Genomic DNA, 57,027 nt, shown 5'->3' with positions numbered 1-57,027 from the left:
TGTTGCGATGTGAGCAACGCTTCGGGCGGCCCGACGGTCACCACCCGGTTGCCCACGTCGACTTCGGTGGCGAACCGGCGATCCGCGCCGCCGGCGAGGTTGAGGCCGCGGCGTTGGCCGATGGTCACCAGCTCGACTGCGTCGGTGCCGCCCACCTCTGCCCCCGAGTCGTCGACCACCCGCGCTGGGTGCAGGTCGATGCGCTGCTCGAGGAAGCTGCCGCGTCCATCGGCACGCGTGATGAAGCAAACGTCCTGGCTGTCGGGCTTCGTGGCGGTGCGAAGCCCCAGCTCCGCGGCGCGCTCTCGCACCTCGTGCTTCGTCATCGATCCGATCGGGAACAGCACCCGGTCGAGCCCGGCTTCGAGCAGGGGATGCAGTACGTAGGACTGGTCCTTGGCGCGGTCGGCGCCGCGGGCGATGCGTGGGGATCCGTCGGCTCCCTCCACGATGCGGGCGTGGTGGCCCGTGGCGACCGCGTCGAAGCCGAGTAGCTCGGCGCGCTGCAGCAGGGAGTCGAACTTGAGGTGGCGGTTGCACTCCACGCACGGATTGGGCGTGCGACCGACCGCGTGGTCGGCAACGTACGGGGCGACCACATGGCGGTCGAACTCCTCGGTGTAGTTGAACACGTGGTGGTCGAGTCCCAGCTGCGCGGCGCTGCGGCGAGCGTCCTCCACGTCGCTCACCGAGCAGCAACCGGTGTCCGAGTCGCCGCCCCAGAGCTTGAGGGTTGCCGCCACGACTTCGTGCCCCTGCTCGAGCAGCACCGCCGCGGCCACGGAACTGTCGACTCCTCCCGACAGGGCGGCCATCACCCTCATCGAAGGCCCGCGTTCTCGCCTGCGGCAGCAATGGAGCGGATGTGCGACACCGAGCGGGACATGGCCGCAACCGTGGCCTCGACATCCTCGTCCGTGGTGTCGACCCCGAGGCTCAGGCGCAGCGACGCCGCGGGCACTGCCCCCAGACCGATCGCGTCCAGTACGTGCGATGCGCCGACCGCGCCCGATGCGCACGACGAGGCCGCGGAGGCGCATACACCGTTCTTCTCGAGCACGAGCAGCAGTTCCTCTCCTCCCACCCCGTCCACCAGCAGGTGGCAGTGACCCGGAAGGAGATGTGACCGGTCAGCGGGTAGGCCCAGCCCGGCGGCGACCGCAGGTCCGACGGTCTCCATGACACCCTCGATGGTGGCGGTGAGCTCGCCGGCAAGTCGGTCGCGACGAGCCGCCGTCGAGCGCACCCGCTCACACCGGTTGGAGACGGCGGCACCGAGCGCGGCAGCGAAGCCCACGATGCCGGCGACGTTGTGGGTGCCACCGCGGCGCTCCTGCTCCTGGGCACCACCGATCAGAAGCGGGTTGATGGGAGTGGGGTCTCGCACGACCAGTGCGCCTGTGCCCTTCGGGCCACCCAGCTTGTGGGCAGAAACGCTCAGCAGGTCTGCGTCGGCCGCCAGCACGGCCACGTCCAGCCAGGGGGCCGCCTGCACCGCGTCGGTGTGCACACCTGCATGGGGCAAGACGTCACGCACCACCTCTGCGACCGCAGACACGTCGTTGATGGTGCCGAGCTCGTTGTTGGCGAGCATCACCGACACGACGCCGGGCGTCGGCCCATCGGTGCGCTCGCAGGCTGCCAGCGCGTGCGCCAGTGCGGTCAGGTCAACCCGCCCGAGGCGATCCACGGCCACCACCTCACCACCGAGCAACCGAGTCGGCTCCAGCACCGCGTGGTGCTCGACCGCCGAACAGACCGGCCGGCCCGGGCGCGGCGGCATGCCACCTGTGATCGCGTGGTTGTCGGCCTCGGTTCCGCCGGAGGTGAACACCACTTCGGAAGGTCGGCAGCCGAGCGACCAGGCGACCTGTTCGCGGGCCTCGTCGACGGCCCTCACCGCAGCGCGTGCTATCGAGTGCGACCCCGAAGGGTTGCCGTACGCCACTGACACGCGCGCCGACGCGAGGAACGGTTCCATCGCCTCACGCGCCTCGTCGCAGAGCGCCGTGGTGGCGGCGTGGTCCATGTCGACCATGTCGACCATGTCGACGCGGGGTCCCATCTCGTCGGGGCCCTCGGCGGGCCCGGCTGCGTTCACACCGCCAAGGTTAAGTACCCACTGCCACGAGAAGAAGCCGGCGGCCGGATCAGGCCTCCGTCGGGACTCGCCCAACTGGCCACCGGCACGGCGGGCACAGACCTGGGCCTCGGGCGTTCAGAGCTCGACGCGGGACGACTCGTACCCCGCCGGGGTGCCCTCCCGGGCCTGGCGACGCAGCTCCCTGCCTGCACCGACCCAGGTCTTCGGAACCCGCACGAAGCTGGCCAGGGCTCCGGCCACATCGCGCATCTTGGACACGCGGTAGTTGCTCGGCCTGGGGCCCACCCGCCGGTCCATCCAGTAGGAGTGCAACAGCAGCGGCGGGTTGAACCCGGCAGCCGACGCCCGCGCCAGTGGCCCCCGCTCGATGTCCTGCGCGTCGAAGATGTGGACTTCCTTGCCCGCACCGAGGGTGCCGTCACGCCAGTCGCCCCGGTGCACCAGCACCATCACGTAACCGTCGTTGGGCCCGCTCGGGTCGCGCCGGGGAACGAACGTGGGCGGCGACGGGAAGGTGCCCGGCTCCTCATAGGAGAACACACCGGCGACCTTGCCCGACTGGAGGTCGAAGTGGGCCAGCGCACCCGGTCGACCCTCGCCGGGAAGGTCGGCGAGGTCCACCAGATGCTCGTTGCCCGCGTTCTCGTAGAGCCGCCACCACTGTTCGGACACGAGGTCGGGATCGAAACCGGTGCCGCAGTACCAGGCCTGCGTGACCCGCTCGCGGGCCTGGGCGCTGGAGTAGTCGTAGGTGGACAGCGTGCCGCCCCAGAACCTGTCATCCCACATGGTTTCGGCACGACGGATCTCGCCGGTGGCAGCCAGGATCTCGTAGCTGCCCATGCAGCCCGGCTGCTGGGCGATCGACACGATCCCCTCGTGGTCTTGCACCACCCGTTGCCCGGAGTGTGCCGTCTCTCCCGCGGCGAGGGTGATCATCAGGTCAGCCAGGGCGATGTGCTCGAGGTGAACACGCAGGATGCCGTCGTCATCGTCGACGTCGACCATCAAGTGACCGGCGGGGATCGGGATCTGCACCTCGGTCGCCTGCACGGGTTGGCCCGGCGGGGTGCGCCGCAGGTCTTCCTTGGCGATGATCCACAACTGCGTGACGTCCTGGTTGGGGATCTCCCGCGGCCCCCTGCCGCTGAGCGCCTGTGCCTCGATCCTGAAAGGCAGGTCACAGAACACCAGGTGGTTTCGCGTGGCCTTGATGTCGTGGATCGAGTCGAACGGGCTCATGCCCTCGACGGGCCAGCGCTCGATCGGCCCCGACAGTCCCCAGCGCGCCACGTGCGTGGGGGCGCCCGGCATGGGGAAGTAGTTGACGAAGTAGACGCACCGCTCCTCCCACGACGGCGCCGGATGGGCTGCCACCGGGCACATCGGCTCGAGCAGGCCCGGCGCCATCTGCGCCCACTCGCCATTGGCCCCCACGGGGGTGATCACCTCCATCGTGACAGGATCGACCTCGATGGGGCGGCCGGCGTCGTAGCCCACGAACAGTCGGCCGTCGATGGTCTGCACATTGGTGTTTGCCATGTTGGACACACCGAAGGGCGACACCTGTGCGAACTCGCGGGTGTGGAACAACCTGGGGTACTTGCGGGCGAGCATGGCCACGGGGGTGTTCATGCGCCGCGCCCGGGCCTGGAGGCGGCCATCGGGACCTGCCTGCATCGAGAACCGGTGCAACAGGCCGAACTGGTTGAACCAGTGGCCTGCGGGTTCGCGCTTGTCAGGCCCGATCACGAACACGTCGCCGTACGCGTCGACCGGCCAGTGGCCGTCGATGACCTCGAGGTTCCAATCCCCCTCACCTGCGCCGTGGAACAGATTGCGTGTCAGCGTTGCCATGTCCCGACCCCGAGTTCCCGTCGCCCCACAAACTAAACGGCGTTCAGATCGCTGTCACGCCCTGCCGACGGGGGCCTGGCCACCGACCGGCCCGAAGTTGGTGGGCATGACCGGGGCAACACCACGGGCCACGTCGCGCAGCAGCCCGCCCTCGCGCCACTGGAATGCCGACGCCACGCACACCAGAAACGTCTCGGGCGCCATTGCCGCCGGCAGTGTGTGCCCTATGCGCGGTCTCACCGCTTCTGCGAGCTCGTGGGCCTGGGTGCTGCGGACCTGCGCCGACAGATCACCGACTCGCAGGAGGAACTCGCGGATCAGAGCGAAGTCCTCCTCGTCGAGTCGGCTCACGTCGAGGTTGGCCACATAGGCCTCGTGGCCTGCCGGCGGGTAGAACACGATCGGGCTGGTCATCGACCCGCGAGTGCGGTGACGCACCACGACCGTGGAAGCGGCCATGTCGCCGAGGCGCTGCGAGGTCGGTGACAGCATGGCCGAGATCAGGGCCAGGAAACCGAGCGACAGGTAGATGTCGATGAGGGCCAGCAGCCCACGCACGATCGACTGGCGCGGGCGCACCGGCGAGCCGTCGGCACCGGTGACCCACAGCCCGAATGCCGCCTTTCCGACGCTGCGTCCCCGCCACAGGATCTCCATGCCGATGGGCCAGATCACCAGCACGAACACCATTGTCGACAATCCGAGCAAGACGGGGCTCACACCCAAGGGCGCGATCACGCCGATACCCATGAGCAGGGCGAAGGCCACAAACGCCTGGATCACCAGGTCGAGAGCCCGGGCGAACGCTCTCGTGGCCACGCCGGCTGTCGGCAGGTCGAGCACCACTGCCTCAGGAGTGACCACACCCGCTCTCACGGGGCCTACGGTAGCGGTGGAGATGGACATCGACCGCTACATCCAGATCCACGAGCCAGAGTGGAAGCGCCTGTCGGAGCTGTCCTCCAAGGCAGGTCGCAGGATGCCCGGCGGCAGCGGCAACCGCCTCGACGACGCCGAGATCGAGGAACTGGTGGCCGCCTACCAGCGCACGTCTGCCCAGCTCAGCCACGTGCGCACCATCTACGGCGACCCGGATGTGATCCTGCGGCTCTCCCGCCTGTTGGGCGAGGCGCGGGTCGTCATCTACCAGGGCCGCGGCAACCCGGCGCGGACGGTCGCCCGGTTCTTCACTGAGGCGTTTCCCGCCGCGGTCTGGGTTTCACGCCGTTACATCGCAGTCGCCTTCGCCTGCTTCATGATCCCGGCTGTGGTAATGGGGTTCTGGCTCGTCAACGACCCGGCCGTGCTCGACGCCTCGGTGCCTCCGGAACTCCAGCAGTCGATCGCCGAGTCCGAGTTCGCCGACTACTACTCCTCTGACGCGGCGCAGAACTTCGCGGGCACGGTGACGGTCAACAACATCTACGTGTCGTTCCTGGCATTCGCATCGGGGCTCATTCCCGTGATCGGCCCTGCGTTCATCCTCGGCTACAACGGCCTCAACGTGGGCGTCATGGCCGCCGTGATGCACCACGCCGGCGAAGGCCCCCAGTTCTGGGGCCTGATCACTCCACACGGCCTGCTGGAGATCGGAGCGATCCTGATCGCGGGTGCTGCCGGCTTGCGGATCAGCTGGGCGATCGTGTCGCCCGGTGACCGCACCCGCGGCCAGGCACTCGCCGAGGAGGGCTTACGCTCGGTGGTGATCATCATGGGGCTCGTGTTGTGCTTCGCCGTGGCGGGCTTCATCGAGGGATTCGTCACGCCTTCGGGAATGCCCACCGCCCTGCGCGTCGGCGTGGGTGTGGCCGTGTTGGTGTCGTTCTGTGCCTACGTCGTGCTGCTCGGCCAGCGAGCGGAACGCAGGGGCCTCAGCGGGCTCATGAACGAACTGACCCGTGACGACATCGCCGAGGCCGAGGCACAGGCCGCCCGTGGGGTGGTGATCGGCTAGAGGCGGCCGGTCGACTTCACGTGCAGGTACGTGTCCGCGAGGTCGACCGCCAGTGCACCCGGCTCGGCATCGACCACGATCGCTCCCAACGAGCGGAGCTTCGCCGCTGTGCGCCGCCGGTTGTCGATCGCCGTCACAGCTGCGACCTTGCGGAACACCTCGTCGTCATCGGCTGCTGACCCGCGCGCCCAGTGCTGCACCGCAGGGTCGCGCACGCCGGCCACCACCACGAGGTGGGTGCGGGTGATGAGCGGCAGCGCCGGTATCAACGAGTCGGTCACCGCCTGCTCGAGTAGGTCGCTGAGAACCACGAGCATCGCCCGTCGGCGGAACCGGGCGACCACCTCACTGAAGGCGCCGGCGTAGTCGGACTCGGACAGCACCGGTTCGAGCGCATACATCGCCTCGGTCACCCTGCCGAGCTGGTCGGTATGGCGTGCCGGGGGCACGACCGCTCGCACCTCGCGGTCAAAGGCGACGAGTCCGCAGCGGTCACCCAGGCGCGTGGCCACGGCGGTGAGCATCATCGCGGCGTCGATCGCGTGCTCCGCCCTGGGCACTCCACCGACCCGGCCGGCCATGACGCGGCCGTTGTCGAGCAGCAACATCACGCGCTGGTTGCGCTCGGCGCGGTAGGTGCGCACGATCGGCTTGGAGGCCCGCGCCGTGGCGGTCCAGTCGATCCGCCGGAACTCGTCGTCGGGGCCGTACTCGCGCAGCTGCTCGAAGTCGGTGCCGCCGCCGAGTCCCTTGGCCGAGCGCATCCCCACCTCGAGTATGCGCGCCCGGCGGATGCGCAGCTCGGCCTCCTGGGCGGAGCGGAAGGGCGGGTGGACCCGCAGCACTGTGGCCAGCGGCACGTCTCGCTGGCGGGCACCCAGGCCGAGGCGTCCCTCGATGCGCAGGCTCAGGCGGTCCAGCTCGAATCGCCCACGGCGCAGCGGCTGGACCGTGGTGGAGAGGGTCGCCGAACCCCCTGCCGGCACCCGCACACGGAACCGCCGCGACCCGGCTCGAAGCGACGGTGCCAACCGGTCGGCCACATGCACGGTGAGGGCCCGCCTCGACTCGCTGCGCACCGTCCATTCCACGTCGGCCCGGCGCCCGGCCACGACCACCGGCGGATGACGGCGCTGGAGGACCACCTTGGACGGAGAGGTGCCGATGAGCCCGTCGAGCAGTGATACCGCCAGCACCAGGGCCGTGACCACGAGTGCGCCAGCCCAGGGCTGCACCGCCTCACCCCGGTACGCGAGCAACCCGGCGGCCGCCACGAGGGCGACCAGGGCTGCGCGTCTGGTGGGCAGCAGGGACATGTCAGCGGGGTGCTGGCACGGTGCTGAGAATCGAGTCGAGCAGGCCGTCGGCGGTGACTCCCTCGAGCTCGAGCTCGGGGCGGATGAGCAGACGGTGACGCAGGGCCGGCTTGGCCACTGCCTTGACCTCGTCGGGGGTGAGGAACGTGCGCCCCGACAGCCACGCCCAAGCCTTGGACGCGTGCAACAAGGCGGCGGCACCCCGAGGGGACACGCCGAGGTCCACCGACGGCGATTCGCGTGTGGCACGGCACAACGCCACCACGTAGTGCAGCACCGGCGCCTCGACTGTCAGGTTCGCCACGTGAGTACGAGCTGCGGCGAGGTGAGCGGCGTTGGCCACCGGCCGTACCCCGGCGGCCGCGATGTCGTGCGGATCCATGCCGCGGTTGTGGCGGTCGAGCACGTCGACCTCCTGTTCCATGGTCGGGTAGCCCACCAGGAGCTTGAACAGAAACCGGTCGAGCTGGGCCTCGGGAAGCGGGTACGTGCCCTCCTGCTCCACCGGGTTCTGGGTTGCGATGACCACGAACGGGTCGGGCAGTGGCCGCGAGACCCCCTCCGCGGTGACCTGTCGCTCCTCCATCGCCTCCAGTAGCGCTGCCTGGGTCTTCGGCGGTGTGCGGTTGATCTCGTCGGCGAGGAACAGGTTGGTGAACACCGGACCCTCGCGGAACTCGAAGCTCGACGCATCGCGCGACGACAGCACCAGCTGGCCGGTCACGTCGGAGGGCATCAGGTCAGGCGTGAACTGCACCCGTGAGAAGTCGAGGTCGAGTGCCTGGGCGAGGGTCTTGACCAGGAGTGTCTTCGCCACGCCGGGCACTCCCTCGAGCAACACATGACCGCGCACCAGCAACGCCGCGATGAGACCCGACAGGGTGCCCTCCTGGCCCACCACCACCTTTCCGATCTCGTCACGCAACGCGCGCATGGCCTCCAACGAGCCATCGGTGAGCGGACCTGGGTTATCGCCTGGATCTGGCATCGAGCACCTCCGAGTGCAGGTCATCCAGCGCTCTGCTGAGCACCAGGAGTTCGTCCGGTGTGCCAACACGGCCGTCGACGAGCGTGTTGCGCACCTCTTGTGGCATGCGGCCGGTTTTCGCGGCCACGGCCGACACGAGAGGGGTGGGGTCAGCGGTGGGTGGCACGCCGAGGCGCACCGACAGGTCGCGACGGGTCTGGGCGCGCAGCACCTCGGCCGCGCTCGCAGGGGTGCCGCTACGCCTCAGCAGACCGCCCACAGCCTCGACCAGTTCGGATCCTGCGACTTCGACCGGCATGTCCTCGTGCACGGGACGGCCGAGGCGACGGCCGCGGAACCACGCGTAGAGCAAGAAGGCCCCGACCACCTGCAGCAATGCCATCTTCACAGGCAGCGGCATCAGGGCTACCGGGTTCTGCGTCCCACTGGGAGATGAGCCCGGAGCCGGGCGGGCCTCGACGAAACGCACCGAGTCGCGGTCGCCGAGCAGCGCAACCGCCATCGGGCCGTTGTCCAGCGCCCGGCCGCCTTCCTCCTTGTCGGGTTGCAGCCTGGCGTTGGCCCACACGTATGGCGACGCCAGGGTCACGAGCTGTCCTGAGCCCATGGAGTCGCGGGTCACCACTGGGCCGTTGCCGCTGTCGAAACACCGCTGCTCCCCCGCCGATGCAAAGGCCGGTGTTCCGGCGATGTCGTCGACAGCTTCGAGGTCCTCAAGATCGGCCATGTCACAGAACCCTCGAGGCACGGGCAACGCAGGGGTGCGCATGAGCTCCTGTCGGTCGATGGTGAAGAACCCCGACGAGTCGCCGAACACAACCGTTGCGCCCGATTCCGCGGAGGCCAGAACGGTGTCGAGCTGGTCGTCATCGAGGTATTGGGCAACGGGGACCACGACGGCCTCGCCCGGCCCGGCGCGCAGGGCTTCTGCGTCGGGCCCCGCGCTGCTCACGTCGACCCCGGCCTCGCCGAGCAGAATGCCGATGGCCCGGTAGCCGTCGGGTTCGGATGACGACACGTCGAATGGTGGCGCTGTGCTCCCTCCGGACAGCACCAGCACCGCAACGGCGGCGACCGAGATGCCGGCGACCAGCAACCACACGAGAGGGCTGTTGCGCTTCACGGCGCCTCGACCTCGACCCGGCCCGCCGCGGCCACCATCGCCGCATCGACGGTCTGCTCCACCGGCTCCGCCAGCACGGCCTCGGACAACGAACGGATCCGGGCGTTCTCGACAGGCCCGGTGGGCACGTCGGCATACCAGGGCAACTCGAACAACATGCATGCCGACTCGAAGTCGGCCGTGGCTCCGGGCGTGGTCGTGGCCACATCCTGCAGGAGCTCGCGGGTGGTCAGCCCTGCCAGGTCCGCCACCTGCTTGCGGTCCACCAGCGTGCGCACCAGCTCGCGGTAACGAGCGCGCATCGCCAGCTTCCACTCACCACGCCCCTCGTGGTCCTGCGCCTCGCGTGCCCACTCCGAGGCGCGGCGGCGGTGCTCGGCTTCGGCTTCGGACAGCTTCCCACTGTCGTCGTCCACCCGGGGCACCCAGTGCCGCACCGCCACGACGACGACCGCCAGCACGGCAGCCAGCGCGAGGATGATGAGTAGCCACCCGATCAACGACCCCGCGCCGCCACCGAAGGATCCCGCGGGGACGTCCACGCCGGGCAGGTCGTCGAACAGGTTCTCGAGTCGTTGCGCCACCCAGTCACCCACCCGCTCCATCAGTGACTTCGGGTACTGGAACTCGGGGCGCGCCATCACGTCCTCGACGTCATCGCGCCCCGACTGGGCGATGGGTGCGGCAGGCGCGATCAAGGGGTCAACCCGAGCGCATTGCTGCGGATCGACAGGTCCAGGCCCTCGCTCCGGCAGCGGAACTCCACGTATGCCCGCGCTGCAATGCATGCGGTGAGTGGCTGGGTGACGAGCAGCACGATCGACGACGCCTGCTGGATGGCGAGCAGCGCCCCTTCGGAGGGCACGAACACGCCCAGCAGGGCGGCCGGCCCCAGGTACAGCGCCGCCTGGAGGATCACCGAGATCACGAACGCCCCGAACGACACACCTAGCGCGGTGCCATAGCTGCGCCACCCGAGTCGCCAGCTGCGACCGAAGGACGCAAACGGCCCGGCCCCCTCCGCCCCGGCCACCACCGAAGCACACATCAGGAGTGCGTCGAAGAAGAAGAACCCCACGTACACCGCACAGCCTCCTACGACCTTGAGCGGTACGCACAGCAGAGGCAGCAGCGCCGCCACCCACCAACGGCGTGCGGCTGCGGCGACCAGGGCACCCCCGCTGCGTTGCCGGGAAGCCAGCAGGTCACTGACCATGACCCCGGCCACCAGCCCGAGGAACGACAACACGACGATCCGCAACATGCTCACCAGCCAGCTGGCGGTTGTGGTGGTCGATCCGAGCAGCGAGAGGCTCTCCAGCGGGGACCCGCTGGTTGCGAGCTGTGTGTCGAGTCCCGCGTTGAGCTGCGCGAGCAGGTCGACGAGCTGCAGCGGCAACAGCAGCGCCGCGGCCAAGGCCACGAACAGTGCCAAACCGCGCCGCAACAGGTCGAACCCGCCGTCGAGCACCCCCAGCACGCCGACGGGCTCGACTCCGGCGAGCGGATTCGCTGCCGCTGATGCCAGGCCGGCACCGTCCGGGAACCGATCGCTTCCCCTTGCCACGGCCACTCCGGCTGCGCCGAGACCGGCGCCGCCACCCACCTGCTGGCCGGGGCTGTCGGGCGCCATGGCGCCTCGGGCCGGCGGCTGCGCTGCGGCCACCCCGGGGGCGGACCAGTCGGCGCTCACCAAGCCCCGATCGTCTCGCGTCGAGGATCCGAGCCGCCCGCAACGCCCTGGCTCTCCCGGCCCGTCATGTGTTCATCTTGCCCGCTGGGAGCGCCCCGGCGGCACACTTGTGCTCATGCCAGGCGATCTCCACGACCCGGGCCGCTACGGCCGCAGCTTCGCCGACATCTATGACAGCTGGTATCCGGGCGGCGATGAAGCCGACCTGGTCGCCTTCATCGAGGGCGAACTCGACTCCGGCGGCCGCGTCCTGGAGCTCGGCGCCGGCACGGGGCGCGTCGCGTTGCCCCTGGCCGAGGCCGGTTTCGAGGTCGTCGGCCTCGACTCGTCACCGGAGATGCTCGCGGAGCTGTCGAGCAAGGATCCGCTGGGCAAGATCGAGCGGGTCCTCGGCGACGCCGGCGACGCGCAAACGTGGGACGTAATCCGGGAATCAGGTCCGTTCGAATGCGTGCTCGCCGCGTGCAACCTGTTGTTGAACCTCTCGGCTCCCGGCGCACAACGCGAGTGCATCCACGGAGCGGCCTCGGCACTCGGACCCGGCGGGCTCCTTCTGACAGAACTCACGCGGGTGCAGCTGCCGACAGACACGACCGACACCAGGGGTCACAGCGGGACGGTTGCCAAAACCGGTTCGGCCAGGGAGGTCGACGTGTACACCGAAACAGACCCGGACACCGGAATCGTGCAGGGCCGCCATGTCGAGCGCGGTGGCGAGAGCGCCGACGAACGCACCTGGGTGTTGCGGGTGATGACCGACGACGACGCGCGCCGCTGGTGCGGTGAGGTCGGCATGGAGCGGATCGCCGAGTACTCCAGCTGGTCACGCGAACCGACAACCGCTGAATCCCTTACGACGGTCTCGGTCTACCGCCACCCCTGAACCCCTGCAGCGACCACAGCTTCGCGGGATCCCACCCAGGGTCGGTGTGGAGCGGGGGCGTTCGTCTGTTGTCGCAGGGCAGGATCAGGCGTCGGTTGCGCCGGGGTCGCTGTCCACGCGACGTAGCAGGGCTGTCTGCGTTGCCACGGCGACCAGCCGCCGTTCGGCGTCGAACAGCTCGGCCGTGCCGGACGCGAAGCCACCGGCGGCTGACTGTGCGCGCGAGTGCTGTAGCACCCAGTCGGTCGGCACATCCGCGATGAACTTCAGGCCGATCTGCAACGAGATCACGAAGAAGAACCCGACCTGCCCGCCCAGCCCTGCGTGGACTGCCGGGCCGAGGATGTCGCCGGGAACGGCAAGCACCGCCGGCTCCCAGTGCCCGGCGTCGGTGATCGGTGAGTTGTTGAAGCGGAACCATGACGCCGAACGAGGCTCTGCGGGAGGCAAGGCCGTACCCCAGCGGAACTCGCCCATGGCGATGCGGAAATCGGTCTGGCGGTGGTACGGAATCCGGTCGAACGGGCTGCCCGGGGCGGTCTCGCGGCCCGGGCAGTCGAGCGGGTCGGCCACGTCGGGGGCGTCAACCCCCTGGAAGCTCAGCTCGGTCTCGGTGCGCTTGCCCATCACCACGACCACCACGAGGTCGTTGCCCACACCGGGCCCGTCAACGTTGTAGGCGCCATCGGCGGCCGACCAGAGCCTCACAAGGGCCTGCGCGCCGTTGCGGCCGTTGCGCAGCACCTCCACCTGCATGCCGATCGGCCCACACGGAATGGCGGCACAGAAAGTCGCCTCAGCGCCCACCACGCTCAGATCATCGCGGCCGAGCTCTGTCTCCGCCGCCCGACTGGCGGCCGCCATCGTGGTGCCACCGAAGGCATACACGACCCGCCACGCGAGCGGGATCACGCAGCTGTAGCGCCCGGGAATGCCTTCCACGGGCACGGGCCGGGTGTCCGCCCGTATGTCGCCGGGCTCGATCGAATCGAGGTCAACTTCTTCGAATGTCGCCACTGCGAAACCATTGACCAGCCGGCTCGTCGGCGCCAACTCGAGGACCGCAGCGAGACGATCGACGGCGCCGGCTCGCTAGGTTGGACCCATGCCAGGAATCAAGGTGAAGCACACCATCGACGCTCCCCGCACAAAGGTGTGGGCGGCAATCGAGGACATCTCCACCCATGTGCAGTGGATGGCCGACGCCGAGTCGATCACCTTCACCTCGGACCGCACGAGTGGCAAGGGCACCACGTTCGACTGCATGACCCGGGTGGGCCCGTTCGCCCTCGTCGACTCGATGGAGGTGACCCGCTGGGACGAGCCCCACGCCATGGGCGTGATCCACAAGGGCCTCGTCACCGGTGTGGGCGAATTCCGGCTCCGCTCGAAGGGACGCAAGGGGCGCCGCACGAGCTTCTCGTGGAGCGAACGGCTCCGGTTCCCCTGGTGGATGGGCGGCCCCATGGGGGCGTTCCTGGCCAAGCCGGTCCTGTGGGCGATCTGGAAGCGCAACCTGCGCCGCCTTGCAGACCTGGTGGAGTCGGGAGCCCTCAGCTGAACCACCCGGTTGTTCAGCCGGCCAGCTGGGGGAACTCCTGTTGAATCACGACCACGGAGGCGGCCGCCAGGGTCACGGCAAACGCGGCCAGCAAGCCGGCACGCGCAAGCATGGGTGCGCCGCCCTTCTCGTGTCCACCAGCCAGCACGAGGGCGCCGAGCGAGCCTGCGACGAGACCACCCAGATGGCCGCCGATCGAGATTCCCGGGACGGCGAACGTGATCACGAGGTTGAGCGCCACGAGGGTTCCGATGCCGGACTGCCAGGGGCTCTGACCGGCGCGCAACTGGAGCACCACCATCGCACCCATCAGGCCGAACACAGCTCCGGAAGCACCGACCGTTGCTGCGGTTGGGTCGATCATCATCACCCCGAGGGAACCGCCGAGCAGCGAGACCGCATAGAGGCCGAGGAACTGCATCCGCCCCACCACCGGCTCCAGTGACCGCCCCAGCAGCCACAGCAGGAACATGTTCATGGCGAGGTGCAGGAAGCTGCCGTGCAGGAACGCACCCGACACGAGCCGGTACCACTCCCCCTCCGCGACCCGCGGACCCCATGTGGCGCCCTGTTCGAACACCGGCCCCGCCGGTGAGTTCGCGCTCCCGCCCGTGACCGTCATCAACAGCCACACCGCGGCGTTGATGCCTATCAGCACCTTGGTCACGATCGGATCGGAAGCCCGTCCGAACGCGGCAGGCCCACTGATGACCTTGGTCGTGTGCGCCCCCGCACAGTCGGGGCAGTGGAACCCCACCGATGCCTGCCTCATGCACGAGGGGCATATGGGCCGCTCACAACGCTGGCAGCGCACACCGGCCACGCGGTCGTTGTGGCGGTAGCAGTGGAGCTCCTGGGGTTGGGCCGACGGGTCCGCCGGCATCGCTGGGGGCACAGACGAAAGGTACCGGCCGCGAGGGGTTCCGGCCTCGCCACCACTCCGCACAGCTGAGAACCGACTCTGCTCCAGCTGGTGCCCCGCTATGCGTCGCCGTCGTCGAGGAGCTTCTCCACCGCGCGCACCGGCTGGTCAACCAGTTCGGGGCGGTGTGCCACCTCGTAGGCGACTTCGTACACGGCGCGGTCGAGCTCGAACACACTCAGCAGCGCGTCACGGCTGGCGCGTGTGCCCGGCAACAGCCTGTGCACCTCGTCGACCGAGGCATAGCCCGACAGGAACGCGTTGAGGTTGCGCTCGGCCCAGGAGTCCGCGAGCAGGCGCAGTTCGTCGTCGGGTGCCTCCACCTCGCGCAGGGCGGCTGCCGCCACGTGGTGAAACGACCGCGTCATGCAGGCCACATCGCGCAGTGGCGAGGACGGGCGGCGGCGCTCGACCAAGGTCCTGCCGGCCTCGCCCTCGAAGTCGAGCAGGATCCAGGAGCGCTGGATCCGCAGCGCCTTGCCGAGCCGCAGGTCGCCGTGCACCCGGATCGATGCGCCGAGGTCTTCGGCGGTGGCAAGGCGTCGGTAGGTGGCTTCGATGCTCGCCGTGTCGAGCCGGCCTTCGGTCGCGTGATGGAGGTGGGCAGCCATGTCGCCGGCCAACTCCGAGCCGTCGGCCTCCTCGGCGCCGAATGCCTCCGAGAGCGCCACATGCATCCGGGCGACCTCTGCGCCGAGGGCATCGGCGTCGTCGACGAAGTCGAGTTTGCAGTCCCGCGGCTGCCTGCGGAGGTTGAATACTTCGCGCAGGGAGTCGAGGGCGAGTTCCCGCCCACTGCCCCGGGAGCGCTCCATTCGGCGCACCACGGCCAGGTCGGTGCCGCTGCGGCGCCAGACGGTCGAGGGCACCGACACACCGCCGTAGCCGACCCGGCCCAGCGATTCGGTCACCTCGAGGTCCGGGTTGGGACCTTCGTAGACGTGGCGGAACACCTTGAGCAGGTGGGCTTCGTCGAGCACCAACGACGTGTTGGTGTGGTCACCAGGCAGCGCCCGGACAGCTTCGTATCCACCTTCGGGGTCGATCAGGTTGGCGAACTCGAGTGCCAGCTCCTCGTCGGCCAGAGCGTCGAACAGCCACGCGTCTCCACGCGGCGTGGGCATCGCTCCGATCCGCGAGGCCGGCGGCAATTCGACCGGCTCGCCTGAGTCCGCACCGAGCAACAACTGGTACCAACGAGGCTCACCGGCGCCGCGATCACCGCGAACTTCGGCCAGGACCCAGAGCAGGCTCGGCCACCCGTCGCGCAGCGTGTCGACGCGCCTCACCCTCACCTCGGGGTCGGCCACCGCCGCGTACCACCGCTGCGCGGCGAGGAACGGGGCCAGCAGCACGCTCAGTTCGTTGGCGAAAGTGACGCTGTCGACGGCTCCTCCTGTCAGCAACCGGGGCTTGGCGGATCGATGCTCGGCTCAGACGGGTCGCAGCCCGCTGGCTGCCTTCCATCCCGCCGCGGCGGCCGGAACGGCCAATGACAACGTTGCAGCCGTGCCGACCGCACCGAGTTCGCGGTGCCACACAACTGCTGCAGCCGCATCAGCGGTGTCGCACACAGCCCCTGCGGTCACCCAGCGGGCATCCGGTTCGGGATCGGACAGCTCGACCAGGGCGCCCGCACCCAGCGCTATGTCACGGATCCCGAAACTGCGGGCCAGCCACACGAGCATGCCGGGGGCTGCCTCGCCCTCACCGGTGCGGGCGAGGATCCGGTGGGGCGCAAACAGCATCAGCAGGCCAAACAGAACGCGGCCGAATGCGACGGAGCGAGCAAGCGTACGGTCATCCATCGCTACATCATGCCTGCTGGTGCAGCTATCGGCGGCGTATGGCCATCATGAACTCGCCGGTGGCCATGGGCAGGTCACTCGTGCTCATCCAGATACCCGACAGACGCAGGATCCTCACGCCGAACAGGTTGGCGCGGCCCAGGATCGTGAAGGTCCGGTCGATTCCCGCTTCGGGGTCGTCGATGCTCACAGTGCCCGTGACGAAGCCGTTGTCACCGGCGGTTGCCTTGAAGGTCAGCTCGGTGAGGCCGTCCAGGAGTACCGCTTCGAGGAAGCCACCGCTGTCGGTGCGGGTGAGCGCACCCTGTGTCTCGGCGCTGATCAGGAACGAGTGGCTCACATCCAGTGGCCCGCGCATAACGAAGTCGAGGAACACGTCCTGGATCAGCGGACGGTCGATGGGCGACACGGTCACCGCGTCGGGGCCATCGAGCACCCGTCCGGTGTCGGGCTCGATGAACTTCGACGGGCCGGAGCACGACAACTGGTCGGCCACGGTCAGGCAGTTCGGATACGTGACGAAGCGTCCATCGGTGGTCCAGCCGAGCTCGGCGACGCCGAAGCTGGAGGCGTCGGCCGCATCGAGCGGTGTGATGTCGAAAGGTTGCCCGCCGGAAGTGGACACGAGCATCAGGCGACTGCAGTCGGGCCCGCCGCCGTAGACGACACGGGTGGCGTCGGGCGAGACCTTCGGTCCGCAGATCCTCTCGTCGACCACGAGGGTCTCGCGACTCAGGTCGTCGAGGGCGATGCGGGCGAGTTCACGCAGGCCCTTGGACGGGCCGACCGCGATCATGAACGACCCGTCGGGAGCGAAGTCGGGGTCGTCCACCGACAGTGTGGTGGGCGACAGTGAGTCGTTGCCCTCGGCCGCGACGGACAGGGTGTAGCGGTCAGACGTGCCCGGAATCCCCGACTCGACGGCCATGACGGGGTCCGCAGGCGACCAGGTGACGCTGATGATCGACCGTAGGGACGGGTCACCGATGGTGGAGACCAGCGCGCCGCTTCGGTTCAGGACCTTCAGGACATTGCCAAGTGGTCCGTCGGGCAGCGGGGCGAGGAAGCTCCCCTCTTCACGCGTGCGGCCGCGGGTGGAGGCGTCGGCCACCTGGTCCTCGGTCCCGACCGCGACATAGGAGACGCGGTCGCCGGTGCCGTTCCAGGAGATCGCCGGCGACACACCGACAGCGTCGAGCGCCACGTCCGTGGCCAGCACCTGCGGGTCTCCACCCTCGGTCGTGACCAGCACGAGGGCGCCGTCGGAACGTGCGTATGCCAGCGCATCGGCGGTGGGTGCTATCGCCACCGCGCCCTGACCCGTCGGGCCCAATGCAGCGGAATCGGCCACGACCGCAGGTGTCGCCTCGCCGATTCCGACCCACACCTGGCCATCGGCGTCGACGTAGGCCACCTGACCCTCGGGTTGGTTGGACTCGCCCTCTTCGCGAGTGCCGCCTTCGATCCCGCCGCCGCGGCCGGGCTCGCCTTCGGAGCCATCGTCGGTCCCGTCGTCTTCCTGGGCGGTGGCTGCCCCGCCGGGAAGCACGGCCGCGATCAACGCAGCCGCCAGCAACGCCAACAGGACGCGTCGAGACGATCGATTCGCACGCCGATCGGCCCCGCCCCGCGTTTCGTTCCGCATCGTGTCCGAGGTTACCGAGCGCCGGGACACACCGAGAAGCGCGCAGCGGCTCACGGCAGTCCCAGCTGAGCCATCTCTTCGGTCAGTGCTCACTGCGGCCCGGACGCTGGGGCATCTACCCAGCCGGGGCACACGCGAACCGGTGTTGACAGACGCGCGGAAGACTCGGGGTCCGGCCTGCTCGCCGGTACCCTCGTGTTGCATGAAGGCCCAGCGCAGCTTCACGGTGCGACCCCGCCTGCCTGATGAACTGGCAGCGCTGGCACGCCTGGCCTCCAACCTGCGCTGGTCGTGGGACCTGCACACCCAGGAGCTGTTCGAGCAGATCGACCCCGCACTGTGGGCGGAGTCGCGGCACGACCCGCGCCGCCTGCTCGCTGCTGTGGCTCCGCAGCGACTCGCGGAACTCGCCGGGGACAGCTCCTTTCGCGAGCGGCTCGGTGGTGTGGATGCCGAACTGGACTCGTACCTGCAGCGACCCCGCTGGTTCCACCGCCAACTCGCCGACGACGGCGACCTTTCGGACAGCCCTGCAGGCACCTGGCCCGAAGACACCAAGGTCGCCTACTTCTCGCCGGAGTTCGGGATCTCCGAGGCGATCCCGCAGTACTCGGGCGGGCTCGGTGTCCTGGCCGGAGATCACGTCAAGGCTTCGAGCGACCTCGGAGTGCCTCTCGTGGCCGTCGGGCTGTTCTACCGCCATGGCTACTTCCGCCAGGAGCTGTCGGTGGACGGCTGGCAGCAGGAGCACTACGTAGACCTCGACCCCCATGCCCTCGCACTGGAGCCCTGTGTCGACGTCCGGGTGGAGGTCGAACTGGCGGGTCGCACCGCATCGCTGCAGGTGTGGAAGGCCACGATCGGCAGGGTTCCGCTGTACCTGCTCGACGCCGATGTGCCGGAGAACCCGCCTGAGCTACAACTGGTGACAGACCGCCTCTACGGCGGTGACGTGGAGCACCGGTTGCGCCAGGAGATCGTGCTCGGCATCGGCGGCGTGCGGGCGCTCGAGGCCCTCGGTGAACCCGCCAGCGTGTTCCACACCAACGAGGGCCACGCCGGGTTCCTCGGGCTCGAGCGGGTGCGTGCCCTGATGAGCGAGCAGGACCTGACCTTTGCCGAGGCATTCGAGGGTGTCCGCGCCGGGTCGGTGTTCACGACCCACACGCCTGTGCCCGCCGGAATCGACCGGTTCCCCCGCGAGCTGATCGAGAAGTATTTCTCGAGTTGGGCGCAGGAATGCGGCGTCACGATCGAGGACCTGATGCGTCTGGGCCGAAGGCCCGGCCCGGATGCCGAGGACCGGTTCAACATGGCGGTGATGGGAATGCGGCTGGCCCGCCACCGCAACGGGGTGTCCGAGCTCCACGGCTCGGTCAGCCGCACGATGTTCTCCGAACTCTGGCCGGGTGTTCCGCAACGAGAGGTGCCGGTGGGGCACATCACCAACGGCGTGCACGGCAACACCTGGGTCAGCCCCGAGTTCTCCCGCCTGTTCGAGTCGGCCATGGGGCGCCAGTGGCAGTGGGACCCCTACGCGTGGGACGGCGTCGACTCGATCCCGGACTCCGAGCTGGACCAGGCGCGCCGCAGCGGCCGTGAACGGCTCATTGCGACGGTGCGCGGGGCGATCCGTGAGACCGCGCTGGCCGCGGGCCGCTCTCCCTCCGACCTCGAATGGGTATCCAGCGCACTCGACCCCGACGTGCTCACGATCTGCTTCGCACGCCGCATGGCGACCCACAAGCGCGCTGCGTTGCTGCTCAGCCAGCCCGACCGCCTGAGGGCGTTGCTCAGCGACCCGGACCTGCCCGTGCAGTTCGTGTTCGCCGGCAAGGCACACCCCCAGGACGACCGCGGCAAGGAGATGATCCGGCAGTTGGTCGCCTTCTCCCACGAGCCCGGCCATCGCCATCGGTTCGTATTCGTCGAGGACTACGACATGGCGATCGCCCGGTCGATGGTGCAGGGCGCAGACGTGTGGCTCAATACGCCGCTGAGGCCCCTCGAGGCGTCGGGCACGAGCGGCATGAAGGCCGTGCTCAACGGCGCCCTGCACTGTTCGGTCCTCGACGGATGGTGGGCGGAGTGCTTCTCGCCGGGCTCCGACGACGGAGGGGGCCTGCCCAACGGCTGGGCGATCTCCTCGGCCCCGGAATCCGAGGACGAGGAGCGGCGATCGGAGCTCGAAGCCGACAGCCTCTTCGAATTGCTCGAGAACCAGGTCATCCCGATGTTCGCCCGGCGCGACCCGGCGGGCCTGCGCACCGACTGGCTGGCCCGGGTCCGGGAGTCACTGCGAACGCTGGGGCCACAGGTCGGAGCACACCGCATGGTGCGCGACTACGTGACCGACGAGTACCTGCCTGCCGCACACCGAAGCGCATCCGCGGGCGCCGACGACTGGAAGGCTGCCCGGGAGCTCGCCGCGTTCCGCGCCCGCGTGGCGCGGGCCTGGCCCGCCGTGCGCGTCGACGACGTGCGCACCGACGAGGGCGTAGCGGACCTAGGTGGCGCGAGGGCGGTGGAGGCGGTCGTCTCGCTCGGCGAGCTCACACCTCAGGAAGCCCAGGTGCAGCTGGTGACGGGCCACGTCGGCCCCACCGGCGAGCTGGAGCACCCGGTGATCGTGACCATGTCGTGCGCGGAACCACCTGTGGATGGGCTCTACCGCTATACCGGCGAAGCACCGCTCGAGGTGGCCGGACGGATGGGAGTCACCGTGCGGGTGGTGCCCGACCATCCTCTGCTCACGGACGCCGTCGAGTTCGGCCGGATCGCCTGGGCCGGTTGAGTCCGGCCGGCCAGCAGCCACGACACTCGAGCGTCAGTCGAAATCGGCCTTGCCGGGACCGGACTCGAGGAAGCTGGCCACGCCGACCTCTGCGTCGCGGGTGGCGAAGCTCGCCACGAACAGCCGCTGCTCGAGTTCCAGACCCTCCTTGAGTGAGCCCTCGAGGCCCTCGTCGATGGCCTGCTTGGCCAACGCCGTCGCCTCACGGGGCCCGGCTGCGTAGCGGCGGGCCATCTCCAACGCAGCCGCGGTGGCATCACCCTGCACCACAGAGTCCACGAGGCCGATCTCTATCGCTTCTGCTGCGGGCACCATCCGCCCGCTGAACACGATGTCCTTCGCCCGAGCGGGGCCGACGAGGCGCGCCAGACGCTGTGTGCCACCGCCACCGGGGATGATGCCCAGGAGGATCTCGGGCTGACCCAGGTTGGACCCCTCCGCTGCGATGCGGAAGTCGCACGCAAGCGCGAGCTCGCACCCACCGCCGACGGCGACTCCGTTGACGGCTGCGATGGTCGGACACGGGATGGCCGCGACAGCGTTGAGTGCCGCCAGGAATGTCCCGCCGATCCGGCCGACCACGTCGGGCCCGGATACGTGAAACGGCGCCTCACCACCGCGGTCGGCGAACTCGGTGATGTCGGCGCCGGCGGCGAACACCTTGGGCCCGCCGGTCACCACGACTGCCCGCGGCAGCTCCTGGGAGATGGCCACCGCCGCTGCAGCAAGCTCCTCGAGCAGCTCGGTGCAAAGCGCATTCACCTTCGGATTCGCGAGCGTCACCACGTGGATTCCGTCATCGGTCACGTCGGTCTGGATCATCGGATCTGCCACGCCCGGCACGTTAGTCCCGCTCAGGGTGCGAGCCCGCGGGCGAGATCGTGTGCCGTTGGCCGACGGGCAGGGTCACGCTGCACGCCCCGTGCCAACAGCCTCCGCACCCTTCGACGGACCCCTTCACCCGCGCCGGGCAGCACGTGCAGCAGCGTTGCGGACAGCCCATACACATCGGACTCCGGCGTGGCGGGTGCACCCCGGCGGCGGTCGGGGGCCGACCAAGCGGGTGTGTGCCCGCCCGGACGCGCATCAGGGACGTCGCGCTGCATGACTGCGGCGCCGAAGTCCGCCAGCCGGGCGTGGCCGGCCGGATCGATCAACACGTTGGTGGGAGTGATGTCGCCATGAACGATGCCTGCGGCGTGTACGTGTGCGAGCGCCTCGGCCGACTGGGCCCCCCATCGCAGCAACTGCGTCACGTCCTCGCCTGCGGCGAGCTCCGCGATCGATCCACGCATCTCGTCGGTCACGGTCCATGCGTGTCCGCCCGGGCCGGTTCCCACTGTTGCGACGGTGAGCACCCCGGGGTGGTCTCCGGCTCGAGCCATGGCACGCGCCTCGGCCTCCATGCTGCCGCGCCGCTCGGGAGCGACGGCTTTCACCACGACGTCTGCCCCACGCCTACGGTCACGGCCGCGCCACACGGCGCTGCTCGCGGTGACCCCGAGACGTTCGGTCACCACGACGTGCGCGGGGAGCTCGAGCAGCAACGACAACTCGGCCGGATCCGCGGCGAGCAGGTCCTCCCGGGCACTCATGGCAAGAGCCCAGGCTCAATCGGTCAGGGCGTCTCCGCCCCCGTCTATGAGTCGGCCGGCCGCCGTCCAGGGGTCCGCTCCACCGCTGGTCACCGCAGCGAGGGCTTCGTCCCACAGGGGCCCCGAGAGCAGCACCTCGGCGCGTCGTGCGACTTCGGCGCCGACCACCGCTGCGAGCTCCTCGGTCAACCGGCGCCGGCGGCGCTCCGCCCCTTCACCTGACTCCGCAAGCCACTCGCGGTGCTCGCCGATGGAATCCACCAGATCCTGTACGCCGGCGCCCTCTGTCGCGACCGTGTCAAGCACCGGCGGACGCCATCCCGATCTGGGAGCCAGTGCCAGGCTCGACTCGAGGTCACGCCTGGTCTCACCAGCACCTTCGCGATCGGCCTTGTTGATCACGAAGATGTCGGCGATCTCCATCAGTCCAGCCTTGGCGGCCTGCACGGCGTCGCCCCACCCGGGGTTGACCACCACCACCGTGGTGTCAGCGGCTGCGGCCACCTCCACTTCCACCTGTCCGACACCGACTGTCTCGATCACCACCGGGTCGAAGCCGACGGCGTCGAGCACTCGGGCGGCCGCCGGTGTTGCCACCGCCAGCCCGCCGAGGTGGCCCCTCGTTGCCATCGAGCGAATGAACACGTCCGGATCGAGGGCGTGGTCACCCATCCGCACCCGGTCGCCGAGGATCGCGCCGCCGCTGAAGGGAGAGCTCGGGTCGACCGCCAGCACGCCGACGCGGGTGCTGCGGCCACGGAACTCCCCACAGAGGGCATTCGTGAGCGTGGACTTGCCGGCGCCTGGCGAACCGGTGAGACCAACCACCTGCGCCGCGCCGGACTCGGGCCATGAGATGCGCGCGACCTCGGCCAGCGACCCACCACCCCGCTCGACCAATGTCAGCAACCTGGCGAGCGATCCGCGGTCGCCACCGCGGGCCTCCGCGAAGAGCTGCAGTGCATCCACGGCGCTGTCGCTCAGAGCGACACCGCCGTTCCGACCTCGAAATCCTCCTCGTCGGGCTGCACCACCGCGGTCACCCCGGGCACGCGGTCCTTCATGATCCGCTCGATGCCGGCCTTCATCGTGACGGTGGATGCCGGGCAGCTGACGCAGGCGCCCTGTAGCTCCACGGTCACGACACCGCTGTCGTCATCGACGCCGCGCAGCACGATGTCTCCACCGTCGGCCTGGATGGCCGGGCGGATTATCTCGATGACTTCCTCGACCTTGGACAACTCGACAGATTCAGACATTGGGATCTCCGCACACGAGGTTAGACAGCCGACAAGCCGCGCCGGTCATCGCCAACGCCGGACCCGGCCCGGGTGTTCCCCCAACTCCGATGGCATCGCTCACGCTTCGATGCGCTGCACGTCGGCGCCGATGCCCTGCAGCTTCTCGTCGAGCCTCTCGTAGCCGCGGTCGATGTGGTAGCCGTCCCGCACGGTTGTCTCTCCGTCGGCGCCCAGCGCAGCCACGATCATCGCCGCACCGGCTCGTATGTCGAGAGCCCGCACGGGGGCACCCGACAGCCGATCGACACCGTCGATCACCAGGTGGTGGTCCTCGACCTTGATGCGTCCACCCATGCGTGCCAGCTCGCCTACGTAGCCGAAGCGCCCGGAGAAGATGTTCTCGGTTGCATAGCTGGTGCCGCTCGCGTGGCACTGCACCGCTACGAGGAGCGGCAGGAAGTCGGTGGCCAGGCCCGGGTAGGGCAAGGTGGCGACATCGGCCGGCTTCGGACGCGACCGCGCCATCGCCCAGAGGTCGTTGCCGTCGGGCGATATGCGGATGCCCATCGCACCCATGCGGTCGATCAGCATCTCCATGTGGTCCACCCGGGTGTGGGTGAGTGTGAGCTCTCCGCCGGCCACACCGAGCGCAGCGAGAAACGTGGCGGCCTCGAGCCGGTCAGGTACCACCGAGTGGGTGACGGCGCGGAGCTCTTCCACGCCGTCGACGTCAATGCGCGGACTTCCCGCGCCCACCACCCGCGCGCCCATCCGGTTGAGGAACGCCGCGAGGTCTGCGATCTCGGGTTCGCGGGCCGCGTTGGTGATGACCGTGTGGCCCTCGGCCAGCACGGCTGCCATCAACAGGTTCTCGGTGGCTCCCACGCTCGGGTAGTCGAGCACGATCTCTGCGCCGCGCAGGCCGTCGGTTCGTGCCTTGATGTCGCCGTGCTCCAGCTCGAAGGTCGCACCCAGGGCCGCGAGGCCGGCGAGGTGCATGTCGATCGGCCGGGCACCGAAGTCGTCACCGCCGGGCATCGCAATTCGGGCCTCCCCCACGACCGCCAGCAGGGGGCCGAGCAGGGCGGTGGAGGCACGCATCTTCTCCACCAGCTCGTAGGGAGCCTCGGGCTGCAGGTCGGCGCGGCGGACCACCTCGAACTCGCCGTCAGGAAGGCGCCGCACCGACATTCCGATCGCCTCGAGGACACTCATCATCAGCGTCACATCAGCTATGTCGGGAACGTTGTGCAGCACGTGGGTGCCCTCGGCGAGCACGCAGGCGGCCATCAACTTGAGCGCGGAGTTCTTGGCCCCGCTGATCCGCACCTCGCCCTCGAGCGGACCGGACCCTCGCACCACGTAGCGGCTCACGCATCAAGTATGGCGCCGCAGTTGCCCGCTGCCCGACCCTCTAGGATCACCGGTCGTGCGCGGGGGCCAGGCTGCGAAGCTCGATGTGGAGATCGACGAGGCCGAACTGGCGCGGCGCCTCAGGCCCCGCGACGACATCCTGGTGGCTGAGAAACGGCTCGACGACCCGCCGACGGCCACATCGGGAGAGGCGCGCTTCGGCGTCGAGCACGGCCCCTTTCGCACCTACGAGCGCACGACAAGTTGGGAGCCGACGGTCCCCGGCAAGGTCCGGTTCCGCCAGCAGGTGCGCTTCTGGCCCGCGATCCCGTTCTTCGGCGGCATCTGGTACCTGTTCATGCGCAAGCCGCTGCGCGACGGCCTCGATCCCGGTGCAAGGCCGCTGTGGGCACTTCCCAATCGGCTTGATGCCCGGCAATCGACCGTGCTGGCGGTCATGGCGCTGTTCCATGCAGCCGGTGGCATGCTCTACGCGTTCCTCACCAACGTGCTCACCTTCGCGTCGGCCGACCTCGGCGACGGCAGCGCGGGGGAGCAATCGGTGATCCTCGCAGTGGTGCGGGTCGGCTCGGTGCTGACGATCGCCACGATGGCGTTCGCCGACAAGGCGGGGCGCCGGCGGGTCACTCTGTGGGCGGCGTCCGCGGCCGTTGCGTTCACCCTCGCCAGCGCTGCTGCGCCCAGCCTCATCGCTCTGGCCGCGCTGCAGACCGTGAGCCGCAACCTCGCCATCGCCGCAATGCTGGCTGCCGACACGCTCAGCGTCGAGGAACTCCCCGCAGGCAGCCGCGCGGCCGCCCAGGGACTCGGGGCACTTGCCTACGGATGGGGGGCCGGACTGGTGGTCATCTCGCTGCCGCTGGCGGACCTCGGCGACTCCGGATGGCGACTGGTGTTCCTGACCTCCGCCATCTGCATCCCGTTCGTGTGGATCGGAGCGCGACACCTGCCCGAGAGCCGTCGATTCCTCGAACGTGACCTGTCGGCGAAGGCGCGCAAGGTGAGCCCGCGGCGGTTCATCTTCGTCGGGGCACTGTTCTTCCTGCTCAACGCATTCGTGGCGCCGTCCTCGCAGCTCCAGAACGACTACCTCCGCGCGGACCAGGGCTTCGCTGGAAGCCGCATCACCCTGTTCATCGTGGTCACCGGCGTGCCCGGGCTGTTCGGCATCCTGGTGGGCGGCCGGTTGGCCGACCGCCGGAGCCGCCGGGTGGCAATCGTCCCGGGCCTCTTGTGCATGGCCGGGTTCGGTGCGCTGTTCTACAACCTCTCGGGCGCGCCGATGTGGGTCAGCGCCACCCTGGCGGCGGCCCTCGGCACCCTTGCGGTGCCCGCGCTCGGGGTGCTGGCGCCCGAGCTGTTCCCGACGGCCAGGCGTGGCACCGCCCGCGGTGGGCTCAGCAGCATCGCCACGGTCGGGTCCGCGACCGGCCTACTGCTGGCCGGTGCGCTCATCGACACCGTCGGCTACGGAAACGCCTTCATGTGGCTGGCGCTGGCACCGATGATCGCCGCAGCGCTGGCGATGGGTGTGCCCGAGACATCGGGACACGAACTCGAGGAACTCAACGAGGACATCAACGCAGGGAAGCCGCCGGAGGGCGGCGGCTAAGACCGAGCCAGTCTCGCAACTCGGCCAGGGTCTTCTCCCCCGCACCCTTGAGGTCGTGGCGGCCCTCGAGGGTCACCGAGGTCACAGGTCCGGCCACGGAGTCCAGTGCGTCTGCGAGCTCCGCAGGCGAACCGAACGGGTCGCGGTCACCGCACAGCCACAGGCTCGGCACCGCCAGGTTGCCGAAGTGGTCGGTGCGGAGCTTCTCGGGCTTGCCCGGTGGGTGAAGCGGGTAGGCGACCAGCACCACACCCGCGACGCGCAGCCCCTCAGCCGCGGCCATCGAGCACATGCGGCCACCCATCGAACGCCCACCTATCACGATCCGCGAGCTGTCTATACCCAGCTCGTCACCCGCTCGCTGCACCTCCGCGACGATCGAAGCCACCAGCTTCGGCGCCCGGTCCGGGGCCTTGCGACCCTCCCGGCGGTATGGGAAGTCGATTCGCCGCACCGGGAACTCGGGCAGCCCGGCCTCCAGATCGACCAGAGACTGATGGTCTGCACCCGTGCCGGCGCCCGGCCAGAGCAGCACGGCTGCGGGGTCCTTCGGTCTGCGTCTGGCGCCCATTCACCTCATCCCAGCAGGATGCGACGGGCCGTGTCGAGCTCCTCTATTCGCACCGCGGCACCATCGAGCGGTGCACCGTGGTCGGGGTGTACGTCGCGCAGTGCAGCCCTGAATGCCTTCTGGACCGTGGAACGCCCCGGCCGGTCGTCGACGGTCGCCAGCCCGAGCACCCGCATGGCCCACGAAACGGGGTCAGCTGATCCAACAGCTGCGCCCATCGCCGATGGCACCACGCCCGGCCTCAACATGCCGAGCAGTTCAGGACCGACCTCGCCGCGCCAGGCCAATCCGGCCCGCATCGCGGCGGCCGCACCGCGGCGTTCGTCGCGGTGGAGTCGCGAGGCCGCGTAGACCGCCGCCAGGGCGTGCTGGATCGAAGTGCCGTTGCTGCGGTCGATCAGCAGGTCGAAGTAGCCGTTGCTGTCCGCCACCAGTTTCGTGCTGGAGCGCTTCAGGCCCACTCGGTCGACCTGGAATCGATGCCGCAGGCGCGGCTGCGGGGTCCGCCGCCCGGCCTCCACGTCGCCAATGAGTCTCACCAGATCTGCGAGGTCGTCGTCGTCCAGCGGTCGACCGAACGTCGCCACGATGCCACCCAGCAACATGGCGGCAGCGTCGGGCGCCCCGCCGCCGGCCAGGCGCAGTTCTCCGACCGCTATGCGGCGGGTTGGCGCGACGGGGCGCGAGAAGAAGGCCTCGAGTTCGGCCACGACCATGGCCTCAAGGTACGTCAGACGAGGCGCCGGAGCATTTCGCGGAGCTCGTTGGCAAGACGTTCCACAGATGGTCGCTCGGTGACGGTCCTGTCGGCCCCGGAGTCGCTCGGGCCCTCGGTGCCGGCCGCATCCGATTCGCCGTTGTCTTCGCCATCGGCGTCCGGGTCGTGGCTCTCGGCCGGCGCGTCGTCGGGCTCCTCAGCCGCGGTGAACGACATCGCCCCGGGCACTCCACTGGCCACATCGTCGACCGTGTCGCGGAGGCGGCCCGCGACCTTGTGGATGTCGAGCCACAGCGCGGCGTCTACCCCGAAGGGAAGGCCGGCACTCTCGATGGCGCCGTAGGCCTGCTCGATGCCCCGTACGCCGGTCGAGTCCTGCGGGTCGTTGGCGAGCCTGTCGACGACCACGAACAACTTCCCGAGCCGATCGTGGAGTTCGAGGCCGTCGATCTCTTCGCTGCCGTCGGGGTCGCCCAGCTCATCGAGGATCTCCTCGACCGATTCCGCGTCCTCGGCATGCACCAACAGGTCACCTTCTGCGTCCCACTCGTGGGCAATGGTGGCTTCGACGAGCTTGTCGACCAACTTGTTCTGCGTGGCGGCCGACCAGAGCGACACGTCGTAGCCGACCTTCTCGCGTGCGCTGCCAAGGGCGGCACGGGCAGTGGACGCCACCTCGTCGACCATCTGGTCCATCGCTTCCTCGAATGCCTCGGGCACCACCACGACGGTGCCTTCCCAGGCATGGGGGATCTCCCGCTCGGCCAGCACCGTGCGCAGGATCCGTCGGGTCTCACCGGCCCATGGACTCACGTCATACTCCACGGCATTGCCGGCGCCTTCGCCGATGGCGCCTGCGTCTTCGCCGTCGACGCCGGCATCGCCCTCCAGGCCTTCAGGGTCGTTGCTCACGGCGACATGCTGGCACGTTTGGGCCGGGCCGCGGACCAACAGGTATGTTGCGCGAATGGCAGCCGTTCCCGACCGCAACCTGGCCCTCGAGATCGTCCGTACCACCGAAGCCGCAGCGCTTGCGGCTTCGCGGTGGGTGGGCCGTGGTGACAAGGAGGCTGCCGACGGCGCCGCCGTCGACGCCATGCGCCTCATCGCAGGCACCGTGTCCATGCAGGGCACCGTGATCATCGGTGAGGGCGAGAAGGACGAAGCGCCGATGCTCTACAACGGCGAGGTCGTGGGCGACGGCACCGGCCCCGAGGTGGACATCGCCGTCGACCCGATCGACGGAACCACGCTCACCTCCAAGGGGCGCGGCGGCGCCGTGGCCGTGATAGCCGTGTCCGAGAAGGGCTCCATGTTCGATCCCGGTCCATGCGTCTACATGGAGAAGATCGCAGTCGGGCCCGCGGCTGCCGGGCACATCAGCATGGATGCGACAGTGACCGAGAACATCCGGGCAGTGGCCAAGGCCAAGAAGATGGACGTAACCGAAGTGACCGCGACGGTTCTCGACCGGCCGCGCCACGAGGACATCATCAACGAGATCCGCGAGGCAGGCGCGCGCATCCGCTTGATCGGCGACGGCGACGTGGCCGGAGCCATCGCGACTGCCTGGTACGACTCAGGCGTCGACATCCTGTTCGGAATCGGCGGCACACCGGAGGGAGTCATATCGGCTGCGGCGCTCAAGGGGATGGGCGGCGAGCAGCTCGGTCGCCTCTGGCCCCGCGACGACGAGGAGCGCACCGCCGCGGAGGCCGCCGGCTATGACCTGTCGCGCGTGCTTCACACCGATGACATGGTCGACAGCGACAACTGCTTCTTCGCCGCCACCGGAATCACCGATGGCAACCTGTTGCAGGGCGTGCACTACGTGCGCGGGGGTGCGACCACGCAGTCGCTGGTGATGCGATCGAGCTCGCGTACGGTGCGCCTGATCGACGCACACCACCCTGGCGACAAGTTGCCCTGGAATCAGCCCTGACCCGGCTTCGCCGGTTCTGGATCGCGCCCGACGTGACCCAGAGACGACAAGGCAACCGATCCTGCTGATACTACACCCCATGTGACCTAAGTCACATGGGCGTTTCGGGGAGGTTTCCCGGTTCACTGGCTCTTGGTGTTGTCCACCACCAAGAGAGGCACACCGATGAATTCCACCCGAAAGCTCCTGATGACGATTCCGGCGCTGGCCCTGCTGGCCGGTGCCTGCTCGAGCTCCGACGACCTCGGGGACGCCACTGCGCTCACCTCCGCGGAGCGGCCCCCACTCGTGCTGGAGGCCGCCCTGTCACCCGGCGAGGATCCGTTCACCGATTCCGCATCGGCGGTCAGCGAGGCCGACGTCGACGCCGCGACCGACGTCGCCCACGACGAGGTCGAACTCCCGGAGGAGACCAGCGACGACGCGGTTGCATTACTGCCCGGGGACAGCCCCGGGCTCTACGGCGGCACCGGTGACGAAGCCACCTGCGACACCGCTGCGATCAGCCGGTACCTGGGTGCGGACCTCGCCAAGGCGGAGGCATGGGCTGATGCGCAGGGAATCGGCGTGCACGGCATCGATCCGTTCCTCGACACACTCACCCCGATGGTGCTCCTGCACGACACCCGGGTCACCAACCACGGCTACCGCGATGGAGTGGCAACACCGTTTCAGAGCGTGCTGCAGGCCGGCACTGCGGTTCTTGTCGACCCGTATGGCGTTCCGAGGGTCCGCTGCGCATGCGGCAACCCGCTCGACGCTCCCGACACGTCCGTGAGCCATGAGCCGGTCGGCACACCCTGGCCTGGCTACGGGAACACACCCGTCGTGATCGTCACCGAGCACCAGCCGGTCAACGTCTTCATCACGATCAACATCCACACCGGCGCCGAGCAAGCGGTGCCAGCCGGCAGCGACGCGACGAACGAACCGCCGGGCGACGAGGAAGGCCCGATCGCCGAACCGCCCCGCACAACCACAACGACGACCACGACCACCCCCGTGTTCGACGGTGGCGACGTGCATGACGTCGACCCGACCACCTGCCTTTCCCGCTATGCAGAGCTGGTGGTGCTCCTCACCCCGCTCGGACTCGATCCGCTGACCGCGGCTCAGTGGTCCGAACGCAACATGGAGGCCGTCAACTATCTCGAGGCGGGCATGTGGGCCGAGGGCACGGAACTGATCTGTGACCTGGTCCTCGAGATGGAGGCTGCGTACCTCGACCTCTCGGGTGGCGCATGAGGAGCGACGCAGACCTCGCGATGGCGGCCCGGTCAGGCGACCGGGCCGCTGTCGCGGAGATCTACGACCGCTATGCGACCCCGATGTTCGACATGTGTTCCCGAATCGGATCCCCGCACGAGGCCGCCGACGCCGTACACGACACCTACCTGACAGCCATGGAGTCGCTCGATCAGCTCCGAGACCCACGGAGTCTGAAGCCCTGGCTGTTCTCCATCGCACGCAACCGGGTGAGGCGCCGGGGTCGGCGCCGCGAGGTACCCACAGAGGAATTCGAAGCAAGCGCAGGCACGGGGCCAACGCCCGAGGACGAGGTGCTGCGGGCAGACCAGGGCGACGTGATCGACGCGGCCCTGGACGGTCTGGAGCCTGACGACCGGGAGTTGCTGCTCCTGCGTGACCGGGTCGGACTCGATGGCGCCGAGACCGCCGACGTGCTCGGGGTCGAACGCGCGACGGTGGACCGCCGACTGCACAGCGCCCGCCACCGGCTGCGCCAGTCCGTGGTGGCGTGCCAAGCGGCGCGCCACGGCAGCATCCACTGCGACGAGCTGCGACGCCTGCGCGGCGACGGCCCCTTCACCCCCACGGTGCGCAAGCGCGTCGCGCGTCACGTCGAATCGTGCAATGTGTGTGAGGAGACCGCGGAGCGCGCAGCGAGCCCGGCAGCCCTGTTCGGCTCCCTGCCGCTGCTGGCACCACCGGTGCTGCTTCGGGACCGGGTGCTCGCCACGCTGGGCGTGGCGGAGGTGTCACCACAGCCGGAGAACGTGGTGCAGGCAAACCTGGGCCCCGCCGAGCCGGACGCCGTCCCGGCCAACCCGACGAGCGGCATGGTTGCCGCCACAGCTGGATCCACGGGCCGGGTTGCGATGCTCGTGACAGGCACTGCTGCAGCGGGGGTCGTCGTTCTCGCCCTGGCGTGGTACGCGCTCGCAGACCGGGGCGGCGAAGAGGATGCCTCGGCCCCGAACGCCGTCGAGAACGTGGCCACCTCGACCAGCGATGCGGTCAGCTCCTCCACGGCCGCACCAACCAGTGCGGCACCGACGACCGATGTCGCGACCACCGCCGACCCGTTCGCAGCCTTCTGTGCGGCGTTGGCGGAGTCGCTTCCCTGGTGGCAGGCCAACCAGGGCCCGGCCTCCCCCGCCCCGGCCGATGTGGAGGCCTACTTCACCACGAGCCTCGCCCATCTGCAGGAACTCGATGCTCTTGCGCCGGAGGGCGTCACTGCGGCCCTGGAGCAGTACACCGGGCAAATGGCCGCACTCGTCGCATCACTGACCCCGCAGTGGAACCTGGCGGCCGCTTCCGGCGGCACCGACTTCTCCGGCCTGCGCGATCTGTTGGAGAACGAGCTGCCCGGCCACTGCTGAGCCGAGATTTGAGACGCCGGCGCGCATCCGCGTTTGGCGGCGAAGCCGAATCACCTGCGGACGGAGCACCGTGCGCCGTCGACCAAGGAGGTGACGCGATGCGTCTGACCATTCGCAGGAGGGTGGCCGCGGTTGTGGCGGCCACAGGTGTGTTCGCAGCAGGGGTGGTTGCTGCTCCCGCCGCGGGAGCACAGGAGCCACCACCACCACCGTCGTTGGCCGACGTGTTGCTGTCCGACGGCAACGACTTCGACCGCAACGCCTATGACTTCGACATCCTCACCCAGGCCGTCCTGGCCGTGCTGGAAGCGAAGCCTGATTCGCCTGTCGCCGCTCTCACCGACGGCACCGTGCCGCTGACCGCGTTCATCCCCAACGACCGGGCCTTCTGGGCTCTCGTGGGTGACCTGACCGGCCAGTACTACGGGTTCTTCCGGGTCAAGGAGCAGCAGGTCTTCGACGCAGTCGCATCGCTGGGCATCGACACCGTCGAGACGGTCTTGCTGTACCACGTGGTGGCGGGCTCCACGATCGACTCCGACACGGCGGCCAACGTGCCCTTCAACACCCCGCTCACCACGGTGCAGGGTGGCGATATCCGGGTCCGTCCGATAGTGCCCGCGTTCAAGTGGATCGCCCTGGCGGACAATGACTGGGACGACTTCGACCCATTCGTGATCCCGAGCAAGTTCGACATCAACGCCGGCAACCCGCAGATCGCACACGGCATCGCCTTCGTGCTGCGCCCGGCCAACCTCGAACCACTCCTCGCAGGGGTCTGAGCCCCCCGGTAGTGCAGTGCTTTGTTGGTGCTGGATCACGCCCTGCGTGATCCAGCACCAACGAAACGCGTAATCAGGCGGCTTCGACGACGCCGAGCCGGACCTCGGCCCGCTCGAGCGCTGATGCTGCCTCGGGGTCGTCGGGGTCGGCCTGCAGAGCCTCCTCCGCACGCTCCTTGGCGGTCCGGGCACGATCGGCGTCGATCGTCTCGGCCAGCTCGGCCACGTCGGAAAGGATGGTTATCCGGGTGTTGCCATCCGCATCGGGAGGCGACACCTCCACGAAACCCTGGTGAACGGCGATGACCGTGTCGGATCCGTCGTCGGAGATGACCTTGACCGGGTGGGTCTGGAGCACCCCGATGAAGGGGACGTGACCAGGCTGGAATGCGATGTCGCCCGCAGTGGTGCGGCACACCACCATGTCCGCCTCGCCGGAGAAGGCGACGCGTTCGGGGGAAACCAGCTCGACGGTCAGGGGCATCAGGCTTCCTTTTCGAGTTCCGCTGCCCGGCGCATGACGTCGTCCGCGCCACCGACGTTGAGGAACGCCTGCTCGGGCAGGTGGTCCAGATCGCCGTTGACCAGCATCTCGAAGGACTCCACGGTCTCCTCGACAGGGGTGAAGATGCCGGGCAGGCCGGTGAAGACCTCGGCCACGAACATGGGCTGGGCGAGGAACTTCTGGATGCGGCGGGCGCGGTTCACGGCGATGCGGTCCTCTTCGGACAGCTCGTCGATGCCGAGAATGGCGATGATGTCCTGCAGCTCCTTGTAGCGCTGGAGCATCTCCTGCACCTGACGGGCCACGTTGTAGTGGCGGTCACCGACGACCTCGGGAGTGAGGATCGATGATGACGACGCCAGCGGGTCCACCGCCGGGTAGATGCCGAGCGAGGCGATGTCACGGCTGAGCTCGGTGGTGCCGTCGAAGTGCGTGAACGCTGTGAACGGGGCCGGGTCGGTGTAGTCGTCCGCAGGCACGTACACGGCCTGCAGCGAGGTGATCGAACGGCCGCCGGTGGAGGTGATGCGCTCCTGGAGCTCACCCATCTCGTCTGCGAGGGTCGGCTGGTAGCCCACAGCCGCGGGCATGCGGCCGAGGAGGGTGGAGACCTCCGACCCGGCCTGGGTGAAGCGGAAGATGTTGTCGATGAACAGCAGCACGTCCTGGCCCTGCACATCGCGGAAGTACTCGGCCATCGTGAGCGCCGAAAGGGCAACGCGGAGGCGCACGCCGGGCGGCTCGTCCATCTGGCCGAACACGAGGGCTGCCTTGTCGAGCACCGAGCCGGACTCGCCCATGGCGGTCTCGCCCATCTCGATGAACAGGTCGGTGCCCTCACGGGTGCGCTCGCCGACACCGGCGAACACCGACACACCACCGAACTGGGTGGCCACACGGTTGATCATCTCGGTGATCAGAACGGTCTTGCCGACGCCGGCACCGCCGAACAGGCCGATCTTGCCGCCCTGGAGGTACGGAGTGAGGAGGTCGATCACCTTGATGCCCGTGGCGAACATCTGGGCCTTGGGCTCGAGCGTGTCGAACGCCGGGGCCTCGCGGTGGATCGCCCAGCGCTCGTCGACCTCGACGCTGTCGACATCGAGGGGCTCACCGAGCACGTTGAACACGTGGCCCAGGGTCACGTCGCCGACAGGCACGGTGATGCCGGTGCCGAGGTTTCGCACGGCGGCACCGCGCACTAGGCCGTCGGTCGGCTTCATGGCGATCGCACGCACACGGTTGTCGCCGATCTGCTGGGCGACCTCGGCGACCACCGCTGTCTCGTTGCCGTCCACCTCGATGGTGAACTCGAGAGCCGCGTTGATCGCCGGCAGTGCGGAGGGTGGGAACTCGACGTCGACCACGGGGCCGGCGATGGCGACGATGCGCCCATCGGTGAGTTCGGGTTCGGTGACAGTCATTCTTCTTGTCTCCTTCAGAACGAATCGTGCCCGATCACGTGACGTACGTGATCCCCGATGTGCTTCGGGAACGGGTCTGAGAACATGTGGTCGAGAATCAGGTCTTCGGGGTCGCCGCGGTCCTCCGAGAGCGCCTCGGCACCGCCGATGATCTCCATGATCTCGGTGGTGATGGCGTCCTGGCGGACCTGGTTGATCTTGCGGGTGAGCTTCACGATGAGCTCCTCCGCGTTGTCGGTGGCGGCCTTCATCGCCCGCTGGCGCGAGGCGTGCTCGGAAGCCGCGGAGTCGAGCAAGGCGGCGAAGAGACGGGCCTCCACGTAACGGGGAAGCAGTGACTCGAGCACCTGTGCGGGCGAGGGCTCGAACTCGAAGCCGGCGGTCGCACCGGCGTCGCCACCCTCGGCCATCCTCTCCTCGCGCTCGAGGGGCAGGAAGCGGCGCACCACGGGCTCCTGGGAGCCGAGCGAGATGAAGCGCGTGTACGCGAGCAGGATCTGATCGCAACCGCCGTTGATGAACAGGTCGCTGACCCGGGCCGCAACGGCTGCGGCGTCCTCGAAGGTCGGCTTGTCGGAGATACCTTCGAACTGGGCGTCGATCCGGTAGTTGCGGAAGCTGAAGTAGGCCTCGGCCTTGCGCCCGACGGTGACCAGTGCGTAGTCACGGCCCTCGGAGCGGGCTGCCTGCACCTCGCGCTCAGCGGTGCGGATCACCGATGAGTTGAACGCACCTGCCAGGCCGCGGTCGGCCGCCATGCAGACGACGCCGATCTTCTTGGGGTCCTCGACTGGCCGCAGAAGCGGATGGTCGACCTCTGCGCCGCCGGCGGCGAGGTCCTGGATGACGGTGGTGATGTGCTCTGCGTAGGGACGGGCCTCATTGGCGCGCTGCTGGGCCTTCGCGACGCGGGTGGCCGCGATCAGCTCCATTGCGCGCGTGATCTTCTTGGTGTTCTGGACGCTGCCGATGCGGCGTCGCAGTACCCGTTCCTGTGCGCCTGCCATCGATCAGGCCCCAGCCTCGTCGGAGTCACCGTCGCGCTCGATCTCTTCCTCGGGAAGGTGACGGGTGCCGCGCTTCACCGTCGCCTCGGCGTCGCCCTGGTCCTCGGCGTCGGGCGCGGCGCCCTCCACCGTCGAAGCGACGAACTGCTCGGCGTAGGCCTTGATGATCTCCTCGAAGGCATCCTCGTCCTCGAGCTTGCCGCTCTCGCGGATCCCGTCGAGGACGTTGCCGTGGCGGGTCGAGAACCACTCGAGCAGGCCGTCGGCGAACCGGGACACGTCTTCGGTCTCGATGTCATCGAGGTAGCCGCGGGTGCCTGCGAAGATCACCACGCACTGGTCCTCGACCGGCATGGGGGAGTTGATGCCCTGCTTGAGAAGCTCGGTGAGGCGGTAGCCACGCTCGAGCTGGGCCTTCGACACTGCGTCGAGGTCGGAACCGAAGGCTGCGAACGCCTCCAGCTCACGGAACTGCTGCAGATCTGACTTGAGCGTGCCGACAGCGGTCTTCATCGCCTTGATCTGCGCGGCCGAGCCGACTCGGGACACCGAGATACCAACGTCGACAGCAGGTCTCACACCCGACTTGAAAAGGTCGTCCTGCAGGAAGATCTGGCCGTCGGTGATCGAGATCACGTTGGTCGGGATGAACGCCGAGACGTCACCGGCCTTGGTCTCGATGACCGGCAGCGCGGTGAGCGAGCCTGCGCCGTTCTCGTCGGAGAGCTTTGCGGCACGCTCGAGCAGGCGGCTGTGCAGGTAGAAGACGTCGCCGGGGTATGCCTCGCGGCCCGGCGGGCGGCGCAGCAGCAGCGACACCTGGCGGTACGCCTCGGCCTGCTTGGAGAGGTCGTCATAGACGATGAGACCGTGCTCGCCGTTCTCCATCCAGTGCTGGCCCATGGCGCAGCCGGCGTAGGGGGCGAGGTACTTGAACGGCGCCGGGTCCGAAGCGGGGGCCACCACGACCACCGTGTACTCCATGGCACCGGCCTCTTCGAGGGTCGCCACGGTCTGGGCGACGGTGGAGGCCTTCTGGCCGATGGCGACGTAGATGCACTTCACGCCGAGGCCACGCTGGTTGAGGATCGTGTCGATGGCGACCGTGGTCTTGCCGGTCTTGCGGTCGCCGATGATCAGCTCGCGCTGGCCACGGCCAACCGGGATCAGGGAGTCGATCGCCTTGATGCCGGTCTGCATCGGCTCGTGCACGGGCTTGCGACCCATGATGCCGGGAGCCTGGATCTCCATGCGGCGGGGCTCGGTGTTGGTGAGCGCTCCCTTGCCGTCCACGGGCTGGCCGAGCGTGTTGACCACGCGGCCGAGGACGCCGTCACCGACGGGCACCGACAGGATGTCGCCGGTGGCCTTGACGGTCTGGCCCTCTTCGATGGACTCGACCTCGCCGAGCACAACGGCACCGATCGACTCCTCGTCGAGGTTGAGTGCGAGGCCGACAACGCCTGACTCGAACTCGAGCAGCTCGTTCACTGCTGCGTCGGGAAGGCCCGACACTCGGGCAATTCCGTCGCCGACCTCGACGACATGGCCGACCTGGGTCAGGCTCGTGTCGGCGGTGAAGCCGTCGAGGTTCTTGCGGATTGCGGCGGTGATATCGCCGGTGTTGATGGTCAGTTCAGCCACAGCTGCTCCTAGAAGGCTTCACGAAGCTGGTTGAGGCGGGCGCGGACCGAACCATCGATGACTTCGTCACCGATCTGGGTCACGACCCCGCCCATTACGGTCGGGTCGACAATGTTGCGGACGCTCACCTGGCGGCCGAGCTTGGCCGTGAGCGCCTCTTCGAGGCGTGCGATCTGCTCGTCGGTGAGCGGGACCGCGGAACGGGCCTCAGCGACTACTGCGCCGGTGCCCTCGGCCGCGATGCGGCTCATCTCGCGGGCGATGGCCGGCAGCTCCGAACCGCGGCCGACCGCCACGACCATCGACGCGAGCGCCGTGGTGAGGGCAGAGGCCTTGCCGTCGAGCAGGTCCTCGATGACCTGCGCCCGCCGCTCCGCCGGAAGGCGGGAGTCGGTGACGGTCGAGCGGAGCTGTTCGTCGGATTCGACGGCCTGGCCGACGGAGAACATCTGGTCGGCCACCGTGTCGAGGTCGCCCTCGGCGCGTGCGATGGCGAGCAGGGCCTCGGCATAGGCGGTGGTTCGGGTGTCGGTCATCTCTCGTCTCAGTTCTGGGAGCCGATGTCGTTGATGTAGGAGTCGATCAGACGCTGCTGACTCGCAGTGTCCAGCTCGTCCTCGACGACCTTCTCGGCGGCGCCGAGTGCCAGGCGGGAGAGCTCCCCTGCCAGGTCGGCCTCCATCTGGTTTCGGGTGGCTGTGAGGTCCACTTCGGCGCGCTCGTTGACCGAGACCACATCACGTTCGGCTCGGGCGGCGATGTCAGCGGTGAGCGCATCTGCTGACTGTCGGCCCTCCTCGATGATCCGTGTGGCCTCGGCGTCGGAGTCGGCGAGTGCGGCCTTGATGCGGTCGCGCTCGGCCTCGGCGTCGCTGCGTGCTTTGGCTGCGGCGTCCAGGCTGTCGGCGATCTTTGCGGTGCGGTTCGAAAAGAAGTCACTGCCTGGCTTCTTGGCGAACTTCCACAGCAGGGCCATGACGATGAGGAACGCCAGGGAGCCCCAGAACACCTCACGCATGTCGTGTGGGAACCAGGCGCCGTTCTCGGCACCCTCCTCGATGGCGAAGAGGAAGAAGCTGTTCATCGGGACTCCTCCACGAACGAGTCGATGGCGGCGCGGTGCGAACCGGCCTCCACGGGTGCGTCGACGACCTTCGAGGCAGCGGTCACGGCCAGGTCGGCGACGTCGCCGCCCATGGCACCGATGGCCGCTGCGCGGGCAGCCTCGAGTTCGGCCATCGCAGCCTGACGCTGCTCGGCCACCTCGGACTCAGCCGCCGCCACCTTCTGGCCACGCTCGTGCTCTGCGGCCGCACGGGCCTCCTCCAGCACGGTCGCTGCCGCGGCGCGGGCCTCGGCGATGGTGGCGTCGTAGTCACGGCGCACCTGCTCGGCTGCGACCTTGGCTTCCTCGGCCGCCTCGAGATCTGCGATCTCCTTGGCGCGTCGCTCCTCGCGGACCTTCAGCAGCGGTGGCAGCAGCCAGTACCGCATCAGGATCCACAGCGAGAAGAACGCCACCGCACCCCAGAAGATCTCCCCGATGGTGTCGGGGATGACGGGGTTGATGTCGGTGGGATCCCCCTCGGCCGCGAGGGCGAGAAGTGAGGCCAACATCAGACGAACTTGAGGAGGATGAAGACCACGAAGCCGATGAGGGCGAGTGCCTCGGTGAAGGCGATGCCCAGGAACATGGTGGTCTGGACCTGACCGGCCGACTCGGGCTGGCGGGCCATGGCCTGCACGGCCTGGCCAACGAGGTAACCGATGCCGATGCCGGGCCCGATGGCGGCGAGGCCGTAGGCCATGCCGGCACCGGAAGCGGCGGAAATCGACTTGGCTTCGTCACCGTCGATGCCCTCGGGGAACTGCTGCAGAACCTCGACTGCTGCGTTGGTAAGTGCGCTCATTGTTGTTTCTTTCTCCTGTTCGGTGACCGGCTGGGCCGGCCTCGTGATCAGATCTGTTGGTGGTTGCGGACGGTTGGTGGGCCCGGCTCAGTGCGCCGGGTGCAGTGCGCCGCCTATGTACACAGCGGTGAGCAGGCTGAAGATGAAGGCCTGCAGGAAGGCCACCATGAACTCGAATGCGGTGAAGGCGACGAGCATGGCGAAGCTCAGCGTTCCCACGACGAGCATGATGCTGCCCACCATCAGCGTGATGGTGAGCACCGAGAAGGTGACCAGCAGGATGTGACCCGCCAGCATGTTCGCGAAGAGTCGGACTGCCAGCGAGAAGGGCCGGATGATGAAGGTCGAAAGGAACTCGATCGGCGTCACCAGCAGGTACAGGGCCTTCGGCACTCCCGGCGGGAACAGCGCTTCCTTGAGGTACCCGAGGCCGTGGTGCTTCAGACCCACCCCGATGAACATGACCCAGGCGACGAGCGCCAGCATCAACGGATTGGCCATGCGGGCATTTGCCGGCATGTGCGCGGTGGGGATCACCTCGAAGAGGTTGCCGATCCAGATGAAGAAGAACATCGAGATCAGCATCGGCAGGTAGCGCATGCCATCGGGCCCGATCGCCGGGAGCACGACCTGCTCCTCGACGAAGTCGATCGAGGTCTCTGCCACGTTCTGCACGCCCTTGGGCACCAGCTGGGCCTTGCGCTTCGCGAACCAGAACAGGATCACGGGGGCGATCATGCCGATCATGGAGATCAGGGCGATCTTGTTGAACGCCCACCAGTTGTCACCACCGAAGTACGAGGGCCAGATCACGATCAGGTTGATCGGCGGGAACTCCACGCCCCCGCCGCCACCTTCGGCAGCGAGCAGGACTGGGTTGGCGAGCGCAGCGAGCATCGAGCGGGCTCCTATTTCTGAGGCAGGTAGGGATTGGGCTCGTCACCGGGCTTGAGGCCCGGGAAGGCGAGCGACGACGAGATGTGGCGCATCTCCCAGAAGAGCAGCACCAGGTGGGTGGCTACCAGAGTGATGCCGAATGGCACCAACTCGAGCCAGGCGGCGTCCTTCACGAGAAGCACGGCAATGAAGATGAGGCCAAGCCTCAGCAAGAAGCCGAACAGGGCAGCTGCGCCCATGACGGCTGCCGAGATGCGGCCCGTCACGGCAAGCATCCAGCCGGCGAGCAGGAAGTTCACGACCACGATCGCGAGTGCGTACAGGGTGGAGGCCACCCCATCGATGCCCCAGATCGCGGCGCTCACGAAGATGACCACCGGAAGGAGCCACACGCTCCGCTTCGCCAGATCGACTGCTACCGCCATCGCGGGCGACGGGCCCTCGACGCGCACCACCATGGGGTCATTGGCCGTGGTCACGACTCACCGCCAGCGTCGTCCCGGGCCACCTGCACCGAGGCCACCTGGGTGCGGTAGCGGTAGAAGAGCGAAACCCCTGCGCCTATCACTCCCCAGAGCGTGAACAGCAGGATGAACAGCGGCGCAGTACCGAGCCAGCGGTCGACCACGAGGCCGAGCAGTGCCATGAGCACCGGGCCGAGCACGAGTTCGAAGGAGCCAGTGCTCCTTCGGGCTGCGTCGGTGAAGGTTCGGGTGGAGGGGTTTTCCGAGGTCATCTGCCGCTTGGCTGGTGGGAGGGCACCACATGGGAGAGAGGCGCTTGTGAAACCTTTCCCAATCTATTGGTGGTCCCGTTACCGGGCAAATCCGTCACGCATCAACCCTGGGCCGGCGGATTCCACTGCTGCTGGGCGGGAGGAGCAACCTGAGCGGGCGCCGGCTGTGCTGGTTGTGCCGGTGGTGCTGGTTGCGTCCCGTGATTCGCTGCCGGAGCAGTGGGTGCCTGGGGAATGGTCGACTCGAGCCCCGACGCGCGCTCGATCGCATCGACCACGCGATCGGTGTCAGAGCGTGCCTCGTAGACGAGACGGATCAGCCAGAAACGCAGGAAACGACCGAGTGAGAAGCGCACGAACAATGCGGCGCCCGCTATCACCAGCACGATTCCGAGCAACGACCCCGACGCGATGAAGGCGCGCTGGTCGGTGGGCGAGTCACCGGCGTTGATCGTGTTGACCGCACCCAGGATCCCGAGCAGTACGCCCGCGATCGCGAGCAGGGTTCCGACCACGAGCATCCAACGCTCCGAGCCGGCTCCTGCGCCCTTCAGGTTCATGCGGTCCATGTCGTCACGGAATTGCTGGATCCGCACGGGGTTGTCGGACGTCGGGTTGTCACTCACGGTTGCTCACGCTCCCAGGTATGCGGCTGATAGTTCGTTCTCGATCTCATCGGGTCTGCCGACTGCGCGGACCAGGCCATTGACCATCACCGCAGCGAGGTCCGCAACGCCCAGCACCGTACGCGCGAACTGCTCGACCACGAGGATCGAGGTGCCGGACCGCGCTATCTGGGCGACGATCCCGTAGAGCTCCTCCACCACGAGCGGAGCCAGGCCCATGCTCAACTCGTCGAGGAGCAGCACCGCCGGCTCGGTGGCGAGGCCGCGCGACATGGCGAGCATCTGCTGCTCGCCACCCGACAGCGTGCCGGCGACCTGACCCCGGCGCTCGCCCAGGCGTGGGAATCGGCTGTAGGCGACCTCTTCCACATGCGCCATGTCGACGCCCGAGTAGGTGGCCATCAACAGGTTCTCGCGCACGGTGAGGTTGGGGAAGATCCCCTTGCCCTCGGGAATGGTCACCACGCCTCGCCGGGCGAGGTCCTCGGCGCGGGCGCCGGTCACGTCGGAACCGGCCATCATCACCTTGCCCGCCGTGGGCTCCAACAGGCCGCACGCCACGGACAACGTGGTGGTCTTGCCCGCGCCGTTGGGCCCGAGCAACGCCACAACCGATCCGGCCGGGACCGTGAGGTCGACCCCGTGCAGGACCTGGATGGTGCCGTAGGCGGCGGTTACGCCCTTCAGCTCGAGCAGTGGTGTCGAGGCGTCCATGGCGCTCACCCGGCTCCCAGGTAGGCGGCCACCACGGCCTCGTTGGCGCGGACCGTGTCGGGGTCACCGTGGGCGATGATCTGGCCGAAGTCGAGAACGTAGATCTCCGAGCACACCTGCATGACCAGCCCGACGTCGTGTTCGACAAGGAGGATCCCGAGACCTGCTTCGGCCAACTCCAGCAGCAGCTTGCCGAAGTCCTGGGTCTCGTTGTCGTCGAGGCCCGAAGCGGGCTCGTCGAGCAGCAGCACCCGTGGGCGTGCCGCCAGTGCACGGCCGAGCTCCACGAGTCGGGCCTGCCCGGTCGGCAGGGACCCGACGGGCACGGACGCGAGTTCGGACAACCCCAGGCGGTCGAGGATCATTGCCACCTCGGCCTGGTGTGGCAGGTCCTGCCCGGCTGCCAGGTACTGCGGCGCCGCACCGCCGCGCATCGCCCACGTCTGGCGGATCTCGAGCCCGGCGCGGATGTTGTCGGCGACGCTGAGCGAGGAGAACACCTCGAGGCGCTGGAAGGTGCGCCCGAGGCCCTGGCGGGCACGCTTGTGCGTGGGCATGGCCGAGACGTCACGGCCGTTGAGGGTCACCGTGCCCGCGGCCGGTTGGATGACGCCGCAGACAGCGTTGAAGAGGGTCGTCTTGCCGGCGCCATTGGGGCCGATCAGCCCCACGATCCTGCCGGGATCGACCGAGACGGATACGTCGCTCAGCGCCTGGTGCCCACCGAATCGCACGGTGACGTTGGAGGCCTCGAGCCCTGTCATCGGGCCGCTCCCTCAGTGTTCGGATCCGCCAGCGGCCCCATGGCCTCGAGTGCCTCGGAGGTGGGCATCGCCAGGGCGGACTCCTCGATGCCGACTGCAGTGCCGGCTGCCAGTGCGTCGGCGCGTGTCAGCTCCGCCCCGAGGCCTGCGTCATCGGGCGACGGTGCGTCCCCGAGCTGGCGCGGAGTGGGATTGACCCCGAGCACGCCGATGGAGGTGATGGCCACGAGCACCGACCACAGGATCACCAGCAGCAGGCGGAAGCCGTTGGACGCTGTGAGGTCTTCCCACGGGATGAGGGCCGTGCCCACGAGCGCCAGCACGAGCCAGACGGCGGTCGGCACGGTGCGGCCTACGCGCTTCATACCCGTCGGAGGCAGGACCGCGGGCAACACCGGCAGCACACCGAACGCCAGTGCAACCATCGCCGCGAAGAATCCCCAGTTCTCGATCAGGTCCGTGCGCGCCGCGTACCAGAGTGCGCCGGCTGACACGAGCGCCGCGACGATCGCCGCGCTGGACCTGGAGAAGTCGCGGTAGGCCTCGCCGATCTCGGATGCCGCCCCGTCGGGGTTGCGGCCGAGGCTGATACCCATGAATCCCGGCATCACGGACAGGATCTGGGTGACCGACGCGCTGGCGAAGCCGAAGATGCCGATCGCGTTGGCGGCCAGCAGCGTGGTGGCGATCGGCTGGGCGCCCAGCAGCAGGCCGCCCAGCAACGCGCCGCCCACCGACCCGATCCCGCCCACGACGGCGAGCATCGTGATGGGCAGCGACTGGTCGAGGCCGAACTCGTCGACAACGAACGTGCGACCGGCAAGTGCGCCGCCGGCACCGGCGATCGCCGCGGAGAGGGCGAACACACCGACCTTGGTCGACAGAAGATTGAGCCCGAGCGTTGCGCACGCGACGGGTGAGTCACGCATGGCGGTGAGCCGCCGACCCCAGGCGCTGCGACGCAGCGCCACGAGAACGTTGGCCATCAGCGCGAACGCAACCGCAAGCACAATCAGCTGTCCGTAACTCGAACTGACTTCTATCGGGCCGATCGTGGTGCGGGGCACATTGGCCACACCGCCCGTCATCAGCTCCTGCTGGCTGAACACCATCCAGAAGCAGAAGATGCCGAACGCGGCAGTTGCGAGGGCCAGGTAGATGCCCTGAAGCCGCATCGCAGGCAGGGCCACCAGCGCGCCCACCACTGCGCAAACGCCGACCGCCACCAACACCCACACGATGTTGCCGCTTGCTCCCCAGTTGGCCATCACCACCGCGCCGATGCCCACGAAGGTCATCTGGGCGAGTGAGATCTGCCCCGAGTAGCCGGTGAGCGGCACGAGCGACAGCGTCGCGATGGCGAAGCCGAAACCCTTCAGCATCGTGCCCTGGTCGGGGCCGGACATGAGTGACCCGATGGCCACCACGGCAAGCACCAGCACGGTGCCACCGATCAGCGCCAGGCGCTGGGTCGGGATCGGCATGGGCTTGCGAACACGGTCGAGGCTGTGCGCACGCAACGGCACATGGGGCTGCAACAGGATGACGACGAACAACATGATCGCCGGTACCGCGCGCGCCAGGCCGTTGAGGCCGATGGGCCCGAGCGACGCGTCGCTGGGCACGTAGGCACCCACATAGGAGATGGAGAGACCGAGGATGATCGACCCGAGGAACGCCCCCGGGATGCTCCTCAGCCTGCCCACCACCGCCGCCGCATAGGCGTTGACCACCAACAGCGTCAGCGGGATGACCGATGGGGCCTGCTCGGCTCCGATGAGCACGCCGGAGACGGCCGCGAGCGACGCACCCAGGGCCCACGACAACATCGATGTGCGGCCGGGACGGCCGCCGTTGAGCTGCAACAACGAGCGGTCGTCCACCACGGCGCGCATGGCGATGCCCAAGCGGGTGCCCCGCAGGATAAACCTGAGCGCGATCGCCACGATCACCGCGATGCCGATGGTGAGCAGACGCTGGCCGGTGAGGGTGACCCCAGCCACCTTGAGGTCACCACCTTCCACGAGGGCGCCGAGTGGTCGTGCGCGGTCCTCCGGCCAGATCCACAGGGCGATGAATATGAGCGCGACCATGAGTGACACGGTCACCACGATCTTCACGACCTCCTGCGCGCCCTCGATGCCGCGCATGATGAAGCGTTCGACACCGGCGCCGAACAGCGGCGCGATCACCAGCACCACCAGGAAGAATGCGGGCCAGGTGGGCACGCCCCACGACACGTGGACCTGCCAGTAGGTGAACGCGGCCATCATCCCGAACGCGCCGTGCGCGAAGTTGAAGATGCCCGAGGTCGTGTAGGTCACGACCAGGCCGCTCGACGCGATCGCGAAGATCGCGGCCTGTGACAGTCCGAGGACTGTGAATGTCAGGAACTTGTCCACTGGTTCGTGCCGGTCCGCTTCGTGGGTCGCCCGTTGGCAGGTCCGAGAACCTTAGGCGGTGCGGTCACCCCTTCGGAGCGGATCGCGCCGCGCTCGGTTCGCCAGGACTGCAGCTCAGATGGGCTGCTTGTCGCTCGTGACGCCGAGTCCTGCGTTGGCCGGCACGTCCACCACTGCGGTGTCGTCGCAACCGAAGCCGTCGAGATCGTCGTCCTCGCTGCCGATCTCGGGGAAGTACCGCTCGAATTCACCGCTCTCGGTGACCCGGATGAGCATGCCGCAAACCGGCGAGCCACCACCTTCGGGACCGGGGTTGGTCGGAGCGTGAAGCCCACCGGCTGTCCAGTCATCGACTTCCGCGGCCGTCTCGAGCACACAGTCCCGGGTGACGACGCCGTCGTTGGCCTCACCGCAAGCCCTGGCGGAGTCGGCGAACAGGAGCCAACCGGAGAAGCTCTGCATGCCGAGCAGCGCGATCTTGGGGTCATCGACATTGTCGTTGAGGATGTCGATGTACTGCTGCACTGCCGGCCACTTGTCGGCTTCCTCGAAGGGATGGAAGATCGAGCGGATCAGCGTGTCGGCAGCCTTGTCGGCACCGGCGGCGTCGACGTACACCTGGTCATAGATGTTGGTCTCGACAACCGGATAACCCTCCCAGCCCTGCTCGCGCAGCGTCTTCACGAGGGCCGCGAAGTTGGTCGGCTCACCGACGAAGTGCAGGGACTGGGATCCGGTGGCGATGATCTGCTGGGCGAGCGGGGTCCAGTCGGCGAGGCCGGTCACGGGGTACGGGAACACGCCGGCGTTCTCGACGCCCTCGGCGTCGAAGATCGCGACAGTCTGCTCCTTGACGGTCTCCATGGCGGGCAGCTCGCCCCAGACCTCCACCATCGACTCGGCCTCTTCGGGGTGCAGCTGCTGGAACTGGCGGATCCACAACGACGGAGCCTCCGACAACGGGTGCGGGATCGGCTGGATCTGGCCGTTCGACTCGGACTTCTCGGGAGACACGGCGAACCCGGGGATGTCGGCGAGCACGCACTCGTGGAAGTCCGATTCGGGCTTCCCGGAGAACTGCAGGTTGTCCTGCACCTGACCGCCGCCGACGAGCATGAACACGCCGTTGCAGGCCTCCGCCATCGACGCCTCCACCTCCAGCAGCTTGCCGTCGATGTCGACGAGCTCGATCTCGAGGCCTCCGATTCCGCCCTGGGCGTTGCACCATGCGGCAAACGCCTGGGAGGTGTCCCAGAGTTCCTTGTTGAGTCCGGGGCGGATCGTGGAGGATCGGTCGTTGGCCACTCCGAGCAGCATCTTGTCAGGGGAGCCCGCGCTCTCGGATTCCTCCACCGTCATCTCACCCGGGCCGCAGGGCGACTCCATGTCGCCGAACTTGTCGCCGGTGGTCGGCTCCGAGGTCGATTCCTCGGTGTTGGCCTCGCCGCCTTCCTCGTTCTCGGTGGCGGCCTCGTCCTTGTTCCTCGCGGCACACGAAGTGGCCACAAGGACCACCGCCAAAGCTGCGAGCCAAGCCTTGCGCATCTGTTCTCCCCGGTTTCCCCCACCCCGGACACGTTGCCCGTGAGCGATCAGTTCTGGCACGATGGCCACAAATCTGACAGACCGTCAGATTTGCTGCAAACTCTCCGCACATCCACCCGAGGAGCACGCCGTGGACCTGGCCATCCGCAACGCAACCATCGTCGACGGGACCGGAGCGCCCTCCAGAACAGCAGACCTGGGCATCGACGACGGACGCATAGTCGCCATCGAGGCGACCGGCTCTGAACGGCTGGACGGCGCCGCCCGCACAATCGATGCCACAGGACTGGTCGTCTGCCCCGGGTTCGTGGACCCCCACACCCACTACGACGCACAGCTGCTGTGGGACCCGTCGGCCTCACCGTCCAATGTCCACGGTGTCACCACAGTGATCGCAGGCAACTGCGGCTTCACTCTCGCACCCGTCATCGAGGGCGACGGCGAGTACACCGCTCGCATGATGGCCAAGGTGGAGGGCATGCCACTCGAAGCCCTCGCCAAGGGCGTCGACTGGACCTGGACCTCGATGGAGGGGTATCTCGAACGGCTCGACGGCAGCCTCGGCGTCAACGCCGCCTTCCTCGTGGGCCACTGCGCCCTTCGCCGCAAGGTCATGGGCGCCGACGCCGTGGGCAACGAGGCGAGCCCCGAGCAGGTCGAAGCAATGAAGGCCCTGCTCTCGGAGAGCATCGAAGCGGGTGCACTCGGGTTCTCAACCACCCGTGCACGCACCCACTCCGACGGCGACGGTGAGCCGGTCGCCTCCCGCTGGGCCACCGAGGACGAGCTGTTCCAGCTCGCGTCGGTCGTGTCCGAACACGAGGGCACGACGCTCGAGTTCGCGTCCGACGGCTGCCTAGATGGCTTCGAGGACGATGAAGTCGACTTCATGATCCAGTTCTCGCGAACCGGCAAGCGGCCCCTCAACTGGAACGTGCTCACCGTCGACAGCCACGCCCCCGAGCGCTACAGGAACCAGCTCGATGCCATGGACCGCTGCGCCGAGGAAGGCGCAAAGGTGGTTGCGCTCACCATGCCGGTGATCGTGCCCATGAACATGAGCTTCCTCAACTACTGCGCACTGAACATGATGCCGGACTGGGGAGACATCCTCGGGCTGCCCGTGCCGGAACGCATGGAGAAGCTCCGCGACCCCGAGGTGCGGCGCTTCATGCAGGATCGCGCGGCCAGCCCCGACGCCGGAGTGTTCGCCCGCCTCACCGGCTGGGACATCTACGTGATCGGCGACACCTACTCCGAGGCCAACGAGGGCCTGAGCGGTCGCCGCGTCTGTGACATCGCCGAGGAACGCGGCGACGACAACCCCTTCGACACACTGCTCGACATCGTGCTCGCCGAAGACCTGCGCACCGTGCTCTGGCCGGGCGCCACCGACAACGACGACGAGTCCTGGGAACTACGCCGCCAGGCGTGGGACCACCCATCGGTGATGCTCGGTGGCTCCGATGCCGGTGCACACCTCGACCGCATGCAGGGAGCCGGCTATCCCACCCGCTTCATCGGCGACTGCCTGCGCGGCCGCAAGCTCGTGTCGGTCGAACGCGCAGTACAGATGCTCACCCAGGTGCCCGCCGAGCTGTTCGGTCTGAAGGACCGCGGCACCATCGCCGAGGGCAACATCGCCGACCTGGTCGTGTTCGACCCCGAGACGATCGACTCCGAGATGCTGACCCTCGTCAACGACCTGCCCGGCGACTGCGGCCGACTGCATGCGGGCTCGACCGGTGTGAAGCACGTGCTCGTGTCGGGCGTGGAAACGATCACCGACGGCGAGCCCACCGGCAACAACGCCGGCAGCATCATCCGGTCCGGCAAGGACACCAACACCGTCCTCGTCGACTGAGACCCCACCCGGCGCTCCGCCCGCAGGAACCGCGAGCCGGCGTCGTCAGGAGCGGGCGGTGGCGCGGCGGATGATGGTGGGCGCGAAAAGCGTGAACAGCAGCAGCGCCAGGGCGGCGAGTCCGATCGGCACGATCGCGTCGCCGCGACCGGTGTAGACGGGAATCAGCACGAAGCCCGACAGCACCGCCGTCCAGGCCCACATGATCAGCACCGCGCGACGGTGCCCATGGCCGAGGTCCATGAGCCGGTGGTGCAGGTGTTCCTTGTCGGCCGTGGCGACGCCGCGCCGCTTGGTGGCCCGGCGCAGGATCGCGAACAACGTGTCGATCAGCGGCACCGCGAGGATGATCAACGGCAGGATGAGCGGGGCGAAGAAGAACCACGACTGACCCGAGAAGGGGTCATCGGACTGGCCGCCGACCGCCACCGTCGAGGACGCGAGCAGCACTCCGAGCATGAGTGCTCCGCTATCGCCCATGAAGATGCTGGCCGGATTGAAGTTGAACGGCAGGAACCCGATGCACGCCCCGGCCGTTGCGACAGCGACGAGAAGCCCCACGTTGGAGGGGTCGAGCACGCCCTCGTCGAGCAACGCCCATCCGTACAGGAAGAACGCACCGGAGGCGATCGCCACGATGCCGGCGGCGAGTCCGTCGAGTCCGTCGATCAGGTTGACCAGGTTGGCCATGCCGATCACCCACACGACGGTCACCAGTGCCGACAGGTCGGGCGGAAGCACGGTGAAGCCCACGAACGGCACCCGGAAGTAGATGATGGTGAGTCCGACGAGTGTGAGCATGGAGCCGGACAGGACCATTCCGGCGACCTTGGCGGGCGGCGAGATGTCTCGCAGGTCATCCACCAGGCCGGTCAGCCACATCACAACCGCCGCGGCGGCGACTCCGACGAGGTTCCCCGGCGTGGTGAAGATGGGGTCGAGGTCGGGCACGAACCAGGCCGCGACGAACCCCGCGAGCACGCCGATCAGCAGGGCGGTACCGCCGAGCAGCGGGGTGGCGTGCGCATGCACGCTGCGGTCGCTCGGGTGCGCCATCGCCTCGGCGCGCCGCGAAAGCACCCGCAAAGGGGGCACGGAGATCGCTGTCGCCGCGACCGCGACGACCATGACGATCAGGTAGCTGCCCACAGCCCAACGCTACTGGTGGCCGGCCGCGGTGTACCGCACCTGTGCGCCTGGCCGGTGCTGGCGTTCACAGCTGGATCAGGGATACGGCGTGAAGCCTGAGCACAGCGTGGCGACCTCTTCGCGCACGGCGGCGAGCCGGGCGTCGTCGCCCGGGGCATGCAGAACCCTGGCGATCAGGTCGCCGATGGTGGCCATCTCGGCTTCGCGCATTCCCTGTGTGGTGACCGACGGCGTGCCCAACCGCAGGCCCGAGGTCACAAAGGGGCTGCGGGGGTCGTCGGGGATGGTGTTCTTGTTGAGCGTGATACCGGCGCGGTCAAGCGCGATCTGGGCGTCCTTGCCGGTCAGTTCCTCGTCGACCGAGCGCAGGTCCATCATCATCAGGTGATTGTCGGTGCCACCCGAGACCATCCGGAATCCGTGCCCGCCAAGTGATTCCGCCAGCGCGCGCGCATTGGCGACGATCTGGTGCGCGTACTCGCCGAAGCTCGGATGCGCCGCCTCGCGGAACGCGACGGCCTTGCCCGCGATCACGTGCTCGAGGGGTCCGCCCTGCAGACCCGGGAAGATCGCCTTGTCGATCGCCTTGCCGTGCTCCTCGCTGGTGAGGATGCAGCCACCGCGCGGGCCGCGAAGGGTCTTGTGGGTGGTGAAGGTGACCACATCCGCGATGCCGACCGGGTTGGGATGCGCCCCGCCCGCGATGAGTCCGGCGATGTGCGCTGCGTCGAACATGAACAGTGCACCGACCTCGTCGCAGATGTCACGGATCGGCTTCGGGTCGACCTCGCGGGAATAGGCGGTGGCGCCGGCCACGATCATCTTGGGCCGGTGCTCCTGTGCGAGGGCGTGGAGCTGCTCGAGGTCCATGCGCTCATCGGACTGGGTGAGCCCGTAGCTGACGAAGTTGTAGCTGAGCCCGGAGATGTTGACCGGTGAGCCGTGGGTGAGGTGGCCGCCGTGGTCGAGGCTGAGTCCGAGCACGGTGTCGCCGGGCTCGAGCATCGCGAGGTACACCGCCACGTTGGCGTTGGCTCCGGAGTGGGGCTGGACGTTGGCGTGTTCCGCGCCGAACAACGAGCACACGCGGCTGCGAGCCAGGTCCTCCGCCTCGTCGACGTATTCGTTGCCGCCGTAGTAGCGCTTGCCCGGGTAGCCCTCGGAGTACTTGTTGGTCAGCACCGATCCCACGGCCTCCATGACCGCGGGCGATGTGAAGTTCTCAGACGCGATCAGTTGGAGGCCGGTGTTCTGGCGCTCACGCTCGCGGTCGATGACTGCGAACAGCTCCGCATCACGTTCTTCGGGCCAGGGCATGGGGGGTCCTCTTCGTCAGAGCTCGTCGAGCTTTCCGGTACGCCTCGAGTGTCGTCCGCCCTCGAACTCCGCGTCCAACCAGGCATCGACCGCAGCGGTGGCAACGGCGGGACCGGTGAGACGGGCACCGAGGCATATGACATTGGCATCGTTGTGCTGGCGTGCGAGCCGCGCCGAGGTCTCGTCGTGCACCGTGCCCGCACGCACGCCATGGATCTTGTCGGCCGCCATGCAGATGCCGATGCCTGACCCGCAGACGCACACGCCGAGGTCCGCCTCACCACCTGCGACGGCCCTGCCCACTGCGACGCCGAAGTCGGGATAGTCGACGCTGTCGGGCGAGTTGGTGCCCAGGTCGAGCACCTCGAATCCGCGGCCGCGTATGTGGTCCGCTAGTGCGTCCTTGAGTTCGTAGCCGGCGTGGTCGGCGCCCATGGCAATGGTGGTGGTCACCCCGACAGGGTACGCCAGCTACGCGACTCGAAATACCCGCCCGGGCGGTGCACCGTGGGCGTGGGGCCGGGACTCCAGCGCCACGACACCGATACGCGCGGGCCCAGTCGGCGTGCGCTCTTCGGCACCGCGTGTTCGAAGTCGGCCTGGCAGCGACCACCCATCACGAGCAGGTCCCCCGAACCCGGAGAGAGGTCAATGGACGCGCCGCCACCCTTCGGACGCACGAGGAAGGGACGCCGCTCGCCGAGCACGACTATGGCCACGATCGAGTCGAACCATGTACGCAACTCCCGGTCGGCGTGGAAGGCAACCGAGTCCGAGCCGTCCCGGTAGTAGTTGAGGCCCGCGCCGCCGAGTGGCCTGCCATAGCGCCGCTCCACCAGCCGGCGGACCCCGGCCAGGGCCGGGTGGGGATCACCGTCATGCGCGCTGTACCAGCGCGACAAACGGGGGTCGTCCACCTCGCGGTCCCACATGACTCGCCGCCCGACACGCCACTCGGTGTTGTCGACCAGCTCGTAGAGAACGTCGTCCGCCCCGCCCAGAACACCCCGGGCAACGTCCAGGAAGGTTCCCGCAGCGGGCTCGGTGCGCTCGAATGCGACAGGGCGCACCTCGGGTTCACCGGCGCTCAGAAGGCAGCCCTGCAACATGTTGCCACTGTAGCCGAACACCTGTTCTGTCGTCGGTCGTTGCGCACCCGGGTTCCGCGCCAACTGGTCCTTGCGGGCCCGGCACGGTTACCGTCCGCCCACATGAGCCTCGATGAGCGCACACCGGTGATCGTGGGCGCCGGTCAGTTCCTCAACCGTGTGGATTCGGGTTCCGACCCCCTGTGCCCCACCGACCTGATGGCGCAAGCCGCCTCGATAGCAGACCGCGACGCTGGCGTGGCGCTGGCAGGCCGCGCTGATGTGGTCGCCGCAGTACCCACGATCTCCTGGCGCCACCGCGACGCGGCGCTGTTGGTGGCCGAGGCCGTCGGCGCCACCGACGCACACACCTGGTACCCCGCGATGGGTGGCAACACCCCGGGAATGATGCTCAACCGGATGGCCGGCGAGATCGCTTCGGGAAACCTGGAGGTCGGCCTGCTGGTCGGGGGCGAGGCCTGGCACACCCGGAGCAGGTCACTGAAGGCTGACACCCGGCCCGACTGGCCCGTCCAGGACGAATCCGTGCAGCCCGACTGGGGCAGCACGGATTCCTTCGAGATGGGCCACCCAGCCGAGCACGCCCGCGAGATCTTCCAGCCGGTGCAGACCTACCCGTTGTTCGAGACAGCCCTGATCCACGCCGCGCTGACGGAGAACCCGGGCCGCACGCTCGAGGACCAGATCGCACTGGTGGGTCAGATGTGGGCCGGCTTCTCGAAGGTGGCGGCAGCCAACCCCCATGCCTGGCGGCGGGAGGAACTGACCGCGTCCGAGATCACGACCGCCGACTCCGACAACCGCTTCGTCGGCTGGCCCTACACCAAGAGGATGGTCTCCAACCCCGACGTCGACATGTCGTCGGCATTGATAGTCACCAGCGCGGCCGCGGCCCGCTCGGCCGGCGTCAGCCGTGACCGCTGGGTCCACTGCTGGAGCGGAACCGACGGCAAGGACCGGGTGATGTCGGAGCGCCACTCATTCACAAGGTCGCCTTCCATCGGTGTGGCGGGACGCCGATCACTCGAGCTGTGCGAAGTCGACCTCGACGACGTCGCTCACCTCGACGTGTACTCGTGCTTCCCATCCGCAGTGGAGCTGTTCTGTCGTGAGTTCGGCCTCGATCCGCTCGAGCGCCAACTGACCGTCTACGGCGGGCTGGCATTCGCCGGGGGGCCATGGAACAACCCCGTCGGCCACGCCCTGGCGACAATGGTCGACGTCCTTCGCAACGAGGCCGGCAGCCTCGGGCTCGTGACCGGCAACGGCGGCAACGTCGACAAGCATTCCTTCGGACTGCTCGGCACCGAACCACCACCCGACGGTTTCCGCCACGAGGCGCCGCAGCGGGAAATCGAGGCCGAGACCGAGGGCCGCGAGGTACTCGAAACCCACTCGGGGCAAGTGGAGATCGAAGCATGGACCGTCATGCACGACCGCGACAACGCGTCCGAGCGACTGCACGCCGCCTGCCTCACCAGCTCGGGCGAACGCGTGTGGGGGGTGTCGACGGACGCCGACGCGATGCTTGCGGCCGAGAGCCGTGACCTGGGCGGCACCGCCGCCGAGATCGCGGCTGACGGCCAACTCACGCTCGCGGGCTGACCCCGGCCGGCCAACCGGTGTCGGCGGCGCGGGCGTTACTTCGGCAGGCGGGCAGCGAGGATGGCCATTATGCGCTCGGAGGCGCGCGGCATCTCCTCCAGCAGGGCCTTGAAGTGCGACGTGTCGAAACGCAGTAGGCCCATGGGACCGTCGGCCACGACCGTCGCCGTGCGAGGCCGGTGGTCGATCAGAGCCATCTCGCCGATAGTGGATCCGGCACCGATGGTCGCCACGTACTCGCCGTTGGCATACACGTTGGCCGACCCCTCCAGCACCACGTAGCAGTACGTGCCGGGGTCGCCCTGGTCGACCAGCAACTCACCGTCGGGCACCTCTATGCGCGACCCGAGGTCATCGACCCGGGCGAGTTCGGAATCGGTCATGCCCTCGAACAGGGAGACGGAACCCACCTGGGAGCTGTCGGCATCGTCGCTGTGGCCCTTGCTCATCGGACGCAGGCTACCGTGCGCAGATGCGTGCCGTCATCATGCGCGAGGGTCGACTCGTGGTGGACGACTTCGAGACGCCACCACCCGGTCCGGGCCAGCTCCTGGCCGAGGTACTGGCCTGCGGGATCTGCGGTTCGGACCTGCACACCCTCGACCACTCCGAGGAGTTCGCGGAGATGTCGGCGTCGGCTGCGTCGGTCGCCGACTTCCCCACCGAGACCTTCGACCCGGGAGCGGACGTGGTCATGGGCCACGAATTCTGCGCCCGCGTGGTCGACGTTGGTGAGAACACCGCGAACTGCCAACCCGGGGACACGGTGGTTTCCATACCGATCGTGATGGACACAGCCGGAATCCACCCGGTCGGTTACTCGGGGCAATACCCCGGTGCCTACTCCGAACAGGTACTCCTCTCCGATGCCCTGTGCCTCAAGGTGCCCAACGGGCTCGGCCACCGCGAAGCGGCGCTGACCGAACCGATGGCCGTGGGCCTGCATGCGGTCGAGATGAGCCGGGTGACTCCGCGCCACGGCACCGTGGTCGTCGGATGCGGGCCCGTCGGGCTCGCCATCATCGCGTCGTTGCGCCTCGCCGGCGTGGAGACGGTTCTGGCAGCCGACTACTCACCGGCCCGCCGCGCGCTCGCTGCCCGCATGGGCGCGAGTGAGGTGGTCGATCCGGCACAGGAGCCGACAGCCGAAGCATGGGGCCGGGTCGGCGGGGGGCGCGACCTTGTGATCTTCGAGGCCGTGGGCGTGCCCGGTGTGATCGACGAGGCCGTGCGTGCGGCGCCCCGCAATGCACAGATCGTGGTCGCCGGCGTGTGCATGCAGCCGGACACCTTCCATCCGATGGCGGCGGTCACCCGCGAGGTCAACATCCAGTTCGTGCTTGGCTATGACCCCGAGCAGTTCGGCCGCACGCTGCGGCGCATATCCGAAGGCGAGATCGACGTCGCACCGATGCTCACCGGTTCTGTCGGACTCGACGGTGTCGCCGATGCCTTTGAGGAACTACGGGATCCCGGGCGCCATGCAAAGGTGCTGGTCGTCCCCTGAGCCGGGGCATACCTGCGCAGGCAAACGGTGCACCGACGTCACAGGAGTCGTCTACTGTGACCACTGACACAACCGGGGAATCCTAGGGGGATCAGCGTGTCGAAGACCTTCATGAAGCTGCTCGCGCTCATCGCGGCGACCACACTCGTGGCCGCGGCATGTTCGGCCAAGGGAGACGACGACGCCAGCGGCGGCGACGAAGGGGAATCGCCCGGCGCCGAGGAAGCCACGTCCGGCGACGACGGCGACGGCGCGAGCGCGGCCGACTTCGGTGACCTCAGCGACGTGTGCGGACCCGGTGACCTCACCATCGCGGCCGACGAGAACGCAGGCTCGCCCGACAAGCTCCTGATCGGTGTGTCCAACGACCGCACCTCCCAGATCCGCCCGGGGCTCAACAAGGAGATGTGGGACGCCTCCAACGCATTCGTCGCCTGGTGCAACGAGCAGGGAGGCATCGGCGGACTCCCCATCGAGATCGTCGACCTCGACGGCAAGCTCCTCGAGGTGGAGACGTCAATGGCCCGCGCCTGCAACGGCGTGTTCATGATGGTCGGCGGCGGCCAGGTCCAGGACAACCTGCAGTTCACCGGCAAGCCTGAGTCCGACTTCCACGAGTGCGGTCTCGCCGAGATTCCTGGCTTCACGGTCTCCCCCGAGAAGTCGGAGTCCAATGGCCAGGTCCAGCCGATCCCCCACCCGGGCGCCGAGATCTCCTCGGCGTGGATGAAGGACTTCAAGAAGCTCTACCCCGATGAGTCCCAGTCGATGACGGAGGTCTGGGGCGAGCTCCCGGCCATGGAGACCATCAAGAACCAGACCCTCGCGGTGATGGACTCCGAGGACGTGGAGAACGCAGGCGTGTTCACCTACCCGGTCACGGGCCAGGCCGACTGGACGCCGTCCGCGCAGCAGGTCATCGGCTCCGGTGCCACGTCGCTTCACTTCGTCGGAGAGCCGACCAACCTCGGCGCCCTCGTGAAGTCGCTGCGGGAACAGGGCTGGGAAGGCGTCCCGATGGTCGAGACCAACCACTACGACCAGACGTTCATCGATTCAGCCGGCGCCGAGAACGCCGAAGGCTCGGTCATGCGCTCCGCGTTCCACCCCTTCGAGGAAGCCGCCGACTGGCCCGCCACCCAGCAGTACATCGACATCGTCAACGACAACGTCGACGACCCCAAGATCGCCGTGC

Annotated in this window: 56 protein-coding genes (2 of these 56 running past the window's edge); 13 read left to right on the top strand and 43 right to left on the bottom strand. The window is 68.3% G+C overall.

The genetic code is table 11. The annotated features are described in order from the left end of the window. The 4 genes from mnmA to GY812_00815 all read right to left on the bottom strand — a co-directional run. Nucleotides 1–824, bottom strand: partial view of a tRNA 2-thiouridine(34) synthase MnmA gene (mnmA, locus tag GY812_00830; GenBank protein ID MCP4434030.1) — the 5' portion only. The gene continues 217 nt to the left of window position 1, outside the view; the window shows 824 of its 1,041 coding nt (coding positions 1–824); the start codon lies at nucleotides 822–824; its stop codon lies off the left edge, out of view. Beyond that, the gene (locus GY812_00825; protein ID MCP4434029.1) at nucleotides 821–2,047 is read right to left on the bottom strand and encodes a cysteine desulfurase; all 1,227 of its coding nucleotides are present in this window, start codon (nucleotides 2,045–2,047) and stop codon (nucleotides 821–823) included. Before GY812_00825 ends, mnmA begins: the two co-directional genes overlap by 4 nt. Before the next feature lie 171 nt (nucleotides 2,048–2,218). Continuing rightward, entirely contained in the window at nucleotides 2,219–3,961 is a 1,743-nt protein-coding gene (locus GY812_00820; protein MCP4434028.1) for a carotenoid oxygenase family protein, read from the bottom strand. A 54-nt stretch (nucleotides 3,962–4,015) separates the two neighbouring features. Beyond that, a complete protein-coding gene (locus tag GY812_00815; GenBank protein MCP4434027.1) occupies nucleotides 4,016–4,837 on the bottom strand; it encodes an RDD family protein in 822 nt (273 codons plus the stop codon). 22 nt (nucleotides 4,838–4,859) lie between these two features. Between GY812_00815 and GY812_00810 the strand changes: the two genes are divergently transcribed. Continuing rightward, on the top strand, nucleotides 4,860–5,915 hold the full coding sequence (locus GY812_00810; protein MCP4434026.1) for a stage II sporulation protein M: 1,056 nt from the start codon (nucleotides 4,860–4,862) through the stop codon (nucleotides 5,913–5,915). On the opposite strand, the gene GY812_00805 is transcribed toward GY812_00810, so the two are convergent. From GY812_00805 to GY812_00785, 5 genes are read right to left on the bottom strand one after another with little or no spacing between them, the layout of a single operon-like run. Beyond that, nucleotides 5,912–7,231 carry a DUF58 domain-containing protein gene (locus GY812_00805; GenBank protein ID MCP4434025.1) on the bottom strand — a complete coding sequence of 440 codons (1,320 nt, stop codon included), beginning with the start codon at nucleotides 7,229–7,231 and terminating at the stop codon, nucleotides 5,912–5,914. The genes GY812_00810 and GY812_00805 overlap by 4 nt on opposite strands. Nucleotide 7,232: 1 nt before the next feature. Then, complete coding sequence (locus GY812_00800) at nucleotides 7,233–8,219, bottom strand: MoxR family ATPase (protein ID MCP4434024.1); 987 nt, start codon at nucleotides 8,217–8,219, stop codon at nucleotides 7,233–7,235. Next, nucleotides 8,200–9,342 carry a DUF4350 domain-containing protein gene (locus GY812_00795; protein MCP4434023.1) on the bottom strand — a complete coding sequence of 381 codons (1,143 nt, stop codon included), beginning with the start codon at nucleotides 9,340–9,342 and terminating at the stop codon, nucleotides 8,200–8,202. Before GY812_00795 ends, GY812_00800 begins: the two co-directional genes overlap by 20 nt. Then, entirely contained in the window at nucleotides 9,339–10,040 is a 702-nt protein-coding gene (locus tag GY812_00790) for a hypothetical protein (protein MCP4434022.1), read from the bottom strand. The genes GY812_00795 and GY812_00790 overlap by 4 nt, the downstream gene beginning before the upstream one ends. After that, the gene (locus GY812_00785) at nucleotides 10,037–11,035 is read right to left on the bottom strand and encodes a hypothetical protein (GenBank protein MCP4434021.1); all 999 of its coding nucleotides are present in this window, start codon (nucleotides 11,033–11,035) and stop codon (nucleotides 10,037–10,039) included. Before GY812_00785 ends, GY812_00790 begins: the two co-directional genes overlap by 4 nt. 115 nt (nucleotides 11,036–11,150) lie before the next feature. Here GY812_00785 and GY812_00780 point away from each other — a divergent pair, with 115 nt between their 5' ends. Further along, a complete protein-coding gene (locus GY812_00780; protein ID MCP4434020.1) occupies nucleotides 11,151–11,918 on the top strand; it encodes a class I SAM-dependent methyltransferase in 768 nt (255 codons plus the stop codon). A gap of 84 nt (nucleotides 11,919–12,002) precedes the next feature. Here the strand turns inward: GY812_00780 and GY812_00775 are convergent, their stop codons facing one another. Next, nucleotides 12,003–12,935 carry a thioesterase family protein gene (locus GY812_00775; protein ID MCP4434019.1) on the bottom strand — a complete coding sequence of 311 codons (933 nt, stop codon included), beginning with the start codon at nucleotides 12,933–12,935 and terminating at the stop codon, nucleotides 12,003–12,005. Between the two features lie 88 nt (nucleotides 12,936–13,023). Here GY812_00775 and GY812_00770 point away from each other — a divergent pair, with 88 nt between their 5' ends. Continuing rightward, nucleotides 13,024–13,479: a hypothetical protein gene (locus GY812_00770; protein MCP4434018.1), complete on the top strand. Its 456-nt coding sequence runs from the start codon at nucleotides 13,024–13,026 to the stop codon at nucleotides 13,477–13,479. A gap of 13 nt (nucleotides 13,480–13,492) precedes the next feature. On the opposite strand, the gene GY812_00765 is transcribed toward GY812_00770, so the two are convergent. From GY812_00765 to GY812_00750, 4 genes are all read right to left on the bottom strand, one after another. Next, complete coding sequence (locus GY812_00765) at nucleotides 13,493–14,374, bottom strand: rhomboid family intramembrane serine protease (GenBank protein ID MCP4434017.1); 882 nt, start codon at nucleotides 14,372–14,374, stop codon at nucleotides 13,493–13,495. A gap of 86 nt (nucleotides 14,375–14,460) precedes the next feature. After that, complete coding sequence (locus tag GY812_00760; protein ID MCP4434016.1) at nucleotides 14,461–15,807, bottom strand: hypothetical protein; 1,347 nt, start codon at nucleotides 15,805–15,807, stop codon at nucleotides 14,461–14,463. A 27-nt stretch (nucleotides 15,808–15,834) separates the two neighbouring features. Continuing rightward, nucleotides 15,835–16,209: a hypothetical protein gene (locus GY812_00755; protein MCP4434015.1), complete on the bottom strand. Its 375-nt coding sequence runs from the start codon at nucleotides 16,207–16,209 to the stop codon at nucleotides 15,835–15,837. Between the two features lie 25 nt (nucleotides 16,210–16,234). Continuing rightward, nucleotides 16,235–17,854 carry a hypothetical protein gene (locus tag GY812_00750; protein MCP4434014.1) on the bottom strand — a complete coding sequence of 540 codons (1,620 nt, stop codon included), beginning with the start codon at nucleotides 17,852–17,854 and terminating at the stop codon, nucleotides 16,235–16,237. Between the two features lie 202 nt (nucleotides 17,855–18,056). On the opposite strand from GY812_00750, the gene GY812_00745 reads away from it, so the two are divergent. Further along, on the top strand, nucleotides 18,057–20,648 hold the full coding sequence (locus GY812_00745) for a glycosyltransferase family 1 protein (GenBank protein ID MCP4434013.1): 2,592 nt from the start codon (nucleotides 18,057–18,059) through the stop codon (nucleotides 20,646–20,648). Between the two features lie 33 nt (nucleotides 20,649–20,681). Here GY812_00745 and GY812_00740 read toward each other — a convergent pair whose 3' ends face one another. From GY812_00740 to murA, 5 genes are all read right to left on the bottom strand, one after another. Then, nucleotides 20,682–21,470: an enoyl-CoA hydratase/isomerase family protein gene (locus GY812_00740; GenBank protein ID MCP4434012.1), complete on the bottom strand. Its 789-nt coding sequence runs from the start codon at nucleotides 21,468–21,470 to the stop codon at nucleotides 20,682–20,684. A gap of 32 nt (nucleotides 21,471–21,502) precedes the next feature. After that, nucleotides 21,503–22,243, bottom strand: a complete 741-nt coding sequence (locus GY812_00735) for a protein kinase (GenBank protein MCP4434011.1) — start codon at nucleotides 22,241–22,243, stop codon at nucleotides 21,503–21,505. A 15-nt stretch (nucleotides 22,244–22,258) separates the two neighbouring features. Beyond that, the gene (meaB, locus tag GY812_00730) at nucleotides 22,259–23,227 is read right to left on the bottom strand and encodes a methylmalonyl Co-A mutase-associated GTPase MeaB (protein ID MCP4434010.1); all 969 of its coding nucleotides are present in this window, start codon (nucleotides 23,225–23,227) and stop codon (nucleotides 22,259–22,261) included. Further along, nucleotides 23,224–23,502 (bottom strand): NifU family protein, encoded by a 279-nt coding sequence (locus tag GY812_00725; GenBank protein MCP4434009.1) that lies wholly within the window; start codon nucleotides 23,500–23,502, stop codon nucleotides 23,224–23,226. Before GY812_00725 ends, meaB begins: the two co-directional genes overlap by 4 nt. Nucleotides 23,503–23,601: 99 nt before the next feature. Beyond that, a complete protein-coding gene (gene murA / locus GY812_00720; protein MCP4434008.1) occupies nucleotides 23,602–24,858 on the bottom strand; it encodes a UDP-N-acetylglucosamine 1-carboxyvinyltransferase in 1,257 nt (418 codons plus the stop codon). Nucleotides 24,859–24,913: 55 nt separating this feature from the next. Between murA and GY812_00715 the strand changes: the two genes are divergently transcribed. Beyond that, nucleotides 24,914–26,470, top strand: coding sequence for an MFS transporter (locus GY812_00715; protein MCP4434007.1), 1,557 nt, complete (start codon nucleotides 24,914–24,916; stop codon nucleotides 26,468–26,470). On the opposite strand, the gene GY812_00710 is transcribed toward GY812_00715, so the two are convergent. The 3 genes from GY812_00710 to GY812_00700 are packed head-to-tail and all read right to left on the bottom strand — an operon-like array spanning nucleotide 26,436 to nucleotide 28,671. Further along, nucleotides 26,436–27,041: a dienelactone hydrolase gene (locus GY812_00710; GenBank protein ID MCP4434006.1), complete on the bottom strand. Its 606-nt coding sequence runs from the start codon at nucleotides 27,039–27,041 to the stop codon at nucleotides 26,436–26,438. The two genes, GY812_00715 and GY812_00710, sit on opposite strands and share 35 nt — an antisense overlap. A gap of 5 nt (nucleotides 27,042–27,046) precedes the next feature. Then, complete coding sequence (locus GY812_00705) at nucleotides 27,047–27,757, bottom strand: hypothetical protein (protein MCP4434005.1); 711 nt, start codon at nucleotides 27,755–27,757, stop codon at nucleotides 27,047–27,049. Between the two features lie 14 nt (nucleotides 27,758–27,771). Further along, nucleotides 27,772–28,671 carry a hypothetical protein gene (locus GY812_00700; GenBank protein MCP4434004.1) on the bottom strand — a complete coding sequence of 300 codons (900 nt, stop codon included), beginning with the start codon at nucleotides 28,669–28,671 and terminating at the stop codon, nucleotides 27,772–27,774. Between the two features lie 55 nt (nucleotides 28,672–28,726). Between GY812_00700 and glpX the strand changes: the two genes are divergently transcribed. From glpX to GY812_00680, 4 genes are all read left to right on the top strand, one after another. Next, nucleotides 28,727–29,701, top strand: coding sequence for a class II fructose-bisphosphatase (gene glpX, locus GY812_00695; protein MCP4434003.1), 975 nt, complete (start codon nucleotides 28,727–28,729; stop codon nucleotides 29,699–29,701). Between the two features lie 165 nt (nucleotides 29,702–29,866). Then, nucleotides 29,867–30,946 carry a hypothetical protein gene (locus GY812_00690; GenBank protein ID MCP4434002.1) on the top strand — a complete coding sequence of 360 codons (1,080 nt, stop codon included), beginning with the start codon at nucleotides 29,867–29,869 and terminating at the stop codon, nucleotides 30,944–30,946. Beyond that, complete coding sequence (locus tag GY812_00685; GenBank protein ID MCP4434001.1) at nucleotides 30,943–32,325, top strand: sigma-70 family RNA polymerase sigma factor; 1,383 nt, start codon at nucleotides 30,943–30,945, stop codon at nucleotides 32,323–32,325. Before GY812_00690 ends, GY812_00685 begins: the two co-directional genes overlap by 4 nt. Nucleotides 32,326–32,423: 98 nt before the next feature. Continuing rightward, nucleotides 32,424–33,107, top strand: a complete 684-nt coding sequence (locus GY812_00680) for a fasciclin domain-containing protein (protein ID MCP4434000.1) — start codon at nucleotides 32,424–32,426, stop codon at nucleotides 33,105–33,107. A 73-nt stretch (nucleotides 33,108–33,180) separates the two neighbouring features. Here GY812_00680 and atpC read toward each other — a convergent pair whose 3' ends face one another. The 16 genes from atpC to GY812_00600 form a co-directional block, all read right to left on the bottom strand. Beyond that, entirely contained in the window at nucleotides 33,181–33,591 is a 411-nt protein-coding gene (gene atpC, locus GY812_00675) for an ATP synthase F1 subunit epsilon (GenBank protein ID MCP4433999.1), read from the bottom strand. Beyond that, the gene (gene atpD, locus GY812_00670; protein MCP4433998.1) at nucleotides 33,591–35,036 is read right to left on the bottom strand and encodes a F0F1 ATP synthase subunit beta; all 1,446 of its coding nucleotides are present in this window, start codon (nucleotides 35,034–35,036) and stop codon (nucleotides 33,591–33,593) included. Before atpD ends, atpC begins: the two co-directional genes overlap by 1 nt. A 14-nt stretch (nucleotides 35,037–35,050) precedes the next feature. Further along, nucleotides 35,051–36,043, bottom strand: a complete 993-nt coding sequence (locus GY812_00665; GenBank protein ID MCP4433997.1) for a F0F1 ATP synthase subunit gamma — start codon at nucleotides 36,041–36,043, stop codon at nucleotides 35,051–35,053. A 3-nt stretch (nucleotides 36,044–36,046) separates the two neighbouring features. Beyond that, entirely contained in the window at nucleotides 36,047–37,687 is a 1,641-nt protein-coding gene (locus GY812_00660) for a F0F1 ATP synthase subunit alpha (protein ID MCP4433996.1), read from the bottom strand. Nucleotides 37,688–37,695: 8 nt separating this feature from the next. Beyond that, on the bottom strand, nucleotides 37,696–38,223 hold the full coding sequence (gene atpH, locus GY812_00655; protein MCP4433995.1) for an ATP synthase F1 subunit delta: 528 nt from the start codon (nucleotides 38,221–38,223) through the stop codon (nucleotides 37,696–37,698). An 8-nt stretch (nucleotides 38,224–38,231) separates the two neighbouring features. Beyond that, a complete protein-coding gene (atpF, locus tag GY812_00650; protein MCP4433994.1) occupies nucleotides 38,232–38,771 on the bottom strand; it encodes a F0F1 ATP synthase subunit B in 540 nt (179 codons plus the stop codon). After that, a complete protein-coding gene (atpF, locus tag GY812_00645) occupies nucleotides 38,768–39,304 on the bottom strand; it encodes a F0F1 ATP synthase subunit B (GenBank protein ID MCP4433993.1) in 537 nt (178 codons plus the stop codon). The genes atpF (GY812_00650) and atpF (GY812_00645) overlap by 4 nt, the downstream gene beginning before the upstream one ends. Then, nucleotides 39,304–39,597: an ATP synthase F0 subunit C gene (atpE, locus tag GY812_00640; GenBank protein ID MCP4433992.1), complete on the bottom strand. Its 294-nt coding sequence runs from the start codon at nucleotides 39,595–39,597 to the stop codon at nucleotides 39,304–39,306. The genes atpF (GY812_00645) and atpE overlap by 1 nt, the downstream gene beginning before the upstream one ends. A gap of 87 nt (nucleotides 39,598–39,684) precedes the next feature. Further along, the gene (gene atpB / locus GY812_00635) at nucleotides 39,685–40,494 is read right to left on the bottom strand and encodes a F0F1 ATP synthase subunit A (GenBank protein ID MCP4433991.1); all 810 of its coding nucleotides are present in this window, start codon (nucleotides 40,492–40,494) and stop codon (nucleotides 39,685–39,687) included. A gap of 11 nt (nucleotides 40,495–40,505) precedes the next feature. Further along, nucleotides 40,506–40,952, bottom strand: a complete 447-nt coding sequence (locus GY812_00630; GenBank protein MCP4433990.1) for an ATP synthase subunit I — start codon at nucleotides 40,950–40,952, stop codon at nucleotides 40,506–40,508. A 17-nt stretch (nucleotides 40,953–40,969) separates the two neighbouring features. Then, a complete protein-coding gene (locus GY812_00625) occupies nucleotides 40,970–41,230 on the bottom strand; it encodes an AtpZ/AtpI family protein (protein ID MCP4433989.1) in 261 nt (86 codons plus the stop codon). Between the two features lie 101 nt (nucleotides 41,231–41,331). Continuing rightward, on the bottom strand, nucleotides 41,332–41,856 hold the full coding sequence (locus GY812_00620; protein ID MCP4433988.1) for a hypothetical protein: 525 nt from the start codon (nucleotides 41,854–41,856) through the stop codon (nucleotides 41,332–41,334). 6 nt (nucleotides 41,857–41,862) lie between these two features. Continuing rightward, entirely contained in the window at nucleotides 41,863–42,570 is a 708-nt protein-coding gene (locus GY812_00615) for an ABC transporter ATP-binding protein (protein MCP4433987.1), read from the bottom strand. Nucleotides 42,571–42,575: 5 nt separating this feature from the next. After that, the gene (locus GY812_00610) at nucleotides 42,576–43,334 is read right to left on the bottom strand and encodes an ABC transporter ATP-binding protein (GenBank protein MCP4433986.1); all 759 of its coding nucleotides are present in this window, start codon (nucleotides 43,332–43,334) and stop codon (nucleotides 42,576–42,578) included. Continuing rightward, on the bottom strand, nucleotides 43,331–45,736 hold the full coding sequence (locus GY812_00605) for an ABC transporter permease (protein ID MCP4433985.1): 2,406 nt from the start codon (nucleotides 45,734–45,736) through the stop codon (nucleotides 43,331–43,333). The genes GY812_00610 and GY812_00605 overlap by 4 nt, the downstream gene beginning before the upstream one ends. A 114-nt stretch (nucleotides 45,737–45,850) precedes the next feature. Further along, nucleotides 45,851–47,281, bottom strand: coding sequence for an ABC transporter substrate-binding protein (locus GY812_00600; protein ID MCP4433984.1), 1,431 nt, complete (start codon nucleotides 47,279–47,281; stop codon nucleotides 45,851–45,853). A gap of 61 nt (nucleotides 47,282–47,342) precedes the next feature. Here GY812_00600 and GY812_00595 point away from each other — a divergent pair, with 61 nt between their 5' ends. After that, nucleotides 47,343–49,145 carry a D-aminoacylase gene (locus GY812_00595; protein MCP4433983.1) on the top strand — a complete coding sequence of 601 codons (1,803 nt, stop codon included), beginning with the start codon at nucleotides 47,343–47,345 and terminating at the stop codon, nucleotides 49,143–49,145. Nucleotides 49,146–49,190: 45 nt separating this feature from the next. On the opposite strand, the gene GY812_00590 is transcribed toward GY812_00595, so the two are convergent. The 4 genes from GY812_00590 to GY812_00575 all read right to left on the bottom strand — a co-directional run bounded on the left by GY812_00590 (nucleotide 49,191) and on the right by GY812_00575 (nucleotide 52,720). Beyond that, nucleotides 49,191–50,294, bottom strand: a complete 1,104-nt coding sequence (locus GY812_00590; GenBank protein MCP4433982.1) for an undecaprenyl/decaprenyl-phosphate alpha-N-acetylglucosaminyl 1-phosphate transferase — start codon at nucleotides 50,292–50,294, stop codon at nucleotides 49,191–49,193. Between the two features lie 75 nt (nucleotides 50,295–50,369). Continuing rightward, nucleotides 50,370–51,611 carry a serine hydroxymethyltransferase gene (locus GY812_00585; protein MCP4433981.1) on the bottom strand — a complete coding sequence of 414 codons (1,242 nt, stop codon included), beginning with the start codon at nucleotides 51,609–51,611 and terminating at the stop codon, nucleotides 50,370–50,372. Between the two features lie 15 nt (nucleotides 51,612–51,626). After that, nucleotides 51,627–52,046, bottom strand: coding sequence for a ribose 5-phosphate isomerase B (gene rpiB, locus GY812_00580; protein MCP4433980.1), 420 nt, complete (start codon nucleotides 52,044–52,046; stop codon nucleotides 51,627–51,629). Between the two features lie 14 nt (nucleotides 52,047–52,060). After that, nucleotides 52,061–52,720, bottom strand: coding sequence for a hypothetical protein (locus tag GY812_00575; protein ID MCP4433979.1), 660 nt, complete (start codon nucleotides 52,718–52,720; stop codon nucleotides 52,061–52,063). A 102-nt stretch (nucleotides 52,721–52,822) separates the two neighbouring features. On the opposite strand from GY812_00575, the gene GY812_00570 reads away from it, so the two are divergent. Further along, a complete protein-coding gene (locus GY812_00570; protein ID MCP4433978.1) occupies nucleotides 52,823–54,325 on the top strand; it encodes a hypothetical protein in 1,503 nt (500 codons plus the stop codon). Between the two features lie 35 nt (nucleotides 54,326–54,360). Here GY812_00570 and GY812_00565 read toward each other — a convergent pair whose 3' ends face one another. Next, nucleotides 54,361–54,774, bottom strand: a complete 414-nt coding sequence (locus GY812_00565; protein ID MCP4433977.1) for a cyclic nucleotide-binding domain-containing protein — start codon at nucleotides 54,772–54,774, stop codon at nucleotides 54,361–54,363. A gap of 23 nt (nucleotides 54,775–54,797) precedes the next feature. Here GY812_00565 and GY812_00560 point away from each other — a divergent pair, with 23 nt between their 5' ends. Next, nucleotides 54,798–55,832 carry a zinc-binding dehydrogenase gene (locus GY812_00560; GenBank protein ID MCP4433976.1) on the top strand — a complete coding sequence of 345 codons (1,035 nt, stop codon included), beginning with the start codon at nucleotides 54,798–54,800 and terminating at the stop codon, nucleotides 55,830–55,832. A gap of 96 nt (nucleotides 55,833–55,928) precedes the next feature. Then, a protein-coding gene (locus tag GY812_00555; protein MCP4433975.1) for an ABC transporter substrate-binding protein crosses the window boundary here: on the top strand, nucleotides 55,929–57,027 show its 5' portion. Its footprint extends 350 nt past the window's final position; only the first 1,099 of its 1,449 coding nucleotides appear in the window; the start codon lies at nucleotides 55,929–55,931; its stop codon lies off the right edge, out of view.

This window comes from Actinomycetes bacterium, from assembly GCA_024222295.1.
Classification (GTDB): Bacteria; Actinomycetota; Acidimicrobiia; order Acidimicrobiales; family Microtrichaceae; genus JAAEPF01.
Note: the sequence above shows the minus strand (reverse complement) of the source record. Positions and strands in the feature narration are given on the sequence as shown.

Coding starts and splice junctions, on each gene's coding strand:
- GY812_00825 (MCP4434029.1), bottom strand. CDS start 2,047: ATGGTCGACATGGTCGACATGGACCACGCCGCCACCACGGCGCTCTGC.
- GY812_00820 (MCP4434028.1), bottom strand. CDS start 3,961: ATGGCAACGCTGACACGCAATCTGTTCCACGGCGCAGGTGAGGGGGAT.
- GY812_00810 (MCP4434026.1), top strand. CDS start 4,860: ATGGACATCGACCGCTACATCCAGATCCACGAGCCAGAGTGGAAGCGC.
- GY812_00805 (MCP4434025.1), bottom strand. CDS start 7,231: ATGTCCCTGCTGCCCACCAGACGCGCAGCCCTGGTCGCCCTCGTGGCG.
- GY812_00800 (MCP4434024.1), bottom strand. CDS start 8,219: ATGCCAGATCCAGGCGATAACCCAGGTCCGCTCACCGATGGCTCGTTG.
- GY812_00780 (MCP4434020.1), top strand. CDS start 11,151: ATGCCAGGCGATCTCCACGACCCGGGCCGCTACGGCCGCAGCTTCGCC.
- GY812_00770 (MCP4434018.1), top strand. CDS start 13,024: ATGCCAGGAATCAAGGTGAAGCACACCATCGACGCTCCCCGCACAAAG.
- GY812_00755 (MCP4434015.1), bottom strand. CDS start 16,209: ATGGATGACCGTACGCTTGCTCGCTCCGTCGCATTCGGCCGCGTTCTG.
- GY812_00750 (MCP4434014.1), bottom strand. CDS start 17,854: ATGCGGAACGAAACGCGGGGCGGGGCCGATCGGCGTGCGAATCGATCG.
- GY812_00745 (MCP4434013.1), top strand. CDS start 18,057: ATGAAGGCCCAGCGCAGCTTCACGGTGCGACCCCGCCTGCCTGATGAA.
- GY812_00740 (MCP4434012.1), bottom strand. CDS start 21,470: ATGATCCAGACCGACGTGACCGATGACGGAATCCACGTGGTGACGCTC.
- GY812_00735 (MCP4434011.1), bottom strand. CDS start 22,243: ATGAGTGCCCGGGAGGACCTGCTCGCCGCGGATCCGGCCGAGTTGTCG.
- GY812_00725 (MCP4434009.1), bottom strand. CDS start 23,502: ATGTCTGAATCTGTCGAGTTGTCCAAGGTCGAGGAAGTCATCGAGATA.
- GY812_00710 (MCP4434006.1), bottom strand. CDS start 27,041: ATGGGCGCCAGACGCAGACCGAAGGACCCCGCAGCCGTGCTGCTCTGG.
- GY812_00705 (MCP4434005.1), bottom strand. CDS start 27,757: ATGGTCGTGGCCGAACTCGAGGCCTTCTTCTCGCGCCCCGTCGCGCCA.
- glpX (MCP4434003.1), top strand. CDS start 28,727: ATGGCAGCCGTTCCCGACCGCAACCTGGCCCTCGAGATCGTCCGTACC.
- GY812_00690 (MCP4434002.1), top strand. CDS start 29,867: ATGAATTCCACCCGAAAGCTCCTGATGACGATTCCGGCGCTGGCCCTG.
- GY812_00685 (MCP4434001.1), top strand. CDS start 30,943: ATGAGGAGCGACGCAGACCTCGCGATGGCGGCCCGGTCAGGCGACCGG.
- GY812_00680 (MCP4434000.1), top strand. CDS start 32,424: ATGCGTCTGACCATTCGCAGGAGGGTGGCCGCGGTTGTGGCGGCCACA.
- atpC (MCP4433999.1), bottom strand. CDS start 33,591: ATGCCCCTGACCGTCGAGCTGGTTTCCCCCGAACGCGTCGCCTTCTCC.
- atpD (MCP4433998.1), bottom strand. CDS start 35,036: ATGACTGTCACCGAACCCGAACTCACCGATGGGCGCATCGTCGCCATC.
- GY812_00665 (MCP4433997.1), bottom strand. CDS start 36,043: ATGGCAGGCGCACAGGAACGGGTACTGCGACGCCGCATCGGCAGCGTC.
- atpH (MCP4433995.1), bottom strand. CDS start 38,223: ATGACCGACACCCGAACCACCGCCTATGCCGAGGCCCTGCTCGCCATC.
- atpF (MCP4433994.1), bottom strand. CDS start 38,771: ATGAACAGCTTCTTCCTCTTCGCCATCGAGGAGGGTGCCGAGAACGGC.
- atpF (MCP4433993.1), bottom strand. CDS start 39,304: ATGTTGGCCTCACTTCTCGCCCTCGCGGCCGAGGGGGATCCCACCGAC.
- atpE (MCP4433992.1), bottom strand. CDS start 39,597: ATGAGCGCACTTACCAACGCAGCAGTCGAGGTTCTGCAGCAGTTCCCC.
- atpB (MCP4433991.1), bottom strand. CDS start 40,494: ATGCTCGCTGCGCTCGCCAACCCAGTCCTGCTCGCTGCCGAAGGTGGC.
- GY812_00630 (MCP4433990.1), bottom strand. CDS start 40,952: ATGGTGGTGCGCGTCGAGGGCCCGTCGCCCGCGATGGCGGTAGCAGTC.
- GY812_00625 (MCP4433989.1), bottom strand. CDS start 41,230: ATGACCTCGGAAAACCCCTCCACCCGAACCTTCACCGACGCAGCCCGA.
- GY812_00615 (MCP4433987.1), bottom strand. CDS start 42,570: ATGGACGCCTCGACACCACTGCTCGAGCTGAAGGGCGTAACCGCCGCC.
- GY812_00610 (MCP4433986.1), bottom strand. CDS start 43,334: ATGACAGGGCTCGAGGCCTCCAACGTCACCGTGCGATTCGGTGGGCAC.
- GY812_00600 (MCP4433984.1), bottom strand. CDS start 47,281: ATGCGCAAGGCTTGGCTCGCAGCTTTGGCGGTGGTCCTTGTGGCCACT.
- GY812_00595 (MCP4433983.1), top strand. CDS start 47,343: ATGGCCACAAATCTGACAGACCGTCAGATTTGCTGCAAACTCTCCGCA.
- GY812_00585 (MCP4433981.1), bottom strand. CDS start 51,611: ATGCCCTGGCCCGAAGAACGTGATGCGGAGCTGTTCGCAGTCATCGAC.
- rpiB (MCP4433980.1), bottom strand. CDS start 52,046: ATGGGCGCCGACCACGCCGGCTACGAACTCAAGGACGCACTAGCGGAC.
- GY812_00575 (MCP4433979.1), bottom strand. CDS start 52,720: ATGTTGCAGGGCTGCCTTCTGAGCGCCGGTGAACCCGAGGTGCGCCCT.
- GY812_00570 (MCP4433978.1), top strand. CDS start 52,823: ATGAGCCTCGATGAGCGCACACCGGTGATCGTGGGCGCCGGTCAGTTC.
- GY812_00565 (MCP4433977.1), bottom strand. CDS start 54,774: ATGAGCAAGGGCCACAGCGACGATGCCGACAGCTCCCAGGTGGGTTCC.
- GY812_00560 (MCP4433976.1), top strand. CDS start 54,798: ATGCGTGCCGTCATCATGCGCGAGGGTCGACTCGTGGTGGACGACTTC.